The 57,671-nt window shown below is 38.4% G+C and carries 54 protein-coding genes and 1 pseudogene (1 of these 55 running past the window's edge); 39 read left to right on the forward strand and 16 right to left on the reverse strand.

What is annotated here, in order from left to right:
- From CDA10_RS17030 to CDA10_RS12775, 20 genes are all read left to right on the forward strand, one after another.
- The coding region (locus CDA10_RS17030) for a hypothetical protein (RefSeq protein WP_228704635.1) at positions 1-431 on the forward strand (431 nt) is incomplete at its 5' end.
- A gap of 589 nt (positions 432-1,020) precedes the next feature.
- Entirely contained in the window at positions 1,021-1,281 is a 261-nt protein-coding gene (locus CDA10_RS12685; RefSeq protein ID WP_004644591.1) for a hypothetical protein, read from the forward strand.
- Positions 1,282-1,298: 17 nt separating this feature from the next.
- A complete protein-coding gene (locus CDA10_RS12690) occupies positions 1,299-1,865 on the forward strand; it encodes a hypothetical protein (protein ID WP_004723208.1) in 567 nt (188 codons plus the stop codon).
- A gap of 11 nt (positions 1,866-1,876) precedes the next feature.
- Positions 1,877-2,257: a hypothetical protein gene (locus CDA10_RS12695; protein WP_004644589.1), complete on the forward strand. Its 381-nt coding sequence runs from the start codon at positions 1,877-1,879 to the stop codon at positions 2,255-2,257.
- Between the two features lie 115 nt (positions 2,258-2,372).
- Positions 2,373-2,678: a hypothetical protein gene (locus CDA10_RS12700; RefSeq protein ID WP_004644588.1), complete on the forward strand. Its 306-nt coding sequence runs from the start codon at positions 2,373-2,375 to the stop codon at positions 2,676-2,678.
- A 74-nt stretch (positions 2,679-2,752) separates the two neighbouring features.
- A complete protein-coding gene (locus CDA10_RS12705; protein ID WP_004644587.1) occupies positions 2,753-3,787 on the forward strand; it encodes a DUF932 domain-containing protein in 1,035 nt (344 codons plus the stop codon).
- Positions 3,788-3,884: 97 nt separating this feature from the next.
- Positions 3,885-4,100, forward strand: a complete 216-nt coding sequence (locus tag CDA10_RS12710) for a hypothetical protein (protein WP_004644586.1) — start codon at positions 3,885-3,887, stop codon at positions 4,098-4,100.
- An 81-nt stretch (positions 4,101-4,181) separates the two neighbouring features.
- Complete coding sequence (locus tag CDA10_RS12715) at positions 4,182-5,225, forward strand: YqaJ viral recombinase family nuclease (RefSeq protein ID WP_004723206.1); 1,044 nt, start codon at positions 4,182-4,184, stop codon at positions 5,223-5,225.
- 127 nt (positions 5,226-5,352) lie between these two features.
- Positions 5,353-6,246: a recombination directionality factor gene (locus CDA10_RS12720; RefSeq protein WP_004644584.1), complete on the forward strand. Its 894-nt coding sequence runs from the start codon at positions 5,353-5,355 to the stop codon at positions 6,244-6,246.
- A 138-nt stretch (positions 6,247-6,384) separates the two neighbouring features.
- Positions 6,385-9,003: an AAA family ATPase gene (locus tag CDA10_RS12725; RefSeq protein ID WP_004644583.1), complete on the forward strand. Its 2,619-nt coding sequence runs from the start codon at positions 6,385-6,387 to the stop codon at positions 9,001-9,003.
- A gap of 124 nt (positions 9,004-9,127) precedes the next feature.
- On the forward strand, positions 9,128-9,562 hold the full coding sequence (arsC, locus tag CDA10_RS12730; protein ID WP_004723202.1) for an arsenate reductase (glutaredoxin): 435 nt from the start codon (positions 9,128-9,130) through the stop codon (positions 9,560-9,562).
- 58 nt (positions 9,563-9,620) lie between these two features.
- Positions 9,621-9,941 (forward strand): metalloregulator ArsR/SmtB family transcription factor, encoded by a 321-nt coding sequence (locus CDA10_RS12735; RefSeq protein WP_004723201.1) that lies wholly within the window; start codon positions 9,621-9,623, stop codon positions 9,939-9,941.
- Between the two features lie 6 nt (positions 9,942-9,947).
- Positions 9,948-10,421 carry an arsenate reductase ArsC gene (locus CDA10_RS12740; RefSeq protein WP_004723198.1) on the forward strand — a complete coding sequence of 158 codons (474 nt, stop codon included), beginning with the start codon at positions 9,948-9,950 and terminating at the stop codon, positions 10,419-10,421.
- A gap of 7 nt (positions 10,422-10,428) precedes the next feature.
- Positions 10,429-11,472, forward strand: coding sequence for an ACR3 family arsenite efflux transporter (gene arsB / locus CDA10_RS12745; protein ID WP_004723197.1), 1,044 nt, complete (start codon positions 10,429-10,431; stop codon positions 11,470-11,472).
- Positions 11,473-11,477: 5 nt separating this feature from the next.
- A complete protein-coding gene (arsH, locus tag CDA10_RS12750; RefSeq protein WP_000174605.1) occupies positions 11,478-12,182 on the forward strand; it encodes an arsenical resistance protein ArsH in 705 nt (234 codons plus the stop codon).
- Positions 12,183-12,199: 17 nt separating this feature from the next.
- The gene (gene trxB / locus CDA10_RS12755) at positions 12,200-13,153 is read left to right on the forward strand and encodes a thioredoxin-disulfide reductase (RefSeq protein WP_004681738.1); all 954 of its coding nucleotides are present in this window, start codon (positions 12,200-12,202) and stop codon (positions 13,151-13,153) included.
- 101 nt (positions 13,154-13,254) lie between these two features.
- On the forward strand, positions 13,255-14,328 hold the full coding sequence (locus CDA10_RS12760) for an ArsO family NAD(P)H-dependent flavin-containing monooxygenase (protein ID WP_004644575.1): 1,074 nt from the start codon (positions 13,255-13,257) through the stop codon (positions 14,326-14,328).
- Positions 14,329-14,357: 29 nt separating this feature from the next.
- A complete protein-coding gene (locus CDA10_RS17035) occupies positions 14,358-14,702 on the forward strand; it encodes a restriction endonuclease subunit S domain-containing protein (protein WP_004723194.1) in 345 nt (114 codons plus the stop codon).
- 423 nt (positions 14,703-15,125) lie between these two features.
- Positions 15,126-15,680, forward strand: a complete 555-nt coding sequence (locus CDA10_RS12770; RefSeq protein ID WP_089605964.1) for a hypothetical protein — start codon at positions 15,126-15,128, stop codon at positions 15,678-15,680.
- Positions 15,681-15,690: 10 nt separating this feature from the next.
- Positions 15,691-16,950: an amidohydrolase gene (locus CDA10_RS12775; protein ID WP_089605965.1), complete on the forward strand. Its 1,260-nt coding sequence runs from the start codon at positions 15,691-15,693 to the stop codon at positions 16,948-16,950.
- Positions 16,951-17,618: 668 nt separating this feature from the next.
- Here the strand turns inward: CDA10_RS12775 and CDA10_RS12780 are convergent.
- Positions 17,619-19,109, reverse strand: coding sequence for a flavin-containing monooxygenase (locus CDA10_RS12780; protein WP_089605966.1), 1,491 nt, complete (start codon positions 19,107-19,109; stop codon positions 17,619-17,621).
- A 494-nt stretch (positions 19,110-19,603) separates the two neighbouring features.
- Between CDA10_RS12780 and CDA10_RS12785 the strand changes: the two genes are divergently transcribed.
- From CDA10_RS12785 to CDA10_RS12795, 3 genes are all read left to right on the forward strand, one after another.
- On the forward strand, positions 19,604-20,563 hold the full coding sequence (locus CDA10_RS12785; protein WP_089605967.1) for an oxygenase MpaB family protein: 960 nt from the start codon (positions 19,604-19,606) through the stop codon (positions 20,561-20,563).
- A gap of 92 nt (positions 20,564-20,655) precedes the next feature.
- Positions 20,656-21,705 (forward strand): AraC family transcriptional regulator, encoded by a 1,050-nt coding sequence (locus CDA10_RS12790; RefSeq protein ID WP_089605968.1) that lies wholly within the window; start codon positions 20,656-20,658, stop codon positions 21,703-21,705.
- A gap of 661 nt (positions 21,706-22,366) precedes the next feature.
- A complete protein-coding gene (locus CDA10_RS12795; RefSeq protein ID WP_089605969.1) occupies positions 22,367-24,214 on the forward strand; it encodes a monovalent cation:proton antiporter-2 (CPA2) family protein in 1,848 nt (615 codons plus the stop codon).
- 100 nt (positions 24,215-24,314) lie between these two features.
- On the opposite strand, the pseudogene CDA10_RS17040 reads toward CDA10_RS12795, so the two are convergent.
- Positions 24,315-24,404: pseudogene (locus tag CDA10_RS17040) on the reverse strand (Mpo1-like protein); the annotation flags it as partial.
- 103 nt (positions 24,405-24,507) lie between these two features.
- Here CDA10_RS17040 and CDA10_RS12805 point away from each other — a divergent pair.
- On the forward strand, positions 24,508-25,152 hold the full coding sequence (locus CDA10_RS12805; RefSeq protein WP_089605970.1) for a HEPN domain-containing protein: 645 nt from the start codon (positions 24,508-24,510) through the stop codon (positions 25,150-25,152).
- 81 nt (positions 25,153-25,233) lie between these two features.
- Here the strand turns inward: CDA10_RS12805 and CDA10_RS12810 are convergent, their stop codons facing one another.
- Complete coding sequence (locus CDA10_RS12810; protein WP_089605971.1) at positions 25,234-26,424, reverse strand: MFS transporter; 1,191 nt, start codon at positions 26,422-26,424, stop codon at positions 25,234-25,236.
- 22 nt (positions 26,425-26,446) lie between these two features.
- A complete protein-coding gene (locus tag CDA10_RS12815) occupies positions 26,447-26,878 on the reverse strand; it encodes a RidA family protein (protein ID WP_089605972.1) in 432 nt (143 codons plus the stop codon).
- Between the two features lie 73 nt (positions 26,879-26,951).
- Here CDA10_RS12815 and soxR point away from each other — a divergent pair, with 73 nt between their 5' ends.
- Together soxR and CDA10_RS12825 are read left to right on the forward strand one after the other, a co-directional pair.
- Positions 26,952-27,470, forward strand: coding sequence for a redox-sensitive transcriptional activator SoxR (soxR, locus tag CDA10_RS12820; RefSeq protein WP_089605973.1), 519 nt, complete (start codon positions 26,952-26,954; stop codon positions 27,468-27,470).
- Between the two features lie 100 nt (positions 27,471-27,570).
- Positions 27,571-28,167, forward strand: coding sequence for a hypothetical protein (locus CDA10_RS12825; RefSeq protein WP_089605974.1), 597 nt, complete (start codon positions 27,571-27,573; stop codon positions 28,165-28,167).
- A gap of 86 nt (positions 28,168-28,253) precedes the next feature.
- On the opposite strand, the gene CDA10_RS12830 is transcribed toward CDA10_RS12825, so the two are convergent.
- Both CDA10_RS12830 and CDA10_RS12835 read right to left on the reverse strand, forming a co-directional pair.
- A complete protein-coding gene (locus CDA10_RS12830; RefSeq protein ID WP_089605975.1) occupies positions 28,254-29,126 on the reverse strand; it encodes a S66 peptidase family protein in 873 nt (290 codons plus the stop codon).
- A 63-nt stretch (positions 29,127-29,189) separates the two neighbouring features.
- Positions 29,190-30,116, reverse strand: coding sequence for a DMT family transporter (locus CDA10_RS12835; protein ID WP_089605976.1), 927 nt, complete (start codon positions 30,114-30,116; stop codon positions 29,190-29,192).
- Between the two features lie 912 nt (positions 30,117-31,028).
- On the opposite strand from CDA10_RS12835, the gene CDA10_RS12845 reads away from it, so the two are divergent.
- The 6 genes from CDA10_RS12845 to CDA10_RS12870 all read left to right on the forward strand — a co-directional run bounded on the left by CDA10_RS12845 (position 31,029) and on the right by CDA10_RS12870 (position 39,053).
- Positions 31,029-32,156, forward strand: coding sequence for a Re/Si-specific NAD(P)(+) transhydrogenase subunit alpha (locus CDA10_RS12845; RefSeq protein WP_089605978.1), 1,128 nt, complete (start codon positions 31,029-31,031; stop codon positions 32,154-32,156).
- A gap of 11 nt (positions 32,157-32,167) precedes the next feature.
- A complete protein-coding gene (locus CDA10_RS12850) occupies positions 32,168-32,488 on the forward strand; it encodes a proton-translocating transhydrogenase family protein (protein ID WP_089605979.1) in 321 nt (106 codons plus the stop codon).
- 3 nt (positions 32,489-32,491) lie between these two features.
- Entirely contained in the window at positions 32,492-33,946 is a 1,455-nt protein-coding gene (locus CDA10_RS12855; RefSeq protein ID WP_089605980.1) for an NAD(P)(+) transhydrogenase (Re/Si-specific) subunit beta, read from the forward strand.
- Between the two features lie 145 nt (positions 33,947-34,091).
- Positions 34,092-34,745: an XAC2610-related protein gene (locus tag CDA10_RS12860; protein WP_407640379.1), complete on the forward strand. Its 654-nt coding sequence runs from the start codon at positions 34,092-34,094 to the stop codon at positions 34,743-34,745.
- A 228-nt stretch (positions 34,746-34,973) separates the two neighbouring features.
- Positions 34,974-37,226 carry a TonB-dependent siderophore receptor gene (locus CDA10_RS12865; RefSeq protein WP_089605982.1) on the forward strand — a complete coding sequence of 751 codons (2,253 nt, stop codon included), beginning with the start codon at positions 34,974-34,976 and terminating at the stop codon, positions 37,224-37,226.
- A 582-nt stretch (positions 37,227-37,808) separates the two neighbouring features.
- Entirely contained in the window at positions 37,809-39,053 is a 1,245-nt protein-coding gene (locus CDA10_RS12870) for an ammonium transporter (protein WP_228704637.1), read from the forward strand.
- A gap of 162 nt (positions 39,054-39,215) precedes the next feature.
- Here the strand turns inward: CDA10_RS12870 and rsfS are convergent, their stop codons facing one another.
- The 5 genes from rsfS to CDA10_RS12895 all read right to left on the reverse strand — a co-directional run bounded on the left by rsfS (position 39,216) and on the right by CDA10_RS12895 (position 45,288).
- Positions 39,216-39,617: a ribosome silencing factor gene (rsfS, locus tag CDA10_RS12875; RefSeq protein ID WP_089605983.1), complete on the reverse strand. Its 402-nt coding sequence runs from the start codon at positions 39,615-39,617 to the stop codon at positions 39,216-39,218.
- Positions 39,618-39,718: 101 nt separating this feature from the next.
- A complete protein-coding gene (locus tag CDA10_RS12880) occupies positions 39,719-40,513 on the reverse strand; it encodes a hydroxypyruvate isomerase family protein (RefSeq protein ID WP_089605984.1) in 795 nt (264 codons plus the stop codon).
- Between the two features lie 53 nt (positions 40,514-40,566).
- Positions 40,567-41,448 carry an NAD(P)-dependent oxidoreductase gene (locus tag CDA10_RS12885; RefSeq protein ID WP_089605985.1) on the reverse strand — a complete coding sequence of 294 codons (882 nt, stop codon included), beginning with the start codon at positions 41,446-41,448 and terminating at the stop codon, positions 40,567-40,569.
- Positions 41,449-41,510: 62 nt separating this feature from the next.
- Entirely contained in the window at positions 41,511-42,299 is a 789-nt protein-coding gene (locus CDA10_RS12890; RefSeq protein WP_089605986.1) for a crotonase/enoyl-CoA hydratase family protein, read from the reverse strand.
- Between the two features lie 181 nt (positions 42,300-42,480).
- Entirely contained in the window at positions 42,481-45,288 is a 2,808-nt protein-coding gene (locus CDA10_RS12895) for a GacS-like sensor histidine kinase (RefSeq protein ID WP_089605987.1), read from the reverse strand.
- Between the two features lie 313 nt (positions 45,289-45,601).
- On the opposite strand from CDA10_RS12895, the gene cysM reads away from it, so the two are divergent.
- From cysM to CDA10_RS12915, 4 genes are all read left to right on the forward strand, one after another.
- Entirely contained in the window at positions 45,602-46,525 is a 924-nt protein-coding gene (cysM, locus tag CDA10_RS12900; protein ID WP_089605988.1) for a cysteine synthase CysM, read from the forward strand.
- Positions 46,526-46,588: 63 nt separating this feature from the next.
- The gene (locus tag CDA10_RS12905; RefSeq protein WP_089605989.1) at positions 46,589-47,410 is read left to right on the forward strand and encodes a 3'-5' exonuclease; all 822 of its coding nucleotides are present in this window, start codon (positions 46,589-46,591) and stop codon (positions 47,408-47,410) included.
- An 8-nt stretch (positions 47,411-47,418) separates the two neighbouring features.
- Complete coding sequence (rlmD, locus tag CDA10_RS12910; protein WP_089605990.1) at positions 47,419-48,813, forward strand: 23S rRNA (uracil(1939)-C(5))-methyltransferase RlmD; 1,395 nt, start codon at positions 47,419-47,421, stop codon at positions 48,811-48,813.
- A 27-nt stretch (positions 48,814-48,840) separates the two neighbouring features.
- Positions 48,841-51,147: a RelA/SpoT family protein gene (locus CDA10_RS12915; RefSeq protein WP_089605991.1), complete on the forward strand. Its 2,307-nt coding sequence runs from the start codon at positions 48,841-48,843 to the stop codon at positions 51,145-51,147.
- Between the two features lie 33 nt (positions 51,148-51,180).
- Here CDA10_RS12915 and CDA10_RS12920 read toward each other — a convergent pair whose 3' ends face one another.
- The 5 genes from CDA10_RS12920 to CDA10_RS12940 form a co-directional block, all read right to left on the reverse strand.
- The gene (locus tag CDA10_RS12920; protein WP_089605992.1) at positions 51,181-52,179 is read right to left on the reverse strand and encodes a CsgG/HfaB family protein; all 999 of its coding nucleotides are present in this window, start codon (positions 52,177-52,179) and stop codon (positions 51,181-51,183) included.
- A 71-nt stretch (positions 52,180-52,250) separates the two neighbouring features.
- Complete coding sequence (gene lpoB / locus CDA10_RS12925; protein WP_089605993.1) at positions 52,251-52,853, reverse strand: penicillin-binding protein activator LpoB; 603 nt, start codon at positions 52,851-52,853, stop codon at positions 52,251-52,253.
- A 24-nt stretch (positions 52,854-52,877) separates the two neighbouring features.
- Positions 52,878-53,285, reverse strand: a complete 408-nt coding sequence (locus CDA10_RS12930) for a DUF1425 domain-containing protein (RefSeq protein ID WP_089605994.1) — start codon at positions 53,283-53,285, stop codon at positions 52,878-52,880.
- A 21-nt stretch (positions 53,286-53,306) separates the two neighbouring features.
- Positions 53,307-54,674, reverse strand: a complete 1,368-nt coding sequence (locus CDA10_RS12935; protein WP_089605995.1) for a COG3014 family protein — start codon at positions 54,672-54,674, stop codon at positions 53,307-53,309.
- A gap of 192 nt (positions 54,675-54,866) precedes the next feature.
- Positions 54,867-55,640 carry an SDR family oxidoreductase gene (locus tag CDA10_RS12940; RefSeq protein ID WP_089606036.1) on the reverse strand — a complete coding sequence of 258 codons (774 nt, stop codon included), beginning with the start codon at positions 55,638-55,640 and terminating at the stop codon, positions 54,867-54,869.
- A 104-nt stretch (positions 55,641-55,744) separates the two neighbouring features.
- Between CDA10_RS12940 and mazG the strand changes: the two genes are divergently transcribed.
- The 3 genes from mazG to pcnB all read left to right on the forward strand — a co-directional run.
- Positions 55,745-56,509: a nucleoside triphosphate pyrophosphohydrolase gene (gene mazG, locus CDA10_RS12945; RefSeq protein WP_089605996.1), complete on the forward strand. Its 765-nt coding sequence runs from the start codon at positions 55,745-55,747 to the stop codon at positions 56,507-56,509.
- Positions 56,510-56,516: 7 nt separating this feature from the next.
- Positions 56,517-56,996: a ComEA family DNA-binding protein gene (locus CDA10_RS12950; RefSeq protein WP_089605997.1), complete on the forward strand. Its 480-nt coding sequence runs from the start codon at positions 56,517-56,519 to the stop codon at positions 56,994-56,996.
- Positions 56,997-57,146: 150 nt separating this feature from the next.
- Positions 57,147-57,671 carry the 5' end (the start) of a polynucleotide adenylyltransferase PcnB gene (gene pcnB, locus CDA10_RS12955; protein WP_089605998.1) on the forward strand. 948 nt of this gene lie beyond the right edge of the window, so only the first 525 of its 1,473 coding nucleotides appear in the window; its start codon is at positions 57,147-57,149; its stop codon lies off the right edge, out of view.

A 57,671-nucleotide genomic window follows, 5' to 3' on the forward strand; every position in this document is an offset into this window, starting at 1 on the left:
AGCGATTTTTATCAAATTTCCAAAATAGTTTACCCACAGTATTTTGGTATCGAACGCAGGTGGTCTATCGTTTTTATCGGATTGTGCGTGATGATGTTCAGCAGCGCTATGTGATTCACTTTTATCTGAGCTTTAACCGATCACTCTATTCTGACCCTTTGGGATATTGCAATGAGATCAGAGAGCACTGGATGAGAGCGACTGGATATTTGGGCACATGCGTTTATCCAGAAATGCATCATCAGCTTTCCGATGCTGATGCACAAAACGCGCTGCGGATTGACCGGATCATGCAAGAAGAAGCGGGCTGTCCTTTGGGTGCATTAAATAGCATGCCGGAGAATCAAACGGGTCAGTTTGGGCTTCCGAGTAGAATCTGCATCTACCCGAAAGGATTTAAATGGTTTGATGGAGCCCCAGTACGGCGCTGAAAATTCATATTGCATTCCAGCACTTGCTTGACGCTCTACACCGTGCAGATTATCCTTAGCCTGCTGACCTACATCGTCAGCGGGTTTTAGCAGACCCATTAACAAAGACAATATGCGAAATCTGATTTTGCATGTTGTGGACCCGTTCGTCCCCCTTTCTTTGCGGTAGGGCGGAGGGGGGACGCGCTTGCGCGTGCTGGTTTCTTTGTTACCAGTCTGCTAACCCTTCTTCGTTCTGCCACCATCATATTAGCAGTGAATTGGCAGAATTCTTTTAAAACAAAGGAGTACGCCATGCGCTTACATCAATATCATCCCTTATTTTTCTCTTTTTCAGTATTTGTGCCGATGGGTCATTAGGCCCGCGTGCTGTGCATAGCTGTGTTTATAGCTTTTTAAGAATAAAACTTTTTCAAATACATATTACCGATATGAAGATGAATCTCTAATGCTGTTTTGAGCTAAGTAGATCTGTACGCTTTATCGTCTATAAAAAATTCAAAACTTAGATATTCATTCCAACAAAGATTGCATGGGGGACACCGGATCTGCTGAAGACCGGTGATGCCTGTAAAAAGAGAAAATGACTATGTTAAAAACTTTCCTAAAAACTGCCCTGATTTCATCACTTCTTGCAGGCGCGTCATGGGCGCAGGCAGGCTGGTTTGCGCAAGCCAGTGAATCCTATTTTGTGCAGGCTCGAAATTTAGGTGGAGGCGTGTATCAGTGCATGTATAAAACCAATCCGGGCAACCGCGGCTGGCGTAATTTCACGGTGAACTTTCAGGGCGGCTGTCCGCGCGTTGTCCACTATAACGCCAATAATGGCCAAGTCTCTGTACCGAACTAAAGTACAGGAGATTTGAGATGAACCAAAAAACCATTTTGGGTTTGGCAGCTATTCTGGCTTTGACGCTTATTATCGTATCCGGATTCTATTTTTTCAGTGCCAATTCCAGCGTTCAGAAACCTGTGCAAACTGCAGCTGGCACGAGTGATATTCCAGCGTCAGAAGCTGCTGCTTCGGAAGGCATTCCTGCTGCGGAAGTTGATGGCATTGATGTAGAGGAATTGACTGCTGGCAGCAAGGGCTCAAGTTCGGCGCAGCATGAACCTGAATTGCTGAGCTTTGAGTTTGATCAAAATTTGAAAGCTGCAGATACCTTGCTGTCCATGCTTCCTTATGCAGACCTGCCTGAATTTGAGCAAAAAAATATAGACAAGTATCAGCAGCTGGTTTTTGCCAAAGCTGCGAAAGATACGGGTAAACCCGTGAGCGGCTTTAGCTTGCAGGAACACGGCGCATTAGAGTCAGAGCAGGCGGGCAACCGTTACTACGTTTATAAATTTGATAATGGTACAGATTGTGAAATTCATCTGGTCAGTATTGATTTAGAGACCGGTGATTACGGCGTCAGCTACAACTACTGCTGAGGATGATTGCTATGAATAAATATTTTAAATCGATCCTGCTGGCAGTAACGGCTGCTGCAGGCATGATGCTGTACGGGTGCGACTCCAGCCTTGATCCCAATACTTTTAGTGTTGAAATGAATGTAGAAGATACCAGCAACTGGTATGCACAAAACCAAGTGGCGCATGTCATCACCATTCGTTCCAACAGCCCAGATCCCATCGATGTCACCAACGTTTTAATCAACAATGGTGAATGCAGTTATGAAGGCTACCGCAGATCACTGGAATACCCGCAGCATTTTAAAATGGGCTTGCGTTTAAGGCTGAAATTAACCGGCTGCGGTTACGATAATGTTGTGCGTGTTGATGTTGAAACACAGCAGGGAACAGCGAGCTACAGCTTTAACTAAGCGTATTTAATCTAAACATTAATCTAGAACTGACTAAACCGTGTCCTAAAGGGATGCGGTTTTTTTATGCCTTCACTTTAGCTTTTGTCAGGGTACATCTGACAAGGAATATACCGTGTCCATCATTCAATGTCCCTACTGCAAGTCGGGCAATGTCAGACAAACCGCATCTGGCAAATCAAACGCAAATTACTTTGAACAGCTTCAGCGCAATATCTCACCTGCACAAATGGCTGTGCTGGGAGCAAGACTTGCTAAGAAGGTCGGCTTTTCACCTGCGGCAGGTGCTGCTGTAGGTGTAGTGATTGGCGGTGTGCTGGTGGTTGTCAGCCAATTCTGCTACGAAAAATATTATCGCAATGAAGATCAATATATTTGTCAGGACTGTCAGCAGCATTTTGTTTGGGTCAAAAAATCATAAAGCTCAAGCCACAAACCTTAAACACATTTAATCAACAACATGAATTTCAACATACATTTATAGGAAATATAAACATGGCGCATCAAATTGAACAAATGGCTTATGTCGGTGACACCCCTTGGCATGGCCTCGGCAACCAGCTTACGCATAATCAGCCGATTGAAGTATGGGCACAGCAGGCCGGCATGGACTGGCGCATTGAATCTTCTGATGTCAGCTATATGGCGCAAAATGAACGCGGGCAAAACATCATCATGCCTTATGAAGAACAGCGCGTACTTTATCGCTCGGATACCCATGCACCTCTATCGGTGGTCAGTCAGCGTTATCAGGAAGTGCAGCCTGCAGAGGTGTTGGAGTTCTACCGAGATTTAACAGAGCAATCAGGCTTTGAACTGGAAACCGCAGGCGTATTGAAAGGCGGAAAGAAATTCTGGGCTTTAGCCAGAACAGGACAAAGCGCGGCACTCAAAGGTAAAGATGTTAGTAATGGCTATATATTGTTGGCAACGGGCTGTGACGGAACGCTGGCGACCACAGCGCAATTTACTTCAATCCGCGTAGTGTGCAACAACACTTTAGCCATTGCCCTAAAAGGACAGAACAGCAGTGCAGGCGTGGTCAAAGTCCCACACAGTACCCGTTTTGATGCAGATAAGATCAAACAGCAGTTGGGAATCTCAGTACGGCAATGGGATGAACACATGTATGAAATGAAGCAACTCAGTCAACGTAAAGTCACTCAACAAGAAGCGGCTGCTTATTTTGACGCGGTATTTAACAATACCAGCCTCAGTCCAATGCAGCAGGATGAAGGCATTATCCAGTTCTACCGCAATGTAGCCAGTAAATCACAAAGCAAAGACAAGGTTGAACCGAATGGCCGAGCCATGTCGAAAGTCATGACTATGTTTAACGGGCATGGCCGAGGGGCAGAACTCAGCTCAGCCAAAGATACGGCTTATGGGTTGCTGTGCAGTATCACGGAATTTGCAGATCATGAACGTCGAGCCATGAGTCAGGATCACCGGCTGGATTCAGCATGGTTTGGAGCAGGGGCAGGCTTAAAACAACGTGGACTGGAACAGGCGCTACTGATGTTGTCCTAATCTGTGTATTTACAATTATTTGAACACTTCTTATTGAAATCCTGATTTCTAAGCTCCACTAACTATTTGCAAGATAAATAGTAAAACGGAGAGTACAGTGAGTATCATTTCAATTAAGAAATTAGGGGATGAAAGTTTTTTATTAAAAATGAAAGATAAGAAATCTTTCGATGTTTTAGTAGAAACGATAAAAGGTAATTTTGGCTATTCCTTTAATCAAGGTCTTCAATTAAATGCAGACATTTTAGAAATTGTAATAGCTGGCGTTTCTGAAGAAAACCTAAAGCGCCATTTAGCAGTCGTCTCATTTTAAAATAGATTCATTTAGAAATATCAGACCATATCTTCGGATGTGGTTTTTTTATGCCAAAAATTTAAAATTGAGGAATTCACAATGAATAATTTATCAAATCCATCTGCAGCATCTAAACAACCTATAGGATTCAGGTCACCTAAACTTATTACCGCCAAACGCTTTGTAGAAACCAAAAATATGAGCCAAGCCGAATGGCTGGAAGTACGCAGGCAAGGTATCGGCAGCAGTGACTGTGCTGCAGCTTGCGGACTCAATCCTTATATGTCGATGCTGGAACTGTGGATGATCAAAACAGGTAGGATCAAGCAATCCATCGAAGATGAAAGCGAAGGCCATGCGCCTTTATATTGGGGCAAGCGACTTGAACCGCTTGTTGCTGAATACTACAGCATGCATACCAACTATAAAGTCCGCCGCGTGAATGCTGTGCTGCAGCATCCTGACCCAGACAAGCATTTCATGTTAGCTAACTTAGATTATTCCGTAGTGGGTGATGCAGATGTGCAGATTCTGGAATGCAAAACTGCTGGTGAACATGGCGCCAAGCTGTGGCGGGATGGTGTGCCGTTATATGTGCTGTGTCAGGTACAGCATCAATTGGCCGTAACGGGAAAGAAAGCAGCGCATATCTGTGTACTGCTCTGCGGACATGAAACGCGGATTTTTAAAGTGACCCGCAGTGAATCGGTCATTCAGCATATTGTGAATGCAGAACGTTACTTCTGGGAATGTGTCGAGAAGGATACACCGCCTGATGCAGATGCCAGCGCATCGGCAGCCAAGGCTTTACAGCAGCTGTATCCCGAACATGTGCCATTGAGCACTGCAGACTTATCTGGGGATGAGCAGGCCAACCAGCAGTTTGAACAGCTGATTCAGGCACGTAATCAAATCGACAAGCATCAGGAGCAGTTTGATCTGCTGAAGCACCAGCTGCAAGCCAAGATGCAGCAGGCGGAGCGTGCCACTTTTAAAGCAGGCTCAGTGACGTGGAAAAAGGCTAAGGATTCAATCAGCTTAGATGCCAAGGCTTTGCTGAAATCACACCCTGAATACCTCAGCCAATTCCCGCAAAGTAAAACAGGTTCACGGCGTTTTAACATCTATACCAATGATGGTTGAAAGTAATTTAGCCTAAGCAAAATATCCAACCAGCCTAGAAATCCCATGCCTCAGCACATGGGATTTTTTATGCCCATTTCATTTTTAATCAATACAGCAATTTATTTAAAGATAAGAGGAAAGGACCATGATTAAAGGTCTAGCAATCACACCGCCAATACTTGGCAGAATCAGTATCGGCAAAGTTGTGGAAAAGAACGGCAAACGTCTGCCTGAAAAGGATGATCAATTTACCATTACCAGCCAAATCCAAAATAAGGACAGTGGTTGGGTGAAGCACCCACTGGATGAACAGCTGCGGGCCAAAGCACCCAATCAAAAACTGCGAAGCATACCCGTCCGGATGATCTTCAATGATCCTGAACTGAATCTAAGGGCAGAGTACAGTCTATTTGATCGACAAACAGGGCGCCCCGTGTGTATAGGCAATGGTGAAACTTGTCAGCGCTTAACCAATCAAGGGGTTGAACATCACCCCTGTCCTTCACCTGATCTATGTCCATTGGCACAAGGTAGATTGTGTAAGCCCTATGGTCGTCTGTATGTGAATCTTGATGAATCGGATGAGTTTGGGACTTTCGTTTTTAGAACAACAGGCTTTAACAGCATTCGAACCTTGGCAGCGAGACTGAGTTATTACCATGCAGCATCGAATGGTTTATTGTCATGTCTGCCTTTACAGTTAACACTTCGAGGAAAGTCCACCACACAAAGCTATCGAACCCCAGTCTATTACGTGGATTTGACGTTACGTGAGGGTGTTCATTTACAAGAGGCGATTCAAACGGCGAAAGAGATTGATCAGAAAAGTAAGCTGTGTGGATTTAATCAGGCAGCTTTAGATCAGATGGCACGGCAAGGCTATGGCAATACACGGTTTGAAGTAGATGTAGAGGAGGGATTGGATAAAATTGAAGAGTTTTACCCAGAAGAAAATAAATCACAGCAACAAGTTCCAGACTTTCTTCAGATGCAAGATATTCAGAAAGGCCTACAGCAATCGGTACAAGCTTTGAACTAAAGTAGGAGGCATCTGTTGATGCCTTGTATTTTAAATTTTCTTAATCTATAAATGTAAGATTAAGCTTATGTACGTTAAAAGATATTCTAAAAAAGATTTAAAATTTTGAATATTATAATTTATTTAGATGGGGGTTTTATGGTTCGGGTGGAATATTTAAATTTTTTACAGACTTTGAATAATACTGACTCTGTAGAGATACGTAAGATAGCAAACCTTGTTTTAGAAAATTTGGATGAGTTAATTCCATTAAAGACTGCTCAGGGGCAACGGATAAAAAAAATAGTATCGTTTGCTCAGTTAAAATGGGAACGTGTTGGTTCAGAAATCAGTCCTTTACCTGCGACATTGGGAGAGCCGAAAGCGAAAATTGCAAAAATTAAAAGTATGACTGTAGGCCCATTTCGAGGATTTTCTAAACCAGAGCATTTTGATTTAGATAGTAACTTAGTATTGATATATGGTCCTAATGGAACAGGAAAATCAAGTTTTTGTGAGGCTTTAGAATACTGCTTATTAGGTAATGTCGAAGATGCTGAAAATAAACGTTTCCGTAACCAAGTTGAGTATCTAAAGAATGCTCATGTTAATCGATTCTTAGCACCTATTCTTCAGGCTGAAGATAGCCAAAATAACATCTTAAGTGTTCAGCCTGATGAGCAAATATATAGATTCTGTTTTGTTGAAAAGAATCGTATAGATAATTTTTCACGTATTGCAGCCCAAGTTCCATCTAAACAAACAGAACTAATTTCTACGTTATTTGGATTAGAGTCTTTCACGGAGTTTGTCAAAAATTTTACTCCTGATATGGATGGTAGATATATTGATATTATTGGAGAAAAGTCTAAAGAGCTTGGTGAAAAGCGTTCACAATTATTAGGTAGTGAACAACAGATTAAAATACACACGCAACTGCTAAGCGACATTCAATCAGAGGAGATAAATTTAGCTACTCGATATAAAGAGAATATAAGTTTTGATCAAATGGTAATTGAGCTAAATGGTAATGAAGCTGTCTCAGGGCGTGTACAAATACTTGAAACATATCTTCAGTCGCCTTTAGGTACTAAAAGTAACCTTTCTCAAAGTGTATTAAATGCATTAAAGCAGAAAATAACTGAGTTGCATTCAGCTTTAATAATTGAAGAGGGGAAACTAGCACAAGCAAGTTATCAGGTCTCATTTAAACAACTTTATAATGCAATTATTGAATTACAGGATGGTAATCCAAATCAGTGTCCAGCTTGTCAAACACCCCTAGGTCAGACTACTGTTAATCCTTATATTTATGCTAGAGATGAGTTGTTGAAGTTGCAAGAGTTGGCAGGTATACAGAATAAAATTCAATTTTTACAAAAGCAAATCCAAGATTCCTTAACAGCTCTTTCTCAGATTATCCAAACTTGTTTATCTTTTTATCAAAAAGAAAATTGCTTGGAGGCATATAGATCATTTACAAGCGAAAAAACATCTTCTGAGTGGTGGGGGTACTTAACAGAAATGCTACCTGATGGTACAACCATTTGGATGAATATTGAGGTGCAAGTTCAAGCTCTTGAGGCATGTGATCTAAAAATAAAACAAGAAGAAGAGGTGAGAGTAATTAAGGCTAAAGAGCTTTTGATGTGTCGTGATTTTGTAAAAGAAATAACTATACTTCAAACACGTAGACAATCAGCGACTCAGGCTATAAGTATCGCTCAGTCCATGATTAGTACATTTGAAGAACAAAATGAGCAGCTTATTACAGATGTTGAAACTGAAAAATTAATAGTTAGTCGAAATAAGATTATATCCAACGCTTATGCTGACTTTGTTAAAAAGTTGGAAACATACTGCAATGAATTACCTCTGCGTTTAGTTAAAGATTTAGGAGGAGTGATTATTGATCTTTACAATGCTTTTAATCGAAACGATACGGATAGTGAATTGCTAGCAGAAGTAAGACTACCAATAAACCAGAATCAGAGAATGGAAATTGCATTTAAAAGCAATCCAGAAGTTTTTTTTGATGCGCTGCATATACTTAGTGAGGGGCATATTCGATGTTTAGGACTAGCAATTTTATTGGCTAAAAATCTTAAAGAAGAGTCACCATTATTGATTTTTGATGACCCTGTTAATGCCATAGATGATGAACATCGTGAAGCAATCCGAAAAACACTCTTTGAAGATAAGTTCTTTGCTAATAAGCAAATATTATTAACTTGCCATGGGGAAGAATTCTTCAAAGATATTCACAATCTACTTTCAGTGGAACGAGTGAAGTTAACAAAATCATTTAGTTTTCTACCAAGATTGGGTGAGCCGCATATCAATATTAATTTTAATTGTGCACCTCGTAATTATATTGTTGCTGCTAGAGAGCACATTAATCAAAATGAAATTCGTGATGCTTTAACAAAGTCAAGACAAGCTTTAGAAGCAATAACTAAAGGGAAAGTTTGGAAGTATGTAAGTAAGCATGGTGATGGAAATTTGAGTTTAAAATTACGATCTGCTACCTCTTCAATAGAGTTAAGAAATCTTACTGAACAATTGAAAACTAGAATTGAAAAAAAAGATTTTGTTCATGCTCAAAAAGAAAGTGTTTTTAAACCATTAGAAGCTTTGTTAGGGATTAGCGGGGAGTGTCGAGAATGGAGATATCTTAATAAGGGAGTTCATGAAGAGCAGGATCGAGTAGAGTTCGATAGAAGCGTAGTGAGTTCGATAGTTTTGAATTTAGAAAATTTGGATCAAGCTTTGAAGTAAATTTATATTTTTAGACTTTCTAGGGGGGCTAATTTTTTTAGCCCTTTTATAAAAATATACGGAGTTGCATATATATGTTTATTCGTATATAAGTATATATAAAGATTCAATTGAGTTTGAGCAAATGACTGCTATTCCAAAAGTTAAGATTTATCACAACCCTGAATGTGGTACATCACGCAATACGTTGGCGTTAATTCGTAATGCCAACATTGAACCTGAAGTGATCGAATATCTTAAAAATCCTCCATCTAAAAGTGAGCTCATTCAGCTGATTGCGGATGCAGGTTTAACTGTGAGAGAGGCCATCCGTAAGAATGTTGATCCTTATCGTGATCTAGAGTTAGACCTTGAGGTTTGGAGGGATGAGAAACTGCTTAACTTTATGCTTCAGTATCCAATTTTGATTAACCGCCCATTCGTGGTGACTGAACTAGGAACTCGTTTAAGTCGCCCGTCAGAACTGGTTTTAGAAATTCTGCCACTCCCACAAAAAGGTGCATTTAGCAAAGAAGACGGTGAACAAGTGCTGGATGCAAATGGGCAGCGATTGAAATAAAAATTTCATGGATATATGTGAATATTGATATATCCATATGTTTGAGTGAGTAAAAAATATGGATCAAATCAATTTCTTTAAATGCTTAGCTGATGATACGCGATTCAATATCGTGATGTTGGTTCTTGGAAATAATGAACAGTGTGTTTGCGATTTGACTGAAAAATTAGAGTTGAGCCAACCCAAGATTTCACGGCATTTAGCCTTATTACGCTCTTCTGGTCTTTTACAAGATCGACGTCAAGGGCAATGGGTCTATTACAGTCTCAATCCCAATTTACCCACTTGGTGTATAGACGTACTTAACACCCTTAAAAATGCTGATTTACAGCCAAAAGTTGCTCCATCATTTCAACAAATCAATAGTTATTGCGAGTAGAACAATATGAAATTCCTTTTTTTGTGTACTGGAAATAGTTGTCGTAGCATCCTGTCAGAAGTGCTGTTTAATAGTCGTGCCCCAGAGGGTTGGAAAGCATACAGTGCAGGTAGTAAGCCATCAGGGCAAGTACATCCATTGACCATTGAAACATTAGAAAATTTGGGTCTTTCAACAGATGGTTTGTGGAGTAAAACCATTGATGATTGTGAACAATATCAACCTGACGTGGTGATTACGGTTTGTGATTCGGCAGCGCAAGAAGCGTGTCCACTGTATTTAGGCGGAGCAATCAAGGCACATTGGGGCTTGGCTGATCCTTCGCATTTAGACTTGCCGAAAGAAGAGAAGCTCAAAGCATTCCAAGTGACTGTAGACCATGTCAATCGTCGTTTAGATGCATTGTTGGCACTCGATACAGCGCACATGTCTCGTCCTGAATTGATTGCTGCAATCAATCACATCTCAGATATTGAATGAGAACATCATGGCTCAACAAAGACTGTCATTTTTAGATCGTAACCTCACGCTATGGATTTTCATTGCGATGGGGTTGGGAATTGCGATCGGTGTGTTCTTTCCACAAGCCTCAGTGGCATTGGATAAAATGAGTGTGGATTCCGTCAATATTCCAATTGCGATTGGTTTGATTCTGATGATGTATCCACCATTAGCTAAAGTGGATTATGCCGCGCTACCACAAGTGTTTAAAGACAAAAAAACCTTAACTTTGTCTTTGGTACAGAACTGGGTGATAGCACCAGTATTAATGTTTGCATTAGCCATTATTTTTCTACATAGCTATCCTGAATACATGACAGGCTTGATTTTGATTGGTTTAGCGCGCTGTATCGCCATGGTCTTGGTGTGGAATGGTTTGGCCTGTGGGGATAATCAATATGTTGCTGCATTGGTGGCCTTTAACAGTATCTTCCAGATCTTATTCTTCAGTACTTATGCTTGGCTATTCTTAACCTTCTTGCCACCTTATTTTGGTGTTGCAGGGCAAGTGATCAATGTCGATTTCTGGACCATTACCCATGCGGTACTGGTGTACTTAGGGATTCCATTTTTCCTTGGCTTTATGACGCGATTCACTCTAGTGAAAGCTAAAGGTCTGGATTGGTATCAAAATGTCTTCTTACCTAAGATTAGTCCACTGAGTCTACTGGCTTTATTGTTCACGATTGTGGCGATGTTTAGCCTGAAAGGGAACGATGTGGTGAGCTTACCGATGGATGTCTTGCGTATTGCGATCCCATTGACCATTTACTTTATCGTGATGTTCTTCATCAGCTTCTTCATGAGCAAATGGATGGGGAACGATTATCCTAAAACCACAGCAATTTCTTTTACTGCTGCGGGAAATAACTTTGAATTGGCGCTGGCCGTCGCGATTGCGACCTTTGGTTTAGCTTCACCAGTCGCATTTACCACGGTAATCGGCCCATTGGTTGAAGTACCAGTGTTAATTGCTTTAGTCAGTGTGTCTTTGTGGCTCAGAAAAAAGTTTTTTAAAGCAGAGGTGTAATTTCTATGACTCTCCCAAATGTAGATATGAATCTTTTGGATCAACCGACTTTAGAAAAGGTACAAGCTAAAGAATTGGATCATCCACCCCGTATTTTGCTGCTGTATGGTTCTAACCGTGAGCGTTCATACAGCCGATTGGCGGTGATGGAAGCTGGTCGTATCTTGGAGCAGTTTGGTGCCGAAGTAAAAATCTTTCATCCTAAAGGGCTGCCTTTACCTGAAGATGCGGACACTGAACATCCAAAGGTTAAAGAGTTGCATGATTTACTCGCTTGGGCAGAAGGAATGGTGTGGTGCTCGCCTGAGCGTCATGGCTCCATGAGTTCAATCTTTAAATCGCAAATAGATTGGATTCCACTGGCAGGCGGTGCAATTCGTGCAACCCAAGGTAAGACTTTGGCTTTGATGCAGGTCAGTGGTGGTTCACAGTCTTTTAACAGCTTAAACCAGATGCGTATTTTAGGCCGTTGGATGCGGATGATCACCATTCCAAACCAATCGTCTATTCCCAAAGCTTTTTTAGAGTTTGAAGAAGATGGACGGATGAAACCTTCATCCTTCTATGATCGAATTGTCGATGTAATGGAAGAACTATATAAGTTCACCTTGCTCACTCGTGGGCAGAGTCAGTACCTCACGGACCGTTATTCAGAGCGAAAAGAGTCGGCAGAAGAATTATCTAAGCGTGTCAATCAACGTAGCTTATAAACTTTAGGTGATCAGAAATGCAAAAGAGACATTCTAAATTAGTGATCTTAGGTTCAGGGCCTGCGGGTTATAGCGCTGCTGTGTATGCAGCACGTGCAAACTTAAAACCTACATTGATAGCGGGTATACAACTTGGTGGTCAATTAACAACGACCACTGAGGTAGATAACTGGCCGGGCGACCCAGAAGGTTTAACTGGTCCTGCACTTATGGAACGAATGCAAGCCCATGCTGAACGCTTTGGTACAGAGATTGTGTATGATCACATCAATGAAGTTGATTTAAGCGTCCGTCCATTTGTACTAAAAGGCGACATGGAAGAATTTACTTGTGATGCACTGATTATTGCAACAGGTGCGACAGCACAATACTTGGGTCTTGAATCTGAAGCTAAATTCATGGGTCAAGGTGTCAGTGCATGTGCAACTTGTGATGGTTTCTTCTATAAGAACCAAAAAGTCATGGTCGTGGGTGGTGGTAACACAGCAGTTGAAGAAGCACTTTATCTTTCTAATATTGCTGAGCATGTCACCTTAGTTCACCGTAGAGACAGTTTACGTTCAGAGAAAATTCTACAGGATCATCTTTTTGCCAAAGAAAAAGATGGCAAAATTAGCATTCTTTGGAACAATCAAGTTGATGAGGTCATAGGTGATAATACTGGTGTCACATCAGTTCGCTTGAAATCAACTTTGGACCAAACTATACAAGATGTTGAAGTACAGGGCTTATTTGTTGCTATTGGTCACAAACCGAATACAGGTATGTTTGACGGTCAACTCAACCTACGTGAAGGCTACATTCAAGTACAAAGTGGTACTTCAGGCAATGCAACAGCAACTTCTGTGGCAGGAGTATTTGCTGCGGGTGACGTTGCTGACAGCATTTATCGCCAAGCAATCACTTCGGCAGGCTCAGGCTGTATGGCAGCTTTGGATGCAGAAAAGTATCTTGATCAATTGAGCAATTGAAAGGCTCATTTAAACGCTTGAAAATTTTATAAAATACGCCCAGTCTGTTGAGTAGACTGGGCGTTATTTTGATTATGACTATAAATAATGGGAGAGAAGCTTTGACTCAATTACAAACTGAAGTCGATGTAATCATTATTGGTGGTGGTCAGGCAGCCCTTGCCACAGCTTATTTCCTCAAACGTAAGAAAATTCCATTTATTATTTTAGATGACCAATCTCAGGCAGGTGGTGCATGGTCACATGCTTGGGAATCTCTTCGTCTTTTTTCTCCAAATACTTGGAGTTCATTGTCAGGTTGGATGATGCCCACAACTGAGCAGACTTACCCAACGCGAAATGAAGTGATTGGCTACTTGTCAGCATACGAGCAACGATATCAATTTCCAATTATTCGACCAATTCATGTCGACCATATAGAACAAAAAGATGGCTATTTAGATGTGTATGCTGGCGATCAATATTGGCGAGCTAAAGCGGTGGTCAGTGCTACTGGGACATGGAGTCAGCCTTATATTCCCCATTATGAAGGATATGAACGATTTGAAGGATTACAAACGCATTCAGCACATTATGTAAATCCAGAGCCTTTTATCAACAAGAAAGTGATTGTAGTTGGTGGTGGTAACTCAGGGGCACAAATTCTTGCCGAAGTCTCAAAAGTTGCAGATACCACTTGGGTCACAGTAACACCACCTCAATTTTTATCGGATGATGTTGATGGGCGTGTTTTATTTCTTCGGGCAACTGAACGTTTAAAAGCCCAACAGGAAGGTCGTGTGATTGATCAACCCGTTGGTGGTCTGGGTGATATTGTCATGATAGACAGTGTCAAAGAGGCCCGCGAACGTGGCGTACTACATAGTAGAGAGCCTTTTACCTCATTTGAGGAGCATTCCGTTGTTTGGGCTGATGGTACAAGACAAGCAGTAGATGCTGTGATTTGGTGTACAGGGTTCAAAGCTTCATTGACTCACTTAAGAAGTCTTGATGTGGTAGAGCCTGATCAGACAGTTACTGTGAATGATGGGCGCTCAGTAAAAATAAATAACCTTTGGTTGGTTGGCTATGGGGAATGGACAGGCATGGCATCCGCAACACTCATTGGGGTTTCTAGAACAGCAAGAGCAACTGTAGATCAAATAGCTGCTTATTTGGCTAGGATCAATTACTAAAGTTAAGGACTGAAGGAACTATTGGTCAAGTGATAGATCATTTAAAGACTACAAAACGGCCATTACCACCAGATCGAATAATTAGAAGGGAGGAGGAGCTTCTTTCATTTATAGATACACCTAAAGAGGAATGGTCTTCAACACTACAACGTTATAATAAATTAAGAGAAATCGAATATAAGGAAGTTATCGAGGTTACAAGGTTTATTGAAAAACAGACTCCTTTTGCAACGCAGCATAGTGTAAAGGGGGCTGAGTTTGAGAATGTATTAGTGGTCTTAGGTGGTGGCTGGAATCACTATAAGTGGCCACAGCTTTTAGAGTTACTTGAGACTAAAAAATTGACTAAAGCAAATACGAAAGGTTTTTTATAGAGCACGTAATCTTTTTTATGTTTCCATTTCTTGCCCAATGACGAGGCTAGCTGTGTTAGCTACTCAAACACTATCTGATACAGCTCTTGTAACTGTGAATAATCTATTGGGGAGTGAAAATATTGAAGATTTATGTTTTGATACATAAAAATAAAGTTTACTCCAAATTTACACCTTAACTTAATTTTTTTATTTTAAGTTGCTGTAAATTAATGGATTATTTTATCTTGTTGTCCAATCCATCATAGGCGCAACGGATATACGTGGGAGCTTTGATATATCTACGTTTTTTTTCAAATCAGTCATTTAGACACCTATGAATAATTGCAACTTTCATGCACATTTAGCAACTTTCTAGTGTTTATTGTATATAACTGCAACTATACTGCTACTAAATTATTTCATAAAAAAAATAGTAGCAAAATGAGCTATATCACAGAGCTAAAGTCAAAGACCAAAGGCACCCGCTATAAAGCAGTTATAAAAATTCGGAAGAAAGGAGTAGATTTTTTCGAGACTGAAACATTCAGTACCCGTGCACTTGTGAAAAATTGGATTAAAAAAATTGAAGACAAATTAGAAAAGAATCCTGAGCTTTTGTCAAATAATAAACTATCTTCCCCAATGTCACTTGGCAGTGCAATTTCAAAATATATGTCAGAAGTAACAAACTATGGTAGGACGAAAAAATTTACACTTTTACAAATTCAAAAATTTGATATTGCAGATCAGCATTTAAATCATTTAAAACGTTCAGATTTTGGAGATCATGCACAACGTAGGGCACAAGGCTATAGTAATCATAGTTATGAATTAAAACCTGTAGTTGGAGCAACAATTAACTTTGAATTTCAATGCATAAAATCAGTTTTGGATTATGCAGATCTAGTTTGGGGTATAGAGATAGACCTGCATGAATATGAAAAAGTTGTAAAAGGATTACGTAAAGCGAGAATTATTGGTAGGTTGGGGATATGACGATAATTTAATGCCGAATGGTCAGGCCTTATCACGAGCTATCTTAGACAAAGCTTTTCCTGAAAATCCTGTTGTCATTGTGCATGTCTCGATGCATGGAGCCGTGTTGAATTCTAAAGGTTTTGAAAAATACGGCTATAAAGATGGAATGCCGACACCTGAAGGTGGCGTTATTCTTCGTGAGGAAGATGGGAAAAGACTACAGGGTTTAGTCATGGAAATGGCGTATCTTCCGATATCCGTTAAACTCCCTGGTCCAACGCTTGCTAACGAGGTTGAAGCAGCCAAAGCTGGACAAGCCATGTATGCCGCAGCTGGTATTACAACAGCACAAGAAGGGTTAACACATTCAGCGCAGCTTAAACAGCTTACGCGTATAGCAAGCAAAAATGGCTTATATATCGATGTGGTTGCATATCCTTTTGTTACCGATTTGGATGAAATATGGAAAACACATCCACCTAAAACTTTTGGAAAATATGATCATCGTTTGAAGTTAGGCGGATGTAAGATCACGGCAGATGGTTCGCCACAAGGAAAAACGGCTTGGTTTACAACGCCGTATTTAACAGGTGGACCTGCAGGACAAAAAGATTGGAAGGGGGAGCCTGGTGTTCCACCTGCCCAAATGAAAGCAGCAATGCAAAAATGTTATGACAAAGACTTACAAGTACAAATGCATGCGAATGGTGATGCGGCCATAGATTATCTGTTGAAAACACATGCTGAAGTTGCGGGTCAGAATGTGTCGAAAGATCGTCGAACAGTTTGTATTCACTGTCAGTTTGTGCGTCCAGATCAGCTTAAATTGTTAGCGAAATACAACATTATTCCAACCATGTTTACTGACCATACTTTTTTCTTTGGTGATACGCATATTAAAAACCGAGGCATGGAACAAGCAAGCTTTATTAGCCCAATGAAATCAGCCTTGGCAGCAGGACTCAAACCGACTAATCATACAGATGCATTTGTAGTACCCATAGATCAAATGATGACAGTTTGGACAGCAGTGAATCGCCCATTGCGCAGTGGTGGCGTGCTTGGTCCTGACGAGCGAATTAGTGCTTTTGATGCGTTGAAGATGATTACCACCAATGTGGCTTATCAATACCGAGAAGAAGATACGAAAGGAACCATTAAAGTTGGTAAGTTGGCTGACTTTGTCGTTCTTTCAGCAGATCCAACAAAAGTTGAACCGATGACGATCAAAGATATTAAAGTTGTTGAAACCCTTAAAGAAGGGAAGACAATTTATTCTGCGAAATAATCGTTTGATGTGATTTACATACCTAATCTTGATCACAAGATTAGGTATTTTTTATGATAGTTGTTTGAATAACAATAGAAAATTCAAGTGTATAAAAGAAATGGAGAAATACAGAAAATAAAAGAAATATAGCCAAAATATTTTAGATGATGTCATTCTTAAATAGTTAATTTATATAATAATTAAGCTGAGTTCAGGATAAGATATGTTCCCAACTATATGATACGCGGAAACGTCAGTCGCATTGTTTGAGGCAGGGCTGCATCTGTAATGTACTGTTTTTGCGATATATTAGGTACTTGATAGTATTTGTCGAGTTGGCGACTCTTGCGCTGCTTTAATCACAGCTCAGGTTTTGCCCTTGCGTGGCAGTGCCACTCATCCCGAAAGCCTTGCGAGGTAATACCTCTCAGGTCGAACCGAAGGTTAATCCTTGCATTTGACTTTAAACGGTAAGACTCCGCTGTGCCTGATCTATCTTTTCAATAACTTACATCAAAGTGTATCCCAAACTGACGTTAATTAAAGCATGCATTTTTCTATACTCCTTAGAAAAGAAGGTTTATAGGATTTGTATTGATGAAAAATAGTTTAAAACTGAGAAAATAGCTCAAATTTAATTGGGTACATATGACACTTTGCCACATGTACTCAATCGCAATCATGGCTTATGCGGCTTTAGATTTTCCTTTAGATTTTGATTGTTGGCCTTCTTTGACCCAAACTAAATGCTGGCTTTCAATTGGCAAACTATACATTTCGGCATCTTTTTCAAAGTTATGGCTGACAAACCATTCTGTAGATTTACCTTGACGAGGTAATACCCAATCACCACGCTGTACATAACCTGATCGCATACCGTAAACGATACTGTTGCCCGTATTTTCATTCGTTGGCGCAATAGGTTTTACTGCAACCATTTGACGAATATCTAACTCATTAATTAAACGACAAATATAATCGGTAGATAAATCAATTTTTAAAGTCCAAGGTGCATTGGTATAACCAAATAAGTAGGCAAAGTTAGGTACATCTTCAATTAATGTCCCTTTATAGCTCATTTTTTCATTTGGTTTTATTTGCTCTTGATCTACAGAAATTTGAATACCACCAAACAATTGTAATTCGAGACCTGTTGCAGTCACAATGATGTCTGCTTCAAGTGTTTTACCCGATTTGAGTAAAATACCATTTTCAGTAAAACGCTCAATTTGATCGGTCACAACAGAAGCTTTACCGTCACGAATTACATCAAATAAATCGTTGTCAGGAATCGCACATAAACGTTCATCCCAAGGCATATATTCTGGAGTAAAATGAGACATATCATACTGATTCCCCAACGCTTTCTGAACATTTGAAAGGAGGAATGAACGCATTTGTTTAGGGAAGCGGCGAGACACTTTATAAATACCGCGCTGCATAAAAATATTACGCTTACGGAAAATTTTATAAACCAATTCTTCTGATAATACTTTTCTACACGCGTTAACCAATTTATCGGTATTTGGTATATTAATCACGTAGCTTGGTGAACGCTGTAACATGGTGATATGTGCAGTATCATTCGCCATCGCAGGAATCAAAGTAACTGCTGTTGCACCACTTCCAATGACGACAACGCGCTTATTGCTATAGTCTAAATTTTCAGGCCAATGTTGTGGATGAACAACTAGACCTTTAAAGTTTTCAACACTCTCAAACTTCGGTGTATAGCCTTGGTCATGGTTATAGTAACCTGTTGCAGCAACAAGATAATTACAAGTAAATTGGCAAGATTCACCATTTGCCTCATTAATCGTTTCTATAGTCCATTTATTGGTTTGGGTTGAAAAATTTGCAGAAATAATCTTAATACCGTAACGGATTTTTTCATCTACGTTAAATTTTTGAGCAGTTTCTTGCAAATATTGCTTGATCGAATCGCCGGCAGCTAAAACTTTATCACTGTTCCACGGACTAAATTTAAAACCAAAGCTGATCACATCCGAATCTGAACGGATGCCAGGATAGCGAAACAGATCCCACGTTCCACCTAAAGCTTGGCGGCGCTCCAAAATCGTAAATGATTTATTTGGATTCTGCTGTAAAAGTTGGCATCCCATGCCAATTCCAGCCAGACCTGCTCCGATGATAACGACGTCATATTCCATACTCATTTGGGAAATCCTTGTCTTTGTTATTTGGATAATTTAAATCTTATCGACAAATCGAGTTTAAACTTGACCTTATGAGACAGATATTTAACTCTATGAGACATCACGACTAAGCTCTATGTACGGAATACTCTTAATTGATTTATTTTTAATTAAAGTTTTGATTTATATGTTATTAGTATTTTTATCTATCAATCAAATTAGAAAAATATGAGTAAAATCAGGCTTGATCGTGCTTTTAAATGGGTCTAAATCTGTTGAAACCGCTCTTTAGAGCTAAAATATTGGATATTGAAATAGGCTGATTTTCAATTGTTTCGATACTGTACAAAGTGTAAGTGCCATTTTTATTTTTGAAACACCACCAAAATTGTATTAAAAGTCAAAAATTCCTTTTTATGGTCAAGATTATTGGTTAAGGAGGAGCTATTTTAAAGTGAGATGGATCTAGAAGGCTAACCATCATTTTTTAATTAGGTCGATGGAAGGGTTAGTACATGTCAGATTCAAATATACATTTTCAAATGGATATAGATACGAATTTAATAAAAGATCAAGGGTTGTTTGGTCCTTACTCTATCGCATGGAAAGTTTGGTCACATCCAGCGGCATTTATTGGTCTTACTCGATCTTTTTATATCGAAGTTTTAGGAAGTATTGATGCTGCGGCAGCTTTAGCAGATCGGGCAACATATAAATCTGATCCTGTAGGTCGGTTAAGTCGTACAATGTCTTATTTCTTAACAGTAATATTCGGTGATACTGAAACGGTTAGAAAAGCAAATCTAAGACTTTTTAAATTACATTCTCATGTTAAGGGAAGTATTCCTCTAACGGGTAAAAGTTATAGTGCTCATGATCCTCTTCTAGTCGTTGGGACGCATCTTATCACATGGCATTCTGTATATTATGCTTATGAGAAACTAGTAGGAAAATTGTCATTAGAAGAAGAAAACCAATATTTTAAAGAAAGTGTTAGATATCTTGAATGTTTAAAAGAAGTTTATCCTGATTTAAGTATTGAGACCGTAAAAGAAAGCGCATTGAGTCATGGTTATAACTTAGAAAGCCTCCAAAATATAACACGACTTCCCGAAACACGTGAAGAGTTCAGTCGTTATATTCAACTTACTAATTCAAAAGCAGTTATTACCCAACAAACTCGCGCTATTATCAACACTTTATTAGATCCTTCTACGATTGATACTGATGACAAAGCTATGCGTCTTGTGCTTAAATTTTACCCAGTATTAAAAACAATCGTGGTCGCATTAACACCGAAAGAAATTTGTGATTTAGCTGGATTATCGCGTTCACCAAAAAAAGATAATTTGGCAATATTACTCGGTAAAGCATATGTACGAATCGCCTCAACAGGAACAGTTAAGACGTTTTTTGAGAGTAAAATTGGAACGAATGGATACGCACTTATGAATAATGCGATGTCAAAAGAATAATCTAGTGAATAATCTTATTGTTACTGTCATTGTGATTCTACATGGATTATCATTTTATGACGTTATAATTTAAAAAATTCCTATGATACGTTATGAGCAAAAATAATCCGACTATCAATGGTTCTATTTCTGGAATGTTTTGCGACTTCATTTTAGCCAATCATTTAGATGTTCCTTTAAGTAAATCGTATCTTAAAAGCTGGAAAGTTGATGGTAGAGTCTCAATTCTAGAATTAGGACTGTGTTTGCGTTTAATACAAGATAAATGTCCAGAACCAGGTCTTGGAATAAAAATAGCCGAGTTTTTTCAACCAGCGTATTCAGGATTGTTGGGTTATTTAATACTACCTTGTCAAAATCTGAATCAAGCAATTCTACAATTTAAAAAATACTATGCATTAATGTGGGATGGGTTTTCTATTGATGTCATTGAAAAGAATGAGATTGTTACAATCACTTGGGATGTTCCATTATTTGAACCCTTAGAAATGCATGATGATCTTTTAGAAACGCTCAGGGTCGGCTATGAACTAGGAATAAGCTGTTTTATAAAAATGTTGCAACAAATTACGAATGAACATAATCTCTTGCAACCTATTTCTATTAGTCTCCCAGGAAGTAAACCTGAAAATTCTAAAATTTATAGTGATTTTTATAAATGTCCAGTCAGTTTTAAATCAAAACTTGGTGCAGTCAGTTTTAATATTTGTAGTTTAAATATACCAATTGATTTAAAAAATATATATTTTATAGAACTATTGGATAGGCAAGCAGATGCTTATCTAAAATCGATAAATATCAATACAAAAACGATTAATAATGACTTTGTCCTTAAGTTTCAAAAGGCCCTGGGTCGAGGGATTGAAGAAGGTAAACCAACATTAGATTTTGTAGCTCGAGAAATGGCAATGTCTAAATCGACTTTACAAAATAGATTGGTTGAGCAAGACCTAAATTTCCAAAGTATGTTAGATAGGATTCGGTTAGAGTTAGCTAAAATGTATATGGAAGATAAACTTCTTTCTTTGACAGAAATCTCAGAATTATTAGCTTTTTCTGAGCAAAGTGCTTTTAATCGTTACTTTAAAAGAGTAACTGGGTTAAGTCCAAACCAATATAAAAAGACGTTAGTGCAAATATAGACCACTTTTTTCTGACAACAACATTTCAGAAATCTCTAGCTGAAATTTCTACTTTTTATTTAACAATAATCAAAATAGATCCAAACATGGCATTAAAGTCGAAAGCGCAAGGTATAGGCTTGATAGCAGAATAAAAATCAGAATAAAAAGATTGAGTTTTTCGAAACTGAAAATATTCAGTTCTCATGTATCTGTGAAAATCGGATTAAAAAATTGAAGACAAATTAGAAAAGAATTCAACATTTTTTGCTAAATCCTAAAGTTTCTTTATCAAACTCCAAAGAGAGTAGAATTTCTAAGTATAACGTTGAAGTCTATGTTTTATAGTGAATGTTAAACCTGATCAATTAAAGAAATATTGTTGTTTAAGGTTTTTTCTACGCTATTACTATATTTGTGCGAAGTATCTTGAAGTTGAATATCAAAGCTGTATATAGTTTCAAGTGTTCAAATCTTTTAAGTAATTTGACTAAGTTCTCAAATAGTGGCAATTAAAGTAACTTAACTTGAGTGTGTTAAATGTAAATTTTAGCGCTTGGTCATGAACAGAAAAATGACCATAGAAGTAAAAAGTAAGATCAGTTTTGAATGAAATATATTGAATAAACTCAAGACATTCGTGGAATTTATGATGATGACCACAAGCTAAGATGGGAAGAAGATGAGTACGGAAGCAGATTCAATCAGTTTAATTGGGCCAGTCGTATTATTGAGTGCAGCCGTGATTGCTGTGCCTATATTCAAACGTATTGGCTTAGGATCCATTTTAGGTTATTTAATCGCAGGGTTAATTATTGGCCCATTTGGTTTTGCTTTTTTTAACGATCCTACCTCAATTCTGCATATTGCTGAGCTAGGGATTGTGATGTATCTCTTTATTATTGGATTGGAGATGCAACCTTCACATTTATGGAGCTTAAGAAAAGAAATTTTTGGATTAGGTAGTTTGCAAATTCTAATCTCTATTTTTGCATTGACTGGAACGGGGATGTTATTTGGCTTTAGCTGGCAAATCGCATTTATTGGTGCTGCAGGTTTTGTACTGACCTCTACCGCCATTGTCATGCAATTGTTAAGCGATAACGGTGAGCTGCATCAACCCCGAGGTCAAAAGATTGTTGCAATATTATTATTTGAAGATTTGCTGATTGTCCCATTATTAGCATTGGTTGCTTTTATGGCACCAAACAAAGCCGTTGAAAGTGCATCGGTAGGTATGCAAGGGATTGGTATAGGACTTCTTGCAATTGCTGCATTAATTATTGCAGGGCATTGGTTGTTAAATCCTTTATTTAGAATTTTGGCAGCAGCCAAAGCTAGAGAAGTTATGACAGCTGCGGCACTTTTAGTTGTATTAGGTGCTGCTTTATTGATGCAATTAAGTGGTCTATCTATGGCACTTGGCGCTTTTCTCGCAGGCGTACTGCTTTCAGAATCAACCTTCCGTCATCAAATTGAAGCAGATATAGAACCTTTTCGAAGTTTATTACTCGGTTTGTTTTTCTTAGGCGTAGGTATGTCCTTAGATTTAGCGGTGGTTGCAAAAAACTGGCCGCTCATTCTCAGTGGTGTCGTTGCGTTGATGTTAACCAAAGCACTCATGATCTATGTGGTTGCACGACTCACTAAAAGTAACCATTTTGAGGCATTAGACCGAGCTTTATTGATGGCTCAAGGCGGGGAGTTTGCATTTGTTCTATTCAGTGCAGCAACCACAGCACAAATTATAGATAATACAATTAAGTCAAATTTGACTGCAGTCGTTATCTTATCCATGGTGTTGACGCCCATCATCGGTATTATCTTTAAACGTTTTACAATGTCAGCGGATGAAAATTTATTAGATCAAGTGAAAGTGGCGAACGGGTTAACAGGTAAAGTGTTGATTATCGGTTTTGGTCGTTTTGGTCAGGTCGCGAGTCAATTATTATTGGCACGTAGTGTAGACGTCACGATTATTGATACTGATGTTAATATGATCCAAAACGCTGAAAAATTTGGATTTGATGTTTATTATGGTGATGGATCTCGTTTAGATATTTTACATACATCAGGTGCTGCTACGGCAGAAGCAATTTTAATTTGTGTCGATAAAAAAGAAACAATCAATAAAATCGCAGAGTTAGTGAGTTTAGAGTTTCCTTTAGCAAAACTGATTGTGCGTTCTTATGATCGTGAGCATTCATTGTATTTATCAAAACACAATGTTGATTTTATGGTTCGAGAAACCTTTGAGTCTGCTATGGCTTTTGGGCAGATTGCCTTACAACAATTAGGTGCAAGTCCAGAAGAAATTCAACAGCTTTGTGAAGATATTCGAACATTAGATAATCAGCGCTTTGAAACAGAAGTTGCTGCTGATGATGTCTATGCAGGTGTGGGTATGCAATATACGCAACGTCATCCTCGTCCAACTGCACCTTTAATAAAGCCGCAACACAGTGGACAACTTTTAAATAATATTGAGGTGGAAAATCAGGAAACAGGTGATAAGGGTAGGTGGAACTGAGTGGTTTTTAAATCAGCTATTTTCAAGCTCATAACGCTAATTTTTAAGACTGAGTAAATTGCCCTATAAGATGAATTTTATAGGGCAATTACATTGATATTTACCAATCAACGCGTTTTAGTAAAATGTCTTTGTACATTTTAAAATCGCAGATCAAACTGAAGATCGGTTGTTTAAATGTGGCAGGTTTGAAAGCATTTAATCAAGATGATAAAAGTCAGAAAACAACTTGCTCAAAATAATAGCCTTGAGTATGTTACTGACTAGAAAAAATAATTCTTTTGAGAAAATGAATGTTTGTTTTAGAAGAAATTTATAAAAGTAAAAAGCCAGAAAATTCAGATCAATTTAACTTACGTATTCAGCGCAGTCTCAGTTGGTTAAAAAAAGCGACCCAATTAGATGAGGATATTGATCTTAAATTTATCAGTCTATGGGTCAGTTTAAATGCAGCCTATGCACAAGAAATAGGGGGAACACCAGACAATCAAGGCTTTAAGCTATTTTTAAGTGAAGTTCTACAATCAGATCATGAGCATAAAATCTATCATTTAGTTTGGGATAAGCTCAGCCAATCGATGGGGCTAATCATAGAAAGTTCATATACTTTTCAACCATTTTGGGATTACCAAAACAAAAAAATGAGCCAAACGGCTTGGAAAGATGCTTTTGAAATAGAAAAAAAGCAAATTCATCAAGCTGCGCAATCTAAAGATACACTCGCTTTAGTTTTCGTTGTTTTTAATCGATTAAGTACGTTGAAAAATCAGCTCCAACAAGGTGGTTCAACCTATAATAGTGCGATGAATCGTAAGCAACTTTATGAAGGCTGCACGATTTTGAGCGCAATTTTACCGACAATGATGTATATCATTTTAGAAAATCCTACCAAATTTGACTTAGGTAAACCGTTCTATCCTGTGCAACAAATGTCTTGAGTATTAGAATTTTAAAATAAGAGAGCTATAAAAAAATCCCTCGATGTTCGAAGGATTTCTTTTATTCAGTTCTTAAAGTATTTAAGCAGTTTGAGTTTTTGGTAAAAGCAAACGGTCTAATAATGCAAACAGTGCAGAGCCAGCCACTAAGCATAAACCTACAATACAGGTCATTGTCCAACCACCATGATGCCATGCGTAAACACCTAAGGCAGAACCACATGCGCCACCCGTAAAATACACAGTCATGTAAATAGAATTAATGCGTGATTTGGCATTTGGACGTAGTCTAAAAATAATGTTTTGATTGCTGGTATGTACGATGGCTAAACCTAAACTAATGATGCCGTAACCTAAGATATAGCTGATCAGTGACTTTCCACCAAAGTATAAAAATATCCAACTTGTTGCTAAAATTGCAATGCCAATCCAAGTCAGTAAAGAGGTATAGCCTTGGTCTGCGATTTTCCCAATTTTAGTCGTGCTGAGCGCGCCAAATACGCCAATGAGTGTGGCAACGCCGACCATAACATCTGGGAGTTTAAAGGTTTCTGATGTCAGTAAAACCGCAATGGTTGAAAATAAGGTACTCATTGCGGCAAAGGCAAAACCACCAATCAACGAGCGGTAAATAAGACGTTTTTCTTCCGATAACAGGATTGCCATAGAGTGGAAAATTCTGCCATAGCTCATTTTTACTGTAGGTACATGAGGCAAACGTTTTTTTAGCATAAATGCTAAAATCAACATCAAAATAGAACTCACGATGTAGATCAATTTCCAATTGACTAAATTTGAAAATAAACCTGCCAAACTGGTGGAAAGTAATAGTCCAACCAAAAGCCCACTCATTAAAAAACCAACAACTTCACCTGTTTTTTCAGGTTGTACCGCCATTGTTGCTAGTGGAATCAAAACTTGTGCAGCAACAGAAAATAGACCGACCAGAATCGTACCGATCCATAGCATTGGAAGATTGACAGCAAAGGCACAGATTAATAACCCGATTGCGGCAAAAAACATAAGAAGTGGAATGAATCTGGTTTTATTAACAATATCTCCCATTGGAACAATAAATAATAATCCGAGGGCGTAAGACACCTGAGCAAAAGTAACGGTTAAAGCGACTTGTGACTCAGGGACTTGAAAATATTGTTGAATTGAATGAATCAACGGTTGGCAATAATAGTTTGCTCCTGCACATAAACCACAGGCAATCGCCATTAACCAAAGCAATGCTTTATCTTGGCTAATATCGAGTTGAGCATTCATAAAGGTTTCCTAGTTCTTGGAGTTACATACAGTAAGCGGTTGCTTCAATTTCAATGAGCATCCCTTGTAAAGCAAGACACGGGACAGGAATGAGGGTACAAGCTGGAAAAGCGTGACCTTTCCAACGCTGTTGCATTTCCTGAATTAAAAACTGATGTTTTTTAGGGCTGTGATCAACCACGAGTATTCTTAAAACAGCAATATCCAATATTGATGCATCGACTTCATCTAAAACATGTTGAACATTTGAGAAAGCTTGATGAACTTGTTGCGCAAAATCTTTGGATAGTTGTCCTTGTTGGTTTTCACCACCTTGTCCAGATATGTGAAGAATACGCAAATAATGACGCACTTCAGCGACATGACTATACGCAAATGCATTTGGATTATAAAGTGTATTTGGGTTAAACATTTCGAATGGTTTGATTTGCCACAATTCAGATTTTGAATTCACGTTGTTATACTCACAAGGGCTTTAAAATATTTGTTAGTATCAAAGCTCAAGTTAACTTGAGGTCAAGTGCAAATTGGAATCACACAATGAAAAAGAAAATGAAAAAGGGTTACAGCAATGGTTAACCATTGGAGAATTGGCACAGCGCAGTGATGTTAGTGTCCCAGCAATCCGTTTTTATGAAGAAAAGGAATTGATTTGGAGTACACGTACGCAGGGCAATCAGCGGCGTTATCAACGGGCAATGTTACGCCGTGTTGCCATTATCAAAATTGCGCAACAGGTGGGGATTAGCCTACAACAAGTGAAAGATGCTTTTCAGGTCTTACCTAAACATCAAGTGGCGAGTAAAGCCGATTGGCAAAAGATGTCACAGACATGGCAAGCTCAATTGGATCAGCAGATTATCAATTTATTAAAATTGCGACAGCAATTGGATAAGTGTATCGGTTGTGGTTGTTTGTCTTTACAACAATGTCCTTTGCGTAATCCTGATGATCAGTTAGGGCAGGAATCTGCGGGGGCTCATTTTCAAGATGTTTTGATGACTTTGTTAAACTCGCCAATAGACGAACAGCTAGATGAGAGTTAAGATTATAGATAGATATTTGAAATTTATATAAATATATGACTTTTATTGCAAATTTTTGACTAAAGTATAGAAATACATAATCAATGAATGGGGGCATAAATTGTTGATTTTGGGTGTGTTGGTCTTTGGTGTATTCTTAACGCTTGCTGTTTTTTTTGTTTTTTTCATAGCCAAAGAAAAAGTGACTGAAATAAAAAAAATCCTAGAAAAAATTGAGCAGGACATCGTATTACTCAATGCTGTTTTAAATGAAATAAGGTTAAAGCATCTGAAAAAACTAGGATTAAAGTATCTATTTAGTATTGCTTATGGACTAAATAATCAGTCTATGTCACTCAGTACATTGCAAGAAGTCGCCTTAGAAGAAGGCTTTCCAATTTTAAAGGTGTTTAAGAGTGCACATGAATATCGCAATGATATTGATGTTCAAGACATAAGCGATCAATTGAAAATGCGCAGAAAGGTTCAAGAAGACTTACAGTTCAATGCAAATTACAGCAAAGCCCCTTTTTTATTCTTGGGTATTTGGTGGTTAATCACGATATCGATGGTTGTATCAACGCAAAATTCACTGCATTTTACTGCTTTCTGGTTTTGGTTGATTGCGCTGTATTTCACGATCAGTAGCACTCTAACTTATTATAAAGATATTGATCAATTTATAAAAAAGCTAAAAAGGCGTTTTTCAGCAGAATGAATATTACATTGAATAACACCGCACTTTTGCGGTGTATTGGGCGCAAAATCCATGTGCTAATGAACGATCAGAGCAAAGCCTCAGCCTTATAAAATCAATTGTGAATCAATAATCTTTCCATTTTTACCAATCCAAAATGGACGATTATGTTCCCCATGTCCAAACCAATCACATTGATACAGCGCTATGCCTAAAGGTTCTAAATGCTCATTGGCAATTTCAGCAATACTTTGCGGTACATTTTTTTGTGGACATTGATAAAAGTCACCTAAAATCACCGCTTTTAAATGAGATGTATCAATGCTTTGTAAAAGTTGAGTCAGACAACGTTCAATTTGATAATACGGTTCACCGACATCTTCTATCAATAATACACTGGGTTGACGAAGTTGAAGATTGTATGGCGTTCCTTGTAGCGTACATAAAACAGTTAAATTTCCACCTAAGATTTTTACATCTTCAAGTGCTTGATCTTGAGCAAAACCATTCAAACTGGTTAATGCATAATGCTGTACTTTATTTTGATCGGTATTTAATAAACTGATGGTTTTTAACGCATCATAAGACAATGGACTACTGTCTAAATTTTTAACAGCTATTTCTTGAAAAACAGGTGCATGCAATGCTGTCCCACCATGCATTGCGACATAATTTAACAGTACCGTTGTATCTGAATAGCCAATGATCGGTTTATTTAAAATCCATTCATCTAAGTAGGGGAGTAACATTGCTGCCCCTGTACCACCACGGCCACACCAGACCGCATCGACTGTTGGGTCTAAACAAGCTTGTTTTAAATCCTCAATACGCTGCTCAATTGTTCCCGCCAAATATCGGTATTGGGAAAATACGTGTTGCCCTAAACTGACTTGATGTCCTAATGATTCAAGATGAGATTGAGCCAATTGAATATTTTCAATATCGACACATGCGCTTGGCGATACAATTTTGAAGTGCATATTTGTTCCGATTCATTTATTGGGGTACATATAAAAAGTACATCGAAGTACGTATAAATAGTCTTAATGTGCAAGTTTCTTTTTAGACAAGGTGATCATCATGACACCGATAATATTTAACAAGCAACCGAACCATTGTACCGCATTCATGTGCTCGCCTAACAAAGCAACTGCTAAAATAATGGTGAGAATAGGGCCAATTGAACCGATCATGGCAGATTGAGCAGCACCTAAACGAGAAATACTTTGTGCAATAAATATCGTCGGTAAAACAGTCACCAATAAACCCAAGGCTATGCCATACCACAAAACTTGAATCGGTAATTGAGTGAGTAGTTGAATTGGGTGTGGGATTGCGATCATGAAATGGATCAATGTCCCGAAGCAGGCGATGCTTAGAGCTAACCCTGTATAATTCCAAGAGCCGAATTTTTGAATCAAACGTGGAGTCATTAACAAATAGCTGGCAAAACATACCGCACTGGCAAAGACTAGACTAACACCCAACCAAAAACTGCCTTCATGCGATACTGTATTTTGCTCCTGTAGCATTACAATCACAGTACCACCGTAGCTTAAAGCAATAGCAATGATGGTTTTCAAACTTAGTTTTTGCTTATAAATAACACTGGTCAGTACGACTGTAAGTGTTGGATATAAAAATAGAATAATTCGTTCTAATGATGCACTGATATACATTAAGCCTGCAAAATCCAACCAACTGGAAAAGTAGTAACCAATCAAACCGGCTGAAATCAGCATTCCCCAATCTTTTGCTTTGATGTTTTTATTATGATGGCGATTAAACCAACAGAGCAGTAAAAAGAAAGGAAGCGCACTCGCCATTCTTAAAGCCATTAATACAGTTCCATCCACCAGTGGAGACAGTGCATAGGTTTGCTTAATGAAAATAGCTTTGGTGCTAAATAGAAATGCAGCACCAAGTGCGAACAGCGAACCAACTTGAGTGCTGGAGAGGGTGAGTTTCATGTGAGCTACTTTGTTGATAGAGGAGTAAATCAAAATCTATAGAGAAGTATAGTTGTAGGTGGAGCAGAGGGAAAATGCAAAAAAAGAATCAATTCAATCAAAAAATGTAATAGGTCTATATTGAGCGAATAGAAAATATTTAAAATGCAATTAATATGTATCAAAATAATAAAAACATGAAAAATACAGGAAAACATCTGGGAAATGCTGAAAATAACTTCTTCATTGTCATAAAAATAGCACAAAAATGGTGCATTTTTATTTTAAGCCAAAAATATTCCATTATGGTATTACTAGATAAAATGATTAGAGCGTTAAAATACATTTTTTATGTATTTAATCTAGTGTTATCGATGTGTTGTACGGGAGTATATTCCAAGTACTTTTTTTTATTAATTAAATCAAAAAAAGGAATGAATTTAACTTACACTTCTGACATGACTGATACCATAAATAGCCAATTTAGATTTGTAAAATAATGGTATATCTTGTCAGAAAGGCGAATTTAATATTTTATCATCGCGAATACGCTTGTTTTCTTAGCGATTTGAAGATTAAAAATTGAAGCCAAATAAAGGGTGGTATGCCTAAAATGCCAATCTACGATCCATTATAAGCAAAGTACAGCTCAAAGCTGAGCGCAAAAAAACAGCATTTTAATGCTTGGAAATACCGATCTCTCAGAAAAAGTGAAAAATTGTTTAAATAAAGTGCAATAAAAATGAATACCTAGTATGTCGTAGAATGATATTTGTGAATCATTAGTTCAAAATATGGGTATTTATTAAATAAATATTGGGTAGCATTTTATTTAAGTTCAATTAGAATCCGAAAATACATAAGAACACGTCCTGAGGAAAACATCGTGTTTCACGATGTTTACTTGAAGAAAAATTAGCTTGAGGAACGCTCATGCAGATTGGTATCCCAACAGAAACTGTTACTGGTGAAAACCGTGTTGCTGCTACACCAGAAACAGTAAAAAAGTTGATCAGCGCTGGTCATAGTGTAGTCATTGAACGTGGAGCTGGTAAAAAAGCTGCGTTTATTGACAGTGCTTATGAACAGGTTGGTGCAAAAATTACAGACGATGCTTATACAGGCAGTCAGATGATTTTGAAAGTTCGTGCGCCGTATGGTGATGAAATTCAAAAGCTTGTAGCAGGTACAACCATCGTTGCAATGTTTGACCCTTACCGCAATACTGAACTTGACCAATTTGCATCACAACAAGTGTCTGCATTTGCGTTAGAGCTTTTGCCACGTACCTTATCTCGTGCGCAAAACATGGATGTATTGTCTTCTCAAGCCAATCTTGCTGGTTATAAGTCAGTACTTTTGGCTGCTGCGGAATATCAACGCATGTTCCCAATGCTGATGACTGCTGCGGGTACGGTTAAACCTGCTCGTATCGTGATCATGGGTGTTGGTGTTGCCGGTTTACAAGCGATTGCAACGGCTAAACGCTTAGGTGCAGTAGTAGAAGCAACAGATTTACGTCCAACGGCACGTGACCAAGTTGAATCACTCGGTGGTAAGTGGTTAGACGTTCCAATGTCTGATGAAGAGAAACAGAAAGCTGCTGATGCTGCTAAAAACGGTTATGGATGGATGCCAGGTGAGCAATACATCAAAGACCAAGCAATCATCGTAGATAAAGCTGTTTCAAATGCAGACATCGTGATCACAACGGCACTTTTACCAGGTCGTGATGCACCTCGCTTAATTAAAGCTGAAACTGTTGCCAAAATGAAACCAGGTTCAATCATCCTCGATATGGCGGTTGAATCAGGCGGTAACGTTGAAGGTTCTAAAAATGGTGAAAACGTTGTCACTGACAATGGTGTAACGATTTTAGGTATTCCAAATATTCCTTCGACAGTTTCGACTGAAGCATCGTCACTGTATGCACGTAATGTCTTTAATTTCATTGAAACTTTATTTGATAAAGAGAAAAACTTCGCGATCAATCAAGAAGATGAAATTCAAAAAGCACTTCTAGTAACTCATGGCGGTCAAGTACTGCTCAAGCGTGGTTAAGGAGAGTTATCATGGTTGAAACTATTACAATTTTCGTCTTAGCCATTTTTGTTGGTTACTACGTGGTTTGGGGTGTTACACCTGCATTGCATACGCCATTGATGGCGGTAACCAATGCATTGTCATCCATTATTGTGGTTGGTGCGATGATTCAAACTGTGGGTATTCCGGGTGTTGTTGATGCAAGTGTGCAATTCCAATCAGTGAATGTTGTGAGTGTACTTGGTGCATTCGCAGTGTTCTTGGCGAGCATTAACATTTTTGGTGGTTTCGCAGTAACTGCGCGTATGCTTGAAATGTTTAAGCCAAAACAAAAGAAAAAAGAGGGCTAATACATGGAATTTATTCGAGACTATGCGGATTGGTTCTACCTAGTAGGCGCTGTCCTTTTTATCTTAACTTTGCGTGGTTTATCCGGTCCTAAAACTGCAATTCAAGGTAACCGTTACGGTATGATCGCAATGGCGATTGCTGTAATCACCACCTTCTTTGTTGCAGATCATCCTGTGATTTGGATGATTGGTGGAGCAATGGTGCTGGGTGCGATCGTAGGTATTGCTCGTGCACGTACAGTTCCAATGACGCAGATGCCTGAAACAGTTGCTTTAATGCACTCACTGGTTGGTTTGGCTGCTGTGTTAATTGCAATCGCTGCCATTTTGCATAATAACCAACTGACTGCATTATTCGCAGAAAATGAAACTGCTTTAACTGCTGCGGGTGTACAACATGCGCATATGAGTAGTGTACATTTATTTGAATTGTTTGTAGGTTGTTTCGTCGGTGCAATTACTTTCACAGCATCTGTCTTTGCTTATGGTAAGTTGGCTGCGAAAAAATGGGCAAAAACCATTTCTGGTGCATGGGTTAAACCTGTTCAAGCAATTATTTTCCTTGCAATGTTGGCGTGTGGTATTTACTTCTTCACCACAGGTAACATGAATGCATTCTGGGCAATGACTGCACTTGCACTTGTATTCGGTTGGGTTTGGATTGCTCCAGTTGGTGGTGGTGATATGCCAGTTGTGGTATCTCTACTCAACTCATTCTCTGGGTGGGCTGCTGCGGGTATTGGTTTCACACTTGAAAATAACATGTTGATCGTTGCTGGTTCGCTTGTAGGTTCTTCGGGTGCGATTCTGTCTTACATCATGTGTAAAGCAATGAACCGTTCTATCATCAACGTATTGTTTGGTGGTGCAATGGGTGGTACAGCAGTTGCATCAGCAGATAAAGGCGAACAAGTTCAACGTAACTATCGTTCAGGTTCTGCGGATGATGCTGGCTTCTTGATGTCAAATGCAGACAGCGTTGTGATCGTACCTGGTTATGGTATGGCGCAAGGTCGTGCACAGAATGCTGTTAAAGAATTGTGTGAAATCTTGAAAGAACAAGGCGTAAAAGTTCGTTTTGCGATTCACCCAGTTGCAGGTCGTATGCCTGGTCACATGAACGTATTACTTGCAGAAGCAGATGTTGCTTATGAAGACATCTTAGAGATGGATGAGATTAACTCAGACTTCCCTGCAACTGACGTCGTTCTTGTCATTGGTGCGAATGATGTTGTGAACCCTGCTGCTAAAGATGATCCAACTTCACCAATTTACGGCATGCCAATCCTTGAAGCACATAAAGCACGTACCATTATGGTGATCAAACGCTCTATGGCTACAGGTTATGCAGGCTTAGACAATGACTTGTTCTATAATGACAAGACTATGATGATCTTTGGTGATGCCAAGAAAGTTGTTGAAGAAATGACAAAAGCAATTAACGGTGGCGGACACTAATTCCGTAACGTAATTGGATAAAAACCACCTTCGGGTGGTTTTTTATTTGGATATTTTGTTAAGATCATTGATATGTCTTGAATCAGTACATTGGGTGAAAATAAATATGAAGCCGTTCAATCTTATTCTGACTTGTAGCGTATTAATGTTGAGCCAAAATACAATTGCTCAAATTTTTGAAATTAAAAAAGCATCAAAACACTATGATGTAGTTATTGATGTGCCATGCGATCGCAATGAATGTGGTGGTCAGGCGAAAATTGATGTGTACAAAAAAGGACAAACCAAGAAGTTTCAGCATTTTTTATCGACAGATCTGACGACTTATTTAGGCAAAGATTTCAAACCCTCTGTAAATGTCGTGCAACTCTATGGTGAGCAAAGTCCTTTAATTTTTGATGATTTTAATTTCGATGGTCAAGAAGATATAGCCATCCGCAATGGAAATGAGGGTGCTTATGGTGGGCCAACCTATGATATTTATATCTTTAACCGCACTCGAAATAAATTTGTTTTTAGTGATGAATTATCAGCATTGACTCATGAAAATTTGGGCATGTTTAAGCTGGATGCAGACAAAAAAAGAATTTTGACGTTTAATAAAAGTGGTTGTTGCTATCACATACGTTCTGAATATGTTGTTGTTCCACAAAAAGGTTTGCGCTTAGTCAAAGAGTTTATAGAAGATGCAACTGTGGCGGAAGGGGATAAAGTAAAAGTTACGGAAAGAACATTGAACAAGGGGCGTTGGGTGGAAAACACAAAATATTATCCAATAAAGCAATACTATAAAGATTAAGAGCCATAAAGATTAAGTGCGATAAAAATTAAGAGCTATAACGATTAAGAACGATAAAAGTAAAAGCTATAAAGATGAAGACTGCGGACAGAAGGATCTGCATTTTATTGTTTTTTCTAAATTTTTAAATAAGTGTAAATATACTTATCATTTGCAGTAATAAGTTTAGAATATGTTAATATTATAAATAATAATGATAATTATTTTTATTAACTGGAATATTTTAAAATGTTAGTTTTATATAAGAGAAATGCACAAGAAAAAATATTTAAAAAGCTGCCTGATCATTCTAAGGCGTATTCCTGTCTTTCAGTGTCTCTGATATTGGGTATTGTGACCGTGTTAGGCTACAGCACAAGAAGCTTTGCTGAAAGCAGTGGGGAAATACAGGAGATAAATCAGAATGCAGTGACACAATTGCCCAATCTTGTTTTCCAAGCCGAATCAAGACAGGGAACAGCAGAACAAGGCTATTTAGACAATCAAATTTCTCAGGTTGGGCCTTGGCAAGGAAGGGATTTACAGGACACACCATATACCGTAACAGTATTTACTGAAGATTTGCTCAAAAATATTCAGGCAACGACACCAGATCAAATTTATCGGATTAATCCTTTAACCCAACTCACACGACAGCAACGTGAAAATGATCAGCCGCATGTACAGATGCGAGGATTCCCAGTGCGAGCATCCTATCGTGATGGTGTGCCGAGTGACCAATATAATCACAGTACTACCACTGAAGATACGGAACGTGTCGAAATCCTCAATGGTTTATCGGGTTTTCTCTATGGCGTGAATAATATTGGCGGTGTGATCAATTATGTGACTAAACGCTCGACAGCTGAACGATTGAATGAAATAACAATCAGTAGTTTGGGGAATGAAAGCTGGAATGTTCATGGTGATTTTGGTGGGAAATTTGATGAAGCAGGCAAGTTAGGCTATCGGCTGAACATTGCTAAACAAGGTGGTGACAGTGTAATCCAAGGCGAGGAGATCAAAATACGTTTTATGAGTTTGGGGTTGGATTGGCAACCACTGGATAATTTATGGTTACAGATCAATGGAATGAATCGCAAGTATGAGGTTAATGGTGGACAGGCTGCATGGTCTTTTGAAGAAGGCATGTCTCGGCTCAATGCCAGTAAAATTCAGAATGATGTTTCTTGGGGGCAATCGTGGACACATCGTTGGTACGATGCTGAGCGTTATGGCGCAAATGTAAAATGGGAGGTTAATGATGATATCGCCATTCGATTGAATTATTTACAAAGTCATGGTACACGTAGCGTTCCCAATGCACGAAATACCATCACTTCAGCACAAAGCTATGATCAAACTCTACTTAATGTTTTTGCGAATGGTACCAATGCGATTCAAAGTGAACAAGAAGATGAACGTAGTGCAATTTATGCAGATTGGAAATTCAATACAGGTCAGATACAACATAAACTCACCACAGGATTTCAGTGGAGCGATACGGTGCAGTTACGTCCAGCCAAAGGCAATAGCACCGAAAAAGTTACGTTTACCGATCTATCTTTACAACAACCAACACAGATGCCTTTCCCGCAACTCAACTCAATAGACCGTGGAGAGATGCAAGTCATCCGAAATAATCGTCATGAAAATATCTTGCTCGGTAATGATGTGCTGTTCAATGAACGATGGTCAGCATTATTGGGTATTGCATATGCGACAGTTCAGACCAAGCAAGGTTCAACTTATAAAGAGTCTGCAGTTACGCCGTCAGTATCTGTGATATTTAAACCTTTGGAACAGCTAACAACTTATGCAAGTTATATTCAGGCCTTGGAACAAGGTGAGGTTGCTGCTGATACCTATAAAAATGCCATTGTTGTAAATGCAGGACAGGTGTTTAAACCATTGGTGAGTGAGCAATATGAGCTTGGATTAAAATATTCATTTGAGCGAGGTTTGCTGTTCAGTGCTGCACTTTTTAATATTGAAAAAGCTTTACAATACTACGATGTACGTGATCCCAACGCGCCTAAATATGTGCAAGATGGACAACAAGTACATAAAGGATTTGAACTGACAGCGATTGGTAAATTGACAGAGCATGTCAGCGTGATGGGTGGCTATACATGGCTAGATACAAAGATTAAAAAGCAAAAACAAAATGTCTTGTTAGAAGGTAAACGCCCTGTCGATGTTGCCGACCAAATATTTAAAGTACGTATGGAATACACAGTACCAGAAGTTGAAAATCTGAGCCTATCGGGTGCGGTGAATTATAATGCATCCAGTTTTGCAGATCAGATGAATACGGATATTGTGCCGAGCTATGTTTTATTTGATCTTGGTGCAAGATATGTTCTCAATCGAGAGCAACGCCCCATCACGTTACGAGTCGATTTGCATAATGTACTGAATAAGCATTACTGGAATGGTAATGGTGGATCGACACTGGGAGCACCCCGAACATTGACTGTTTCCAGTAGTTTTAAATTCTAATTTTTGTTTAAAGTAACTTAGTTTACACAAGTAAATACTAATTTTATTGAGGTCTCTTGGTTTGTCATTTTTACAAATCAAGGGACTAACTTAAACCTATATTTCAATAATAAAATTGAAAATAGACAGCCCAAATCTTGATTTAAATCTATTGTTATCAAAATATTCGGAAGTTTATATTAAGATTCATATTTTACTGATGAGAATGTTTAGGCTTGATATAAATTGAGTGTGATTGAGTAATGTAAGAAATAAATAAGACAGCATTATTGGAGCTATCTTTAAGCCTAATTTTTAGTCACATATCATAGGTGATAAGATTTTTTTAACTATTCGTAATGCCATATATAATATATCACAATATTTATTAAGTTATATTTCATACGATTTAAGCGTGTTCTGGCTAAAAATAACAAAATAAATTGTTTAAAAACAATTATTAATGTGCTATCCGATGTAAAAAGTTTTTTTATTTTTTGAGACGCTTTATACTTGCTAACATAAGTGATACATAGTTATCGAAATTAATAATTATTGTGAAATTTTATAAATGGAAAAGTCACAGTAACTTTGGATGTAAATATGGTGAAATTAAAGTGTTTGATAGGTTTAATTTTAATCATATTGACCTTTCCAAGTTATGCATTTAGTTCATCGTTAGAAAATGATATTGCTGCATTTAATTTAATTCCAGACTTTAAAATCCTATTTTATGGTAGTGCTTTTGTCATCCTCATGCAGGCAGGTTTTGCTGTTGCTGAAGGAGGATATGAGCATAATTTCAAATCTATTTATCGCCTTATTATCAATTATATTTCTGCGATTGTCGGAACCTTACTTTTTGAAATCATATTTTCAAAACTTATCGTTTGGGGTTTTATTGATAGTCCTAGAACGCTAAGTAGTATTCAAGGATGGCATTGGAATTTACTGTTTTTTTATACGTTGATGGCGACGACAATTACTACAGTTGTTGGAAGAATTATCCCAAGCACATCATCAATTTTAGTCAATTGGATTACAGGGTTGATGATTGCAAGTGTGATTTTTCCTTTTTTTAGCGGATGGGTTTGGGGAAATCTTATCTTTGGTGATGGTTGGTTAAAAGCTTTAGGATTTATTGATTTTGCAGGTTCAACAGTTGTGCATTCAACGGCTGCATGGATTGTTTTAGCTGCTTATTTGTCTTTGAAATCTAAGTATAAACAAGAAATTATAAAAAAAGATATGATCTTTGAAGATTATAGAATTTTATCTCTCGCTTTGGCTGGTTTTATTCTTTGGTTGGCATGGTCTGGTTTGAATGTGATCTATATTTCCGCGATTCATTTTGATATTGGCATGGTCGTGATCAATGCATTTTTAGCTTTATTAGGTTCAATCGTTTCTCCATTGTTGTTTTCCTTATTTATAAATCAAAAAATTATTTCATGGTCTGAGTTGATTAAAGCTGCTTTGGGTGGTTTGGTTGCAATTACTGCAAGTTGCGCATTTGTCAGTTTATCATCAGCTTTTATTATTGGTTTAGTTTCAGGTTTATTTACCTTATATAGCCCTCGAATTTTAGCACGATGGATTGATTCTAAATACGTTAGAGATGTTTTGGTTATACATGGTGTATGTGGTGTTTGGGGCACTTTGGCTGTGGCGTTTAACCATAACTCCGCGGTTGAGTCGATTGGTAAAGTCAGTTTAATCGCTCAGAGTTTTGGTATTTTGGTGAACTTCGTTTGGAGTTTTACGATTGCTTATGTTGTTTTTAAAAGTATTTGTTGGATAACGACAAGAAAGCAAATGGCAAATTTAGATGTCAGTTTAATCAAATAAATGAATCGAATAAAAGTAAAGTAAAGATGCTAGGCGAAAAATTGTACTTTCTAGTAGCGTGAAGAAATCACTTACTGTGGAAAAATATGGCTTAAATTAAAATGAAGCAAGAACAAACGAAAAGCATTAAAAAAGCGACTTTAAAGTCGCTTTTCTTTCAAATCAGGCAACACTTTCAGGTGTCGTACGCCATAAACTTTCTAAATCATAAAACTTACGAGCAGTAGGCAGCATTACATGCACTACGACTAATCCTAAATCGATTAGAATCCATTCAGCATCTCTCTCACCCTCAACACCAATTGGGCGAAATCCTGCTTTACGTGCTTCTTCAGCAACATTGTCAGCAAGTGCTTTAACATGACGAGTAGATGTTCCGCTCGCAATAACCATTGCATCTGCAACGTTACTGATCGCGCTTACATTTAGCTCGATTATGTCTTTGGCTTTTACATCAAGTAGGGCTTCTTGTACGACTTTTAAGCAAGCACGTACATCTTGATTTTCCGTGTTCATTGCAAGTTCGTGAGAATTAGAAGCGCTGGGCGATGGTTCTAAATTCATATAGTGTATATTTTCCAAACAATATCTCACCTTCTAATATAGCGCTTTTGTTCTAAAAATTCAAATTCTAGAACGCTTAGGTCTATTTAAAATGTGTTGACTTAGTAGGTGTGATTATTAGAGAAATACTTATCTTTCCATGCAAAAGATTGATTTGAATGAGATTGTGGTTTGTATTCAGCAGCGATATAGCCTGAGTAGGTGCTTTGTTTTAACCATGAAAAAATCGACGGATAATCAATTTGTGCTGTATCAGGTTCATGACGTCCTGGACAGTCTGCAAATTGAATATGTCCAATCCAATCTATATTTTCTTTTAATGCTGAAAGGACATCTTCACCCATCATTGCCATGTGATAACAATCGAACTGCATTTTTAATGCAGAATGATGAACCGCTTCTAACATTTCTTGGGCTTGAGCAATATTCTGAATCAAGAAACGTGGCATATCTGTACCATTGATCATTTCAAAGAGCGGTTGAATACCATGATCAGTTAGCATATGGCATGCCAATTTAAGGTTATTGGCTAAGGTGTTTAAGCACGGTAATAGATCGGCATCTTCTGGTTGTTTACCTGCCAAAATATTGACACTTGGGATATTCAGCGCATTGGCATATTCGATGGCACGTTCTAGTGCTTGATGAAATGCAATTTCTCGTCCAGGAATACCAGCAAGCCCATAACCACCTTGCATTAAATCGCCAGCAGGAACATTAATCAGGCAAAGATGCAAATCATATAATTTGAGTTGAGATTGAATATCATCAATACTCAGCTCGTATGGGAACTGAATTTCAATGTTGTGAAAACCATGTGAATGAGCCAATGCAAATCGTTCAATGAGTGGCACTTCAGTAAATATCATCGATAGGTTTACTGCGAGTTTAGTCATCGTCATGCTCCTTGCTTTAGATTTCCTCTACTCCCAATGTAGTTGGCAATCCATTATTTTTCAACTGCTTTATGTTCAACCTGCTGAATAATTGTTGCTAAGTCTGATTCTGCAAAACCATGCTGTTGATGATCTTGTAGTTGGGCTAATGCTTTCTTTGCCACAGGAATATCTAAATTAAACTGTTCAGCGAGTTTGACCGCATTATTCAAGTCTTTTGACAAGGTTTGAACTTTCCACTGTACTGGTTCAAAGCTATGCGTTGCCATGCGTGGTGCTAAAATCTGAAAAGGTTTAGAGTCTGCAAAACCACCGGCAAGTGCTGGAGCAAGTAGAGCAGTATCTACGCCTGCTTGTCTCGCCAATGCAACAGCTTCAGCAATAAGTGTACTGTTGGCTGCAACAATCAGTTGATTGCAAATTTTGGTCGCTTGCCCAGTACCTGTGTCACCCATACGGGTCACACGCTGTGAAAGAACATTATAAATTAGGCTGAGATCTTGAATGATATCAATATCGCCACCTGCAAAAATAACCAGTGTTCCATTTTCAGCACCAGCAGTCCCACCTGAGACAGGGGAGTCAATCCAAGTCACTTGTTTTTGTGCTGCGTGAGTTGCAAGCTGCTTGGTCTTATCTACAGATAAGCTTGAAAAATCGACAATCACTTGTGATGGTTTTAAATGATCATAAATCCGATCATAAACCACTTGCACAGCTTGATCATCGGCAAGGCAAGTCAGGATAATCGGGTATTTTGCAATATTGTCTAAATCAAGAGCATGTGCCCCCATATCAATGAGCGCTTCACAAGCACTTGCTGTTCTATTCCAAACAGCAACATCAAATCCTGCTTGGACTAAACGAGTGACCATGCGGCTTCCCATCAGTCCCATACCTAAGAATGCAATTTTACTATTACGGTCAAAATTCATTTTGCAACTCAACGATTTTGAATATTTTTGAAAAAAACGATCAAAAGATGATTTATAAAAAATTATTTATATTGGCGAGGTAAGAATTGCACTTCAGGATTTTTATCCTTTTTACGTGCAATTTGACTGTTTTTACCCATAAGTAATTTCAATTGCCAAATTTTTTCTAAACGAAGCGATTTTTTTGGCTCATGTTCCATAGCATCTAAAACACGTTTTGCCGCCATCAGCGCATCGGGTGATCGTTGCAACATTTCTTCTGCAATGCTTTGGGCTTTTGCCAAAGGTGCGTTATCGACATGGGTAATCAAGCCAATTTCTTTGGCATAATGACCATCAAAAATTCGTGCAGTGAGTGTGAGTTCTTTGGCTAAATCGATGCCAATAACACCTTTGATTGAACGGGTTAAGCCCATGTCAGGAACCAGTCCCCAACGACTTTCCATGATCGACATTTTTGTGTCTGGGTGAGCAATACGAATATCTGCCGCAAGTGCCAGTTGCATTCCTGCACCAAAACAGAAACCTTCAAGTGCTGCAATGACAGGTACAGGCAGTTCTTGCCAAATAAGGAATGCTTTTTGAAATAAACTTTGACCCGGTTTAATCAGTTCCCAAGCTGCATAGGCTTTGTTTTTCGGATTATTTAAGTCTGCTAAGTCAATTCCGGCACTAAAAACATTGGCTTCGCCAGTCAGAATCACACAACGAATAGAACGATCTTGTTTGATTTTTTTTGCTGTGCTGACCAATTCACGTAACAGCGCAAAGCTCATTGCATTGCGTTTATCTGGACGGTTTAGGTAAACCGTTGCGATGCCATTATTTTTTTCGATACGTAATAGTGCCATGAGTTAGACTCTTATTTTTCCATAACAATCAGCATAGCATGGACTTTAAAAGAGTTGCATGACACGAGAGTCACGGAAAGTGATTTCAAAGCCATATTTGCAATCCACTCACATAGATATTTGAAAAGTAGGAACTTCGTTGCTATAGATCAAAATCATGGATCAAACCTTTTCATGAATTTTATGATGCAGGCAAAATTTGTTGCGCTGCTGTTTCAACTTCATGAATCACCAGTTGTAAATGATCTAAGCGCTGTGTGACATCTTGAATAAAGGCTTCATCGGCTTTACGGCGTTCTTTTCTGAGTGTTGATACGAATTGTTCAAATTCACCAGTCGCACGTTGCAATTTAGGTGTGCCTACATAACGCGTCGCACCATATAAGCGATGCAATACATGTTCAAGCTGAGGGAAATCCTCAAGCTCAACCAATTGCTGAATTTCATCCAATTCTGTAGGGAAGCTATCGACCAGCATTTTCAATAAATCTTGAGCAAGATCTTCCTTATTGGCAGCCAAAGCTAAACTTTGTTTCCAATCTAAAATATCGGAATCAAAGGCTTCAATATAGACAGAATTTTCAACTTGCTGATGTGTTTGAATGAATGTATCTGAAGTCCAATTGGTTAAAATCTGAATAATTTGTTCAATCTGAATAGGCTTGGTGACATAGTCATCCATACCGACTTTGAGGAGCTTTTGCTTTTCATCTGCCAAAGCATGTGCTGTTAAAGCAATAATTGGCATACGTAGATCATCTAGCGTTGACTCAAGTGAGCGAATGGCACGAGTGGTATCAATTCCAGACATGACTGGCATTTGAATGTCCATGAAAATTAAATCAAATGCTTTTTCATCATGGTCAATGCGCTGTTGAATTAAATTTAATGCTTCTTGGCCACTTTGTGCTTTGGTGGTTTTAACATTGAGTTCGCCGAGTAAGGCCTCTAAAACAATAAGGTTCGGTAAGTGATCATCTACAGCCAAAATATGTAAATCACGCCCTTTGAAATCTTGATGGTGTTCTTGATCAAATACAGGCTGATTGCTCAATAACTGAATCACTGAGCTACGGCTCAGTGGTTGGTACAATGGACGTGCTTTATATTCATTTAACATATTTGGATCAAGCGACATCTGATAGCCATAAACGGCTAAATGACCTTGATAGCGATTGCGAATTTCTTTTAATAATGCTTCAGTATCGCCACTATGATCAACTATGAGCCATGTATTTTCAGACTGCTGATCCAGACTATTCAGTCGACTAAATAGATCTAAAATCGATTGAGCTTCGGTGTGTTGAACTTGGTAATCTTCTAAATAATGGCGCAATACATTGGCTGTCGCAGGATGTGCCAAGAAAGATACAACCTTCATTTCTTTAAATGATGGATGCACAATTTCTTCATCTTCATTGACTACAAATTTTGCAGTAAACCAGAAGGTTGAGCCTTTTTCTGTTGGCGCACGTTCTTGATTATCTTCAAAACCAATTTGACCTTGCATTAAATGTACGAGCTGCTTGGAAATGGCTAAACCTAAACCTGTACCACCAAATTGGCGTGTGACCGATGCATCGCCTTGTGAGAATGATTCAAATAGTTTTTTACGGTCTGTGCCGCTTAAACCAATACCGCTGTCTTGTACACTAAAATGCAATAAGCATTGTCCAATATCGTCATGTTCCATACGCACACGGACAATAATTTCACCATCGGGGGTGAATTTGATGGCATTGGAGATTAGATTGGTCAAAATCTGCTTAAAGCGTAGCGCATCACCAACCACATACTTCGGCACGTTGTCGGCAAAATAGAACGCCATTTCAATATGTTTTTGTGCAGCGAGTGGTGACAGCATATCCATAACATCAAAAATAGCTTCTTCGAGATCGAAAGGAGCAGTTTCGAGTTCTAATTTACCTGCATCAATCTTAGAAAAATCAAGTACATCATTAATCAGTGCCAATAAGTGCGCTGAAGATTTACGAATGGTTTGTAAGTATAAACTTTGATCATTACTCAAATTGTCTTGGCGGATCATTAAATGAATAAAGCCATCAATACTATTTAAAGGCGTGCGTAATTCATGACTGATATTGGCTAGAAATACCGATTTCGCTTGATTGGATGAAATCGCTTGGTCACGCGCTTGTTTATAGGTAATGTTTTGGACTTCTAGCGTGTCTAAGGTACGACGTAAATCATCTTCAGTTTGTTCGGTATGCTCTTTGAGTTCTAAAAAGCTGAAATGTAAGCGTTTTACTACATTGGCAATATCACGCTGTAATAAACGCAGCTCACCAGTACTATTGATGATCATATGCTGATCTAATGTATCCGCATTCAAACGCTGTAATTGCATGCGAATCTCATACATCGGTGCAATCCAACGTCGAGAATAAAAATTCAAACACAATAATAGTAAAAGTAATGTAAATAAGGCGGTTGTAATGAGCACGATCATGACTCGATAACGTGCAATTTCTAAAGGCTGATTATCCAATTCAATCACAAGCCACATATTTTTAGCTGTGTCGGTTGGATTGAGTTTTAATCCATAAATATTGTTATGTTTGCTCGATATTGGACCAAAAAAAGTGCTTGTTTTAGGAATCTCAGGCCAATTTCGTTTATTTTGATAGCCAATACTTAAATGATTGACATTATTTTCATCTAAGACAGCTGCGCTGAGTAAATATTTTTCATTAAACATTTTTTGTAAAATATTTTCAGCTTGAATTTTTTGGGCAAGGCTTTGTCCAACGATCACCGTAAGTTGTTCAGCGGTATATTGATAGCGACTTAAAATAGCGATCGCCGCAAAGCGTTGTTTGGATTTTGCTGCTGCTGATGTTTCTGAAAGAACCAGTGCTGTTCCTACACATGCCATAATCATAATAGGCACAAAAATCATCGCAATAAGTTGCCCATAAGCGTGATTGAGCTTTAAACGTTTAAACAGTTTTTTATTGAAATTCGACATGGATCCAGCTACTTATTGCCCATGCAAGGCATATTAACATGCTTTATTCATCCTGCATGACAATATGATTAAAAAGCTTTTGAATTGAGAATAGTTATGCTTATTTAAAGATAAGGTTATCACTTCTAATGCTAAGTTATTGAGTTATGATATTATGTGGTTAATTTTATTGAATTAAATATTGTTTATCCATTTGGCTGCAAGTTTTTTGAAATCGGCTTAGTCTAAGCGTCGTTGTTAAAATGAACTTGAAAGATGTGCAGTCAGACGCTTTTTTTCATACAATACGTCCACCTCAATATAGGTGCAATTCATGAGTAATACACAACCTGATTTCTTAGCCAATGAATTTTTATTAGACCATTATGTAGGGAAAACCCCTTTGGTACGTCTACAGCGTTTGGCAAGTCATACTCAAGCAACAGTATTGGCAAAACTAGAAGGGAATAACCCGGCAGGTTCTGTAAAAGACCGTCCAGCATATAATATGATCATGAAAGCAGAACAGCGTGGTCAGATCAAGCCGGGCGATACATTGATTGAAGCGACAAGTGGAAATACAGGAATTGCACTGGCAATGGTCGCGGCAATGCGTGGCTATAAAATGAAGTTGATCATGCCGGGGAATTCGAGCCAAGAGCGTAAAGATGCAATGCGTGCTTATGGTGCTGAATTGATTGAAGCGCCAAATATGGAAGCCGCGCGTGATATGGCTTTGCAAATGCAGGTTGATGGTCAAGGCTTAGTCCTAAATCAGTTTGGTAATCCTGACAATGTTGAAGCACATTATCTAACCACTGGCCCTGAAATTTGGCAGCAAACAGCGGGAAAAATTACCCATTTCGTGAGTGCTATGGGAACAACTGGCACGATTATGGGGATTTCAAAATATTTAAAAGAACAAAATCCTGAGATTCAAATTGTAGGTTTACAACCTTCTGAAGGTTCAAATATTGCGGGAATCCGTCGTTGGCCGCAAGAATATTTACCGACGATTTTTGATCCTAAACGTGTTGATCGTATTATGGATATTCCTCAAATTGAAGCTGAAAAAACGGCACGCCGTTTAGCACGCCAAGAAGGCATTAGTGCAGGGACATCTTCAGGTGGTGCGGTTTGGGCATCGGTTAAACTGGCTGAGGAAAACCCAGATGCTGTGATTGTATGCATTGTCTGCGACCGTGGTGATCGTTATTTATCGACAGGATTATTTTCTTTAGATGATGCTGATTCATAATAAGCCATATACAATAATGATGAATAATCGGCTTCTATTTTTAGCGTTAGAGTAAATTTGTTTATGCGCCTTCCCGTTTTAGTGTTCGATATTGAAACCCTGACTGATCTTAAATCAGGGGCGCATTTATATGGTTTAGATTTACCTGAAGATGATTTAGTGCAAGCTTTGGCAAAATTGCGTCGTCAAGAGTCAGGCATGGATTTTCAACGCTTGGCCTTGCATGAAATTGTATGTATCTCAGGCTTATGGCTCGATGAAAATGGTTCAATGAAACTGTTTTCTTTTAGTCGTGAACAATATTCTGAAGCAGAAATTTTACAAAAATTTTTATCTATATTTGATAAGCGTCATCCAACCCTAGTGAGTTGGAATGGTTCGCAATTTGATATTCCAGTGATTTTATTTCGTGCCATGTATCATGGACTTTCTGCACCAAGTTTATTCGATCAGGGTGAGATTGATACGCAAAAAAGGTATAATAACTATCAGAACCGTTACCACACTCGCCATGTCGATTTAATGGACGTGATGGCAATGTTCAACGGACGACATTTTCAGAAGTTGGATGATGCTGCACATTTACTGGGGTATCCCGGTAAGCGTGGTATTTCGGGGTATTTCGTTCCTGAATATGTGAAAACTCAGCAATGGTTGGCATTGACCAGTTATTGCGAAGGTGATGTGCTGAATACTTGGTTAATTTATTTAAGATGGTCTTTGTTGAAAGGGCAAGTGTCTTTGAATGACCATGGTCTTTGGATTCAAGCGACGATTCACTATTTACAAGGTCAACCGCAACAGCAAGAGTTTTTGAATGTTTGGCGTGAAACTTCACAACGAACGGATTTTACTTCTTCAGATTTTTCTTCTATTCCCAATTAGGTATTCATTTGAAACATAGAGCTAAAACTCGTCCATCTCAGCTTCCACAGTATATTTTTAAAGTTGAGAGATTGTCACATGAAGGGCGAGGGATTGCACACTATGATACGGATATTGACCATCCGACTGACAAAGGCGGAAAAAAAGTTTTTATTCGTTATGCTTTACCCGGTGAAACGGTTAAAGCACAAATTACTCGTCAAGTTTCAAAGCTTGAAGAGGCAGATAGTATTGCCCTAATTAGTGATCCAAATCCAAATCGTGTAGAACCTTTTTGCCCTCATTTTGGAATATGTGGCGGCTGTAATATGCAGCATATTCATCCTGATGAGCAAATTCGCTTAAAACAAGAAGTTTTAAAATCGCATCTAAGTCATTTTGCAGGTTTAGAACCGATGCAATGGCTTGAACCGATTCGCTCACAGCAAACGGATTACCGTCATAAAGCACGGATTGGTGTGCGCTATTTACCAAAGCAAAATAAGTTGTCAATGGGTTTTCGTGAAGCGCAGAGTAATCATTTAACTGAAATCCAAAGTTGCGGTATTTTGGCTCAAGCCTTGAATCAAGCCTTACCTGAGTTAAAAGTATTACTCGAAAGTCTAAAAGGCAAACATGCCATTGGTCATATAGAATTAGCCAAAGGTGATCATGAAATTTCGCTTTTAATTCGTCATACTGAAAAATTAAAAGCGCATGATGTCAACCTATTGCGCCAATATGCGTTACAGAAACAGTGGCAGTTGTATTTGCAGCCGTTCGGTGTAGAAAGTTTACATCGGGTGGACGATGCTCAAGCAGCAATGCATTTACATTATCGTTTAAATGATTTTGATGTTGAATTTGAGTTTAATCCCACAGATTTCACTCAAGTCAATCCAACGGTCAATCAGCAAATGGTTAAACTGGCATGTGATTTGCTTGAATTGCAACAAGGCGAAACTGTTTTGGATCTATTTTGTGGATTGGGGAATTTTTCACTTCCTCTTGCAACACAAGTAGGTGCGACAGGGAAAGTGGTTGCAGTTGAAGGGAGTGAGGAAATGGTTAAACGCGGTACACAAAATGCACTGAACAATCGTTTAACCAATGTTAAATTTTATTCACAAGATTTAACAAAAGACTTTTCACATTTTTCTTGGGCAAATCAAGGATTTGATGCATTATTGATTGATCCTCCGAGAGCAGGTGCTGAACAAGTTATGCATTATGTGCCAAAGTTTGGTGCAAAAAGAATCGTTTATGTGTCGTGTAATCCAGCGACTCTAGCTAGAGATGCTGGAATTTTGGTACAACATGGGTACCAGTTAAAAAAAGCAGGTGTAATGGATATGTTTACCCATACGGGGCATGTTGAATCCATAGCACTGTTTGAAAAGAAATTAGAGATAAACGATTTATAATGAAGTATAGAGTTAGAGGAGACGGGTATGGTCACAGTTCGTGAACAGCTTCCAGATCAACTCAATGAGTTATCAGGTGAAGCGACTGTAGAGCATGCCGATGAAGCGCAACAAGCTTTGGCGACATGGCTAGATCGCGTGCGTGGAATTTTAGACGGTGCTGAATTAATACAGTTAGAAGAAGTTGCGCAATTAGTATTACAAAAAGAATTAGCGACAACAGTCAATCATCGAACCAATACCTTTGCAACAGGCATTGGTATGGCGGATATTTTGGCACATTTACATGCCGATGAAGATACGCTGGTCGCAGCGGTGCTTTATCGTAGTGTACGTGAGGGCTTAACCACTTTAGATGATATTCAACAACAATTCGGTGAGCAAGTTTTCAACCTCGTCAAAGGTACTTTGGCGATGGGTAAACTTTCTGAATTGATTGAAAAAAACAAACGCTTAGAAGATCATTTTAATAATAATCAACGTGAACATTTGACAGGTATCTATAAGATGCTGATTTCTGTCACAGAAGATGTTCGGGTTGTATTGATCAAATTGGCGGAACGTACTTTTGCATTACGTGAATTGGCGCATTCTCCAAAAGAGCGTCAAGAGCGTGTTGCACGTGAAATCTTGACCATTTATTCACCTTTAGCACATCGCCTAGGGATCGCTCAATTAAAATGGGAGCTAGAAGATTTAGCTTTCCGTTATCTAGCACCTGAACGTTACAAAGAAATTGCATCTTTACTCAACGAAAAACGTTTAGAGCGTGAGCAATACATTCAGTTCGTAGTTGAACGTTTAAAGCATGAATTGGCTGAACATGATATCGAGGCGGAAATCTCAGGTCGGGTAAAACATATTTATTCGATCTATCGCAAAATGAAGAGTAAGAGTCTGAGTTTTGATCAGCTTTATGATATTCGAGCACTCCGTGTATTGGTTAAATCTGTTTCTGAGTGTTATCACGCTTTAGGTATCGTACATCAGATTTGGCGACATATTCCGCATCAGTTTGATGACTATATTACCAATCCGAAAGCCAATGGATATCGTTCTTTACATACGGCGGTCATTGCTGAAAACAAATCTTTGGAAATCCAAATTCGTACCAAAGAGATGCATAATGAGGCAGAGTTAGGTGTATGTTCGCACTTCAACTACAAAGAAGGTTCTAAAACCACAGATTACTCATTTAATCATCGTTTGCATTCATTACGTGCTGTACTTGAGCATTATCAAGAACGGACTGAAACCAGTGCACATGCCAATGATGATGAACCTGAGAATTTTGAGCAAATTCAAGATTTTGAAGGTTTTGAAAAGATTTATGTATTTAGTCGTGATGGTGATATTAAAGAATTACCGCGTGGCTCTACCGTTCTAGACTTTGCTTATCATGTACATACCGAAGTTGGTAATAAGTGCTATGCAGCACGAGTGAATCAACGCTATGTACCATTAACCTACACCTTGAAAACAGGTGAGCAAGTCGAGATTTTAACCAAGAAAGATCGTGAGCCGAACCGTGATTGGTTGGTGAATTCTCTCGGTTATATCAAAACTGCTCGTGCTCGTGACAAGTTACGCCATTGGTTTAGACAGCAAGATCGTAGTAAGAATTTAGAAGTTGGGCGTGAGATTCTCAATAAAGAGCTTTCACGTTTAGCAATTCATCCAAAAAGCATCGATTTGAGTGATTATTGCAATCATTTCAATGTTAAATCTGGCGATGATATTCTTGTTTCTTTGGTCAGTGGTGACATCAGTCTTCATGCCTTGATCAATCAAGTCAATCGCCATATGCATTTGGATCAGGATGAGCCTGAGTTGGTGTTAAAGCCAACGCTGAACCCACGTGCAAGTCATACGTTATCTGCTCATGGTATTTTGATTGATGGTTTAGATAATGTTGAGCTGCATATTGCGCAGTGTTGTCAGCCTGTACACGGTGAATCAATCGCAGGGTATATCACGTTAAATCGTGGTGTGAGTATTCACAAAGTTGCATGTCCTGATTATCTGCGAATGATCAAATTGGAACCTGATCGTGCTGTAGAAGCAGATTGGGAAATGCAGCCAACACGTGGTCAAAGTGTGCAAATTGTTGTTGAAGCTTATGATCGCCGTGGTCTGTTAAAAGATTTAACCCAAGTGATTTTCTCTGATCAAATTAATATTCGCCAAGTGAATACAATTTCTGAAGCAGATGGTATTGCCAATATGAAATTGTTGATTGAAGTGAAAGGTTTAGCACAACTTTCTCGTCTATTGGCAAGATTAGAGCAGCAGCCAGGTATTATCAGTGCGCGACGTTTGGTGCAAGGGAATTAACACAAAAAAGGCTGCTAAATGCAGCCTTTTTTATTACCAGTGTATCGGTTTTTCGCTTGAACCTGGTGTCAAATCGGCATCAGATAAGGGTTCTGATGACTCAATTTGATTGATATTTTGATCGTATATATTTCTTGGTGTTAAAGATAAACCATTCAAAATATCATTGCTGATTTGCTGTGCGAGTAAATCAGATGAGGTCGCAGGTTGTGCACTGTGAATAAAGTTACCTAAAGATTGACGTTGCTGTTGATTCACTGTTCCTGCAGCGGCAACTTTACCTGTATTGACTTCAATCACTCGCCAATTGAGGCGAATTGCTTGTTGTCCAGCGGGCACAGCGCCGTAAAAGCGCTCCTGTGTCGCCTTGGCTTCATTTATACGGCCCACTAAAATATAGTCAGCACCGACTTTTTGTCCAAGTCTTGCCATCTCAGCAGGTGCGCCATCCCAACGTAGAAAAGCATTTTCACTTGTCATTTCTTCAATATAGTCTCGGCTGACCAAGCTTAATTGGCGTGAATTTGCAAGTTGTGTGCCGACGAGATCAGCGACTTCTATAACGAAATCATCTGCATCATTACCATCTGTCAAATGTGTTTTAGCATAGCTAAATTGAAATGGCATGACTGCAATACGACGTAAATGTTGGTCGGCAACATTCGATTGGAATTTACTAACGTAGGCACGAACTTTAGCACGGTAGTTTTTACCAGAACCTGAAATACTTAAAACCTGAAAACGGTTAATGGCGTTAGTACCTTGAGTTTCAACGCTAAAAACTGGAGATACTTTACCTTGGTAGCTCCAGTGATTATTGGTCACGACCATATTCACTTCTTCAGCTAAGTCGGTACGAGAACTAACACTTGTACCATTTACGGATTGTGCTGCAATGAGTAAAGCTTCCGCAATAGCCTGTTGTTGAGTTGGGCCACTGCCTGTTGCTTCTTTCATAATCTCTTGCAGGGCGGCGTGTGCTGAGCTGATTCCTAAGCAGAATAGGGCAGTACAAATTAAAGATTTCATCATTATGTATCATTCTAAAAATCCTGATAACACAGGGAAAGCTGTATTATCAGGTTTATTGTTTTTGTTAAAAGTTATAAACCAAATGTTGCTCGTTTAGCTGACTTGCGAATTTCTTTTTCACTTGTCCATTCCACAATACCTGTTTTCAGGTTTTGTAATTTAAACGTAAATTTATAATAAACGTCGCTTTTACCACCTGAGTTTTTAACAATACTAGACAGGTTACCATTCAACATATATTCGGCAGCGATTTGTGAGCCTGTTTTAACCGCAGTGCGCTTGTCTACCATGCCGCTTTGCTGTTGGTAGGCTAATTGATCCGCCATAGCACCCACTGAGGTCATATCAACAAAACGGAATTTTCCAGAATTAATTAGCTTATTTTGAATGGTGTCTGTGATTGATTCTGTATCGATATGCTCTTGAGTTTTATTTTTAATACGATCCACAAAAAGCACAGGGCGGCGAGATTGTGTCATTTCAATCACAGGTGGAAATGCCAACATATCGTCAACCATTTTTGCTGCAATTTGCTGTAAGTCTGTTGAACCAAAATCTTTGGTCAGTGTTTCTGTTGCTTGAGCATCGCCATAAGATACAGATTGTGAAGCACATCCGCTGAGTAAAGCAACGCTGCTCATGCTTGCGACTAAAAGTAATGTATTGAGTTTCATATATTTCCCCTGAAATTTATCGAATTAATCTTTTTTCATGTAAATAAGCACATCTACTGCGCTTGGATTTGGTGCAACAGATTGAACCGTTTTAACTTCACGGCCTTGTAAGCTAACAGGTTTCCATGTTGCTCCCTCTGGATTGATTTCAGTGCCATCGGCATCAAACCAAACAATCTTGTACTCAAATGCTTGTGCATAGAACCAGCCATTTTTTAACGCCAAAGACGCACGTTTAATGTCACCTAAAGACGTCATATTGACGCGGGTTACACCAATACGTGTTGCTAAAACAGGGTTACCTGTCATTGTTTTGACATTACTCGCACCTGTTATTGGGTCTGTTTGTGTGCGCATTGCATTCGGTGCAGTACATGCAACTAAGCTAAGTGTGCAAGCACTCAGCAATAGAGGGAGTAGTAACTTTTTCATCTTTTGTTTTCCTATCAAGGCTTATTTTGCAATGGTGAAACTGTCAGCAATAATTTGTTGGTTGGTTTCAATACTTCGAATAAAAGTCGTTTGGTTGGGTTTGACTTCGATATTAATAGATTGATTGGCATAGCTATTTTGTAGTTGGATGGTGTGAGTGCCTGCTGTAAGGAATAGGCGAGCAACTTGTGCATTGCTGGGTAAGGTATTCCATGCACGAACATCAGCTTTTTCTGTCGCAGTGTTATATATATTTCCAGCCAATTGACCGAAAGCACCTAAATGATTTCCAAGTTCTTTTTGTATGGCATATTTTGTTACGGAACGAGCGATTTGCGTCGAAAGGTTGCTTGCAACATTTTCTTTTAAAGTTTTGACTGCGAGTGCGCCAATATCGGTAAGTAGTACAGTATTTGCAACGGTCTTACCATTGACAACGACATTCATTTGGTTTGGAGAAACATAGGTGTTTGGATCATAGCTTGCGAAAGACAAATTCACTAAACCATTTAATGTCGGTACAGCTAGGCTTGATGATATTTTCTGCGGAACCAATCCTTGCTCGAAAAAAATAACAACAGGGTATTGTGCAGTATTTTTACTGTGATCTGAATCTAGACGTTTTACATCATTTTTAATGAATTCATTGGGTTGTAGTTCGTAAGCTTTTTTATAGTCGACCAGAGCATCATTTTTCTCACCTAATGCTTCCCATAATGTTGCAGCCATATAAAAGGCATAAGCATTTTGATAGGTATTTTTTACTTTGCTGGCAATGGTATTTAAGCCTGCAGTTGCTTCATCGTATTCAGCGGGAGGAGTAGCTTCTTTTTGAGCTTTCGCTGCTGCTTTTTCAGTTTCTTTACTATGTGCAACTTCGATTTCTCGTTGCAGGCGCTGAGCCACTCGCATTTCAACGGCAGCACCTTCAGTATTGTTTAAAGCTAAAAAATTCAAGGCTTGGTAAACATGAGCTAATACTTGTTCATATTCAGGAATTTTATAAGGAACGACCGTATCATTACTCACGAGAGAAAGTGCTTTAAATCCGAGTTTTGAGGCACTCACTGTTGCTTTGTTGTTTTGCTCATCTAATAGTGTAAATGCTGCTTCAAAAGTTTGTTTACTGGCTTCGTATTGTTGGCTTGCTTGTTCTAATCGCGCCTTTTCAAGTAAATATAATGCTGCATCATTACTTTTTGCTTTTTTTTCAAATAGTTTTTGTGTTGGATCTGAAATAGGTTGTGTAATGGATGAGCGGAAACTTTGCGCGGTATCGGTATAGCTATCGAATAGTCCTGCATGAGTTTGCGATGTAATACTAAAAATTGGTAAACTTAATAAACTGATGATGAATGATATTTTTTTAGTTATAAATAAATTTGTCATGAAAACCCCTTTGAATAAATAGTCTGTATAAATTTTTTGTAAATATACAAAAAGTTTCAATCTATTAACAGAAGAAATACATGATTATTTGATCAATATGTGTTTTGTGACATAATTGTTATGCTTATTTACAATATTTAATTATTAATTAGCCTAAATATTGTATTTGGGCTAATTAATTTAGTATGGAATTTATCTTTTTGATAAAAGCATATTCCCCAAACGATTGAGAAATTGTGGGCTTATACTGGAAAGTTTATACATGATTTTACTTTTTAGACCCACTGGGGTATGTGTTGCTGTAAGAATAGTGCCCTTGGCTTTAGCTAAGGCGAAAATTTGTTCAGCAACATCTTGAGCGCTTAAATGTACCCCAATATTTTTGATACTTCCTGCATCCATGTCTTTGACCATTGCTGTTTGTACAAACAGGGGCATGACATCCAATACACGAATCCCATACTTTTGCCATTCGATATCTAAGCCTTCGGTAATGCCACGGACTGCAAATTTACTGGCTGAATAAGATACTAAATCTGCTTGTCCATAAATTGCTGAGGCAGAAGATAAATTAATCACACGTGCAAACTTTGCTTTCTTCAGATAAGGAAGTGCTGCATGACAACCATTCAAAACACCATTGACATTAATGTTGATGGTTCGGTGGTGTGCGGCAATATCAGTTTTTTCAAAATCACCTGAATAGAGAATTCCCGCATTATTCACCAGAATATTGAGTTCTCCTGCCCATGTGACAAATTCCTCTAAAGCCATTTGCCATTGATCGTATTGGCTGACATCTAACTTTCCAGCTTTAGCATTCGAACCTAATTGGTCCGCTAAGATTTGGGCTTGATCGGCATTAATATCATAAATACCAACTTTATAGCCTTGTTGGTAGAATAGGCGGGCAATTGCGGCACCTATCCCTTGTGCAGCACCACTAATGAAGATACTTTGACTCATTGAATTTCCCTTTTCTTGTTTTTGCATGTAGCGAGTTGAACATAAAATATGCATGGGAACAAGGGCTGATAAGTCATTTGTTATTGATCTTTAAGGATATAAAAATGGAACAGTTATTGGCGATCATGAAACAACTACGTGCAGAATGCCCTTGGGATCGTGAGCAAACACCTGAAAGTTTAACGCAATATGCAATTGAAGAAGCCTATGAAGTAGAAGAGGCAGTTCGTTCAGGTGATTTGAATGAAATTAAAAATGAGTTGGGTGATTTACTGTTGCAGGTGGTGTTTCAATCACAAATGTATAGTGAGCAAGGTGCTTTTGATTTTTCCGATGTTGTTGATGCCATTTGTCAGAAATTAATCCGTCGTCACCCACATGTATTTCAAAAAGATCAATTTGAAAACTTAAGTCCTGAACAAGTATCGTCACTATGGAAAGAGATTAAACAACAAGAAAAACAGGGTAAACCTCAATCTCGCTTGGATGAAGTGAAACATGGCCCTGCATTAACCCAAGCAGAAGATATTCAAAAAAATGTGGCGAAGGTTGGTTTCGACTTTCCAGACGTTGCTCAAGCCTATGACAAAGTCAAAGAGGAATTATTTGAGTTTGAAGAAGCAATACAGTTGCAAAAATCCGATGAAATAATTGAAGAATTTGGTGATTGTTTATTTTCATTAATCAATGTTGGGCGTAAACTAGGCATCTCAAGTGAAATGGCGCTTCTCGGCACTGTTCATAAATTTAAATCACGCTTTGCTTATATTGAAAACCAAATAAATTTAAAAAATAAACGATTAGAAGATGTGAGTTTACAAGAAATGGATCTACTTTGGGATCAAGCAAAGCAAAAATTAAAACAATAGGTTATTCATGATTTTTTCAGAATTAAAAAATATTAAATTGGCTATTAAGTTAGTAAAACTAAATAATATTTCATGGTATTTGATTATCTTGATATCATTGTTGAGTTTGTCGTTTGCCTCGCAAGCTCAGCAATTTGATCAAAATTATTTGAAATGGAAAGCGAGTCAACAAGAGCAAGATGCTAAGTTGAATAAACAATCCAATAGACAAAATGAAAATTATTATTTGTCACGTCCTTCGGTTGGATCGCAACATAAAACTTCTGTAAATCAAGTGTCGAATGCCAGTTCCACAAATAAAGTGAGTATTAATACTGCAACTATAGAGCAATTACAGCAACTCAGTGGGGCAGGCCCAAAGAAAGCCCAAGCCATTTTTGATTACCGAAAGCAAAATGGTCAATTTAGGACAATTGATGATTTACAAAAGGTGAAAGGAATTGGCAGCAAGTTTATTGAAAAGAATCGTTCAATTTTGAGCTTATAAATTTTTAATTATGGGTTATTCAACGAGAAATTAAGATGAAAAGCTAAATTTCAAAATAAGATCGTGAGAATCAAATTGCCCTTTAGCTGTGTAAGCGATATCATTAGCACAATTATGATTTTTACGTCCTGACGTAGGAGACAGTGTCTTTTGCAAACTTTGCGTGCGTCAAAGAGTGGATTATCCACCGCCCAATTACCTTCTTCCATTTTAGATGTTATTGATTCACTCACCAAAGCTGGCTATCAGGCATATATAGTCGGTGGTGGTGTCCGTGATTTAATGCTGGGTCTAAATCCTAAAGACTTCGATGCAGTGACCGATGCAACACCTTCTCAAATCAAGGAAGTGTTTGGTCGTCGTTGTCGAATTATTGGACGACGTTTTGAATTGGCTCATGTTTATTCGGGTCGTGAGTTAATTGAAGTTGCAACTTTCCGAGCACCACCAAAGAAAGCGATCACTTCTGCTCAAGGGATGATTTTGCGAGATAATAATTGGGGAACCATAGAAGAAGATTTTTCTCGTCGTGATTTCTCGATTAATGCAATGTATTACCAACCGCGTAAAGGCGAAGTTTTAGATTTTTGTAATGCATTTGATGATATAAAAAATAAAACATTACGTTTATTGGGTGATCCAACTTTACGTTTTGAAGAAGATCCTGTAAGGATG

The organism is Acinetobacter piscicola (assembly GCF_002233755.1).
GTDB classification, from domain to species: domain Bacteria; phylum Pseudomonadota; class Gammaproteobacteria; order Pseudomonadales; family Moraxellaceae; genus Acinetobacter; species Acinetobacter piscicola.

What these genes read in the sequence shown, in the direction of transcription:
- CDA10_RS12685 (WP_004644591.1), top strand. Translation starts at nt 1,021, where the DNA reads ATGTTAAAAACTTTCCTAAAAACTGCCCTGATTTCATCACTTCTTGCA.
- CDA10_RS12690 (WP_004723208.1), top strand. Translation starts at nt 1,299, where the DNA reads ATGAACCAAAAAACCATTTTGGGTTTGGCAGCTATTCTGGCTTTGACG.
- CDA10_RS12695 (WP_004644589.1), top strand. Translation starts at nt 1,877, where the DNA reads ATGAATAAATATTTTAAATCGATCCTGCTGGCAGTAACGGCTGCTGCA.
- CDA10_RS12705 (WP_004644587.1), top strand. Translation starts at nt 2,753, where the DNA reads ATGGCGCATCAAATTGAACAAATGGCTTATGTCGGTGACACCCCTTGG.
- CDA10_RS12715 (WP_004723206.1), top strand. Translation starts at nt 4,182, where the DNA reads ATGAATAATTTATCAAATCCATCTGCAGCATCTAAACAACCTATAGGA.
- CDA10_RS12720 (WP_004644584.1), top strand. Translation starts at nt 5,353, where the DNA reads ATGATTAAAGGTCTAGCAATCACACCGCCAATACTTGGCAGAATCAGT.
- CDA10_RS12725 (WP_004644583.1), top strand. Translation starts at nt 6,385, where the DNA reads ATGGTTCGGGTGGAATATTTAAATTTTTTACAGACTTTGAATAATACT.
- arsC (WP_004723202.1), top strand. Translation starts at nt 9,128, where the DNA reads ATGACTGCTATTCCAAAAGTTAAGATTTATCACAACCCTGAATGTGGT.
- CDA10_RS12735 (WP_004723201.1), top strand. Translation starts at nt 9,621, where the DNA reads ATGGATCAAATCAATTTCTTTAAATGCTTAGCTGATGATACGCGATTC.
- CDA10_RS12740 (WP_004723198.1), top strand. Translation starts at nt 9,948, where the DNA reads ATGAAATTCCTTTTTTTGTGTACTGGAAATAGTTGTCGTAGCATCCTG.
- arsB (WP_004723197.1), top strand. Translation starts at nt 10,429, where the DNA reads ATGGCTCAACAAAGACTGTCATTTTTAGATCGTAACCTCACGCTATGG.
- arsH (WP_000174605.1), top strand. Translation starts at nt 11,478, where the DNA reads ATGACTCTCCCAAATGTAGATATGAATCTTTTGGATCAACCGACTTTA.
- trxB (WP_004681738.1), top strand. Translation starts at nt 12,200, where the DNA reads ATGCAAAAGAGACATTCTAAATTAGTGATCTTAGGTTCAGGGCCTGCG.
- CDA10_RS12770 (WP_089605964.1), top strand. Translation starts at nt 15,126, where the DNA reads ATGAGCTATATCACAGAGCTAAAGTCAAAGACCAAAGGCACCCGCTAT.
- CDA10_RS12775 (WP_089605965.1), top strand. Translation starts at nt 15,691, where the DNA reads ATGCCGAATGGTCAGGCCTTATCACGAGCTATCTTAGACAAAGCTTTT.
- CDA10_RS12780 (WP_089605966.1), bottom strand. Translation starts at nt 19,109, where the DNA reads ATGAGTATGGAATATGACGTCGTTATCATCGGAGCAGGTCTGGCTGGA.
- CDA10_RS12785 (WP_089605967.1), top strand. Translation starts at nt 19,604, where the DNA reads ATGTCAGATTCAAATATACATTTTCAAATGGATATAGATACGAATTTA.
- CDA10_RS12790 (WP_089605968.1), top strand. Translation starts at nt 20,656, where the DNA reads ATGAGCAAAAATAATCCGACTATCAATGGTTCTATTTCTGGAATGTTT.
- CDA10_RS12795 (WP_089605969.1), top strand. Translation starts at nt 22,367, where the DNA reads ATGAGTACGGAAGCAGATTCAATCAGTTTAATTGGGCCAGTCGTATTA.
- CDA10_RS12805 (WP_089605970.1), top strand. Translation starts at nt 24,508, where the DNA reads ATGTTTGTTTTAGAAGAAATTTATAAAAGTAAAAAGCCAGAAAATTCA.
- CDA10_RS12810 (WP_089605971.1), bottom strand. Translation starts at nt 26,424, where the DNA reads ATGAATGCTCAACTCGATATTAGCCAAGATAAAGCATTGCTTTGGTTA.
- CDA10_RS12830 (WP_089605975.1), bottom strand. Translation starts at nt 29,126, where the DNA reads ATGCACTTCAAAATTGTATCGCCAAGCGCATGTGTCGATATTGAAAAT.
- CDA10_RS12835 (WP_089605976.1), bottom strand. Translation starts at nt 30,116, where the DNA reads ATGAAACTCACCCTCTCCAGCACTCAAGTTGGTTCGCTGTTCGCACTT.
- CDA10_RS12845 (WP_089605978.1), top strand. Translation starts at nt 31,029, where the DNA reads ATGCAGATTGGTATCCCAACAGAAACTGTTACTGGTGAAAACCGTGTT.
- CDA10_RS12850 (WP_089605979.1), top strand. Translation starts at nt 32,168, where the DNA reads ATGGTTGAAACTATTACAATTTTCGTCTTAGCCATTTTTGTTGGTTAC.
- CDA10_RS12855 (WP_089605980.1), top strand. Translation starts at nt 32,492, where the DNA reads ATGGAATTTATTCGAGACTATGCGGATTGGTTCTACCTAGTAGGCGCT.
- CDA10_RS12860 (WP_407640379.1), top strand. Translation starts at nt 34,092, where the DNA reads ATGTTGAGCCAAAATACAATTGCTCAAATTTTTGAAATTAAAAAAGCA.
- CDA10_RS12865 (WP_089605982.1), top strand. Translation starts at nt 34,974, where the DNA reads ATGTTAGTTTTATATAAGAGAAATGCACAAGAAAAAATATTTAAAAAG.
- CDA10_RS12870 (WP_228704637.1), top strand. Translation starts at nt 37,809, where the DNA reads ATGGTGAAATTAAAGTGTTTGATAGGTTTAATTTTAATCATATTGACC.
- rsfS (WP_089605983.1), bottom strand. Translation starts at nt 39,617, where the DNA reads ATGAATTTAGAACCATCGCCCAGCGCTTCTAATTCTCACGAACTTGCA.
- CDA10_RS12880 (WP_089605984.1), bottom strand. Translation starts at nt 40,513, where the DNA reads ATGACTAAACTCGCAGTAAACCTATCGATGATATTTACTGAAGTGCCA.
- CDA10_RS12885 (WP_089605985.1), bottom strand. Translation starts at nt 41,448, where the DNA reads ATGAATTTTGACCGTAATAGTAAAATTGCATTCTTAGGTATGGGACTG.
- CDA10_RS12890 (WP_089605986.1), bottom strand. Translation starts at nt 42,299, where the DNA reads ATGGCACTATTACGTATCGAAAAAAATAATGGCATCGCAACGGTTTAC.
- CDA10_RS12895 (WP_089605987.1), bottom strand. Translation starts at nt 45,288, where the DNA reads ATGTCGAATTTCAATAAAAAACTGTTTAAACGTTTAAAGCTCAATCAC.
- cysM (WP_089605988.1), top strand. Translation starts at nt 45,602, where the DNA reads ATGAGTAATACACAACCTGATTTCTTAGCCAATGAATTTTTATTAGAC.
- CDA10_RS12905 (WP_089605989.1), top strand. Translation starts at nt 46,589, where the DNA reads ATGCGCCTTCCCGTTTTAGTGTTCGATATTGAAACCCTGACTGATCTT.
- CDA10_RS12915 (WP_089605991.1), top strand. Translation starts at nt 48,841, where the DNA reads ATGGTCACAGTTCGTGAACAGCTTCCAGATCAACTCAATGAGTTATCA.
- CDA10_RS12920 (WP_089605992.1), bottom strand. Translation starts at nt 52,179, where the DNA reads ATGATGAAATCTTTAATTTGTACTGCCCTATTCTGCTTAGGAATCAGC.
- lpoB (WP_089605993.1), bottom strand. Translation starts at nt 52,853, where the DNA reads ATGAAACTCAATACATTACTTTTAGTCGCAAGCATGAGCAGCGTTGCT.
- CDA10_RS12930 (WP_089605994.1), bottom strand. Translation starts at nt 53,285, where the DNA reads ATGAAAAAGTTACTACTCCCTCTATTGCTGAGTGCTTGCACACTTAGC.
- CDA10_RS12935 (WP_089605995.1), bottom strand. Translation starts at nt 54,674, where the DNA reads ATGACAAATTTATTTATAACTAAAAAAATATCATTCATCATCAGTTTA.
- CDA10_RS12940 (WP_089606036.1), bottom strand. Translation starts at nt 55,640, where the DNA reads ATGAGTCAAAGTATCTTCATTAGTGGTGCTGCACAAGGGATAGGTGCC.
- mazG (WP_089605996.1), top strand. Translation starts at nt 55,745, where the DNA reads ATGGAACAGTTATTGGCGATCATGAAACAACTACGTGCAGAATGCCCT.
- CDA10_RS12950 (WP_089605997.1), top strand. Translation starts at nt 56,517, where the DNA reads ATGATTTTTTCAGAATTAAAAAATATTAAATTGGCTATTAAGTTAGTA.